We start from the raw sequence: 49,997 nt of genomic DNA, 5'->3' as shown, positions 1-49,997 counted from the left end.
CTTCGCTGGCAATTTCACGTTGGAGGATCTGGGCTTCATCTTCGTTCCTTCGTCACTGCGACGAAGCCCAGATCCTCCTCAACTCACAACCTCAAATCTGTGCCAGTGGTGCTGACGGGGGACACTGACCTGATGCAGGGTTCGGCCGCTTATAGCGGTAAGTACGCGAGCATCCTCGACGGGTATGCGGTTACACCATCGCAGATCGAGCGAGACGTTTTTTATATCGCTGAACGTGACGGCACCTTGTGCGGATTTTACAGTCTAACCCTCGATGGTGAACCCGAACTAGACCTGATGTTCGTAGCGGATGGCGTTCAGGGTAGCGGCTTAGGGTCTATGTTGTTCCGGCACATGATGGCGGAAGCGAGGCTGCGGGGTATCGTCTCGATCACGATCGTTTCTCATCCTCCCTCTGTCGGCTTCTATGAGGCGATGGGCGCGGCCGTCGTTGGCACAAAACCACCGACAATCAAGGCGACGTGGAGCCGTCCGATCCTGTCGCTAGCGATCTAGCCACATTTCCCGATATCCGATCTCATTGGGAAACCCCTGACCGTCTAGCTGGCTGTACCCATCCGGGAACGCAGCAGCCATACGTCTCTCAACCACCGCTCATCGACCGCGCACACCTTTGGCGTTCGACCGGCGAGAAGGCTTTCGTCAGGCGTACTTCCTGCCCGTCGATGAGCTGCTTGCCGGCCGGATAGTAGGTGATGATGCGCTCACTGGCGCCATCGCGGACTCGAACACCCCAAGCCGTTCGCGAAACTCCCATTGTGCCACTCAACTTCGCCAGCCTGACCATGCCGTCGCGTAGGCCGGCTGCGTAGGCGGGACTGTCGGGTTGCACCCCGGCGAACACGCCACCGCCTTTCCCGGTAGCCACGCGATCATATCCAAGGTCGAACTCCGGCAGTCGCGCTCGTGCGATCGTGGCGCAGCCGGCGAAGAGGTCTTCCGGCAAGACGATCGTATCCCCCGCGTCGATGTATTTCGCGAGCATCGGCCGCATGTCGAAGCCGACGGCATCGGCGGCCGTTAGCAGATTTGCGATCACGGGCGCTGCCTGCCAGCGGTCCCTCATCGCAAGCATGATGCTATCCAGCCCCCGCTTCCCCGAGCTATGCAAGGCATGGTCGAGCACGAACGCGAAAAGTTGCCCGCGATCGTAGGCGAGCTGGCTCACGTCTTGATCCGACCATGCTCCCTTCGCAGCCTGAGCATTGGTGTAGTTGCGCGCCTTCGACGTTGCCAGGCGGGTCATCACCTCGTTCAGGTTTTCGGTGAACTGCTCGATCGTCCATAGGCCCGAACGCAGCAACGTCCTTCCCGTATAGAAATCGGTGAACCCTTCGCTGAACCAGTAGACCGATGCCTCACCATCCGTGTCAGGCATTACTCCGACGCGGCGCGGTATCCAGTTGTGCATGTGTTCATGCGCGATATTTCGCTCGAGGACGCGCATTTCGGTATCCGGCGAAGCATATTGCACGAAGCCGTGATTGCGACCCGTTCCCCCCGACGAGCTAAATCCCAGGGAGGGAGCCAGTGCGATCATCGTCACGGTGTAGTTGCCGGTCATGTCGCCCCAGAACCTGCGTTCGGCATCGACAGTCCGCGCTACGCGATCGGCATAGGCATCGAGACTCCATACGAACGAGCCGTGACTGACGAAGCGAAGCGTGCCGCCACTGATTGGACGGGTCCGTATCGCAACACCTCGCCCGGCGATGTAGCTGCTGCCGATCACGTCAGCGACGGTAGAGGATCGGGCATCCTCGCTCGCGGCCGTCGCCCACCCGGCCGGCCAGCCCTTCCAGCGCACAGTTGCTGGCGCGGCATCATGACCCTTGAGGCCGACGATGAACTGATCGCCCATGCCGGTAAACCAGTCCGGTCGGATCATCGGACCGTCCGTCAGGATGGAATCCTTCGCATTCGGCTCATGGTCATAGGCGCTGGCTACGATGTAGCGAAGCGTCAGGCTTCGGCCTGGCGTACCTACGACCTTGCGCTCTGTCGGCGAGATCGTCGTGATCGATCCACCGATCACTGTGATGGGTGACAGGTATCGATAAAGCTTGTCGGTGCCGCCCCATTCCGCAGGCAGCTCAAGAAATGCGTTGCCGGTTGCACCGATCGGCAACGAAACTTCGACCACGACACCGGCCAGATTACCGGCATCGAGTTTCGGAGAGATCGTATAGACAAGAGGGGCGGTGGGAGGTGCCGCCTGGGCGCTGACGCCTGTGCCCAACGCGCCCAGCAAGGCGGCCCCAAGAATAACTGAAACCACCTTGAACATGGTCGTCCTCCGGCCGCTCTGCATCCGATTTGCCCCCGCTACGGTGAGCCTGTCGTTACACATCATCGCGAACGGCGTCATCGAGCAACGTGAACGGCCCGACCCCTTCTCAAAGCTGCGCCAGCGGCTAGTTTCGAGAAGGCTTTGCAATTCCCATTTCCCGATCGATTCCAAAAACGTCCCGGCCGTCGCGCTGGCTATTCCCAATCGAGAAAGTACCTCCTTTCCCAAGCCCGGCGACCGGCTAGAATATGAAAGGCAGATTTGTGGTGACGTGTAAAAGAAGAGCAGGCCACAGACTGCCGCTCCGCTCTCGTAATTGCGCGAACACAAGGCCCATTGGCAGGGTGAAGCCGATTTGAGCCAACGCGGCTCCGTCTAGCGGGAGCCGATGCAATTGGATGTGATGCAAGCTGAAAGCGATTGTCGAAATCCAGATCGCCGGTCTAGCCGAGTTCGCCCATAAGCGACGCGCTCGTTCGAAGATCATGCCCCGGAACAACAGCTCCTCGCCGATTGGACCGAAGACGATGAATGCCAAGATCGCTGGCCAGCCTCGGGCATAAGTCGGCCAATATCCCATCGCGAAGGCGACGGCCACGGATGCCGACAGCCATAAACTCAGCCAGAGCGCCGAAAGTTTGATAATAAATCTTCGATTGGGTGGGCTGAACTGCGGCCAACGCAGCGCTGTGTGCGAGCCTAAACAGACATATAGGCCGAGCATAACGATGCAGGAGGGGATGGCGGCCGACGCGATCCATCCGGCATCAGAATGAACGCTGACCAGCGCCACCCCCGCCCAGCGATTCACTGTCGTCGTCAGGAACAGCGATACCAGCAGCAGGATTACGAGGGTGACTTTATCAGAGCCGGTAAAAGGCTTGGCACTGGTGGCTATCGGCATGACACGGAGCGTCCGGGTTTCAGTCGGCACGGTCAAGGTGCCTCTCAGGACGCTCTCGGCCAAGTTTCGAGAACCGAACTCCCATCCCGAAATTCGATCCTTGTGAGAAAGGTTGGATCATCTACGGCCATCCCCGAAAGCGAGCGATCCTCCGTCTCGGCAGTCAGATCGTCAAGCATCAGGCGCTCGTAGAAGCCGCCATATCCGCCATCGGGATCGACAAGGTGGATTTCCAATATCCAGTGCCGAACGGAGCCGTTACCGTCTGGTTCACGCAGGCGGTCGGGGTTTTCCGGGCTGATGTGATTGAGTTGCTTCGCACCCGGCAGACGCGCGTGCGGAAACTCCGCGACGATGTGCCCGGCGATATGACCGCCGAACCGCCATCCCGCTTCTTCGGCGGACTGGCAGGCGAAGGCATATAGGGCATCGCCGGTGATATCAGGGTCGGATAGGAACCGGGCGCGCACGAGGTCGAACTGGCGGGGCAACTCGCGACATAGCGCCTGTTTCCGTGCGTCGCTTCCGATCGCATAGGTGCGCCCGACGTCGGCCTCCCATTCCTCGAACACCGGCCCGAGATCGAGAAAGACCACATCGTCCTCGGCGATGACCCGGATGGGCGGATTGTCTCTCGCGGTCGCCAGCGTGTTCGCGCCTGCCCGAACGATGCGCTTGTGCCAGTGCTTCTCGACGCCAAACTCGCGCTCTGCCAGCGCGAGAATGTCGCGCTCCACCTCCCGCTCGGTCCTTCCGGCCTGAAGATATCCCTCTGCCTCGATACGATCGAGCAGGGCCAGCGCGCGGTTTTCCGCGTCGACCAATTGCTGTCGCCGGATGGCTTCTTCGGATCGCGTATCTTGCATCAGGACATCGTCGCCTCATGGTTCCTGGTGATCCTATAGGCCATGTCTACACCGCGATCATCATATATGGCGGAATATCGACACCGACTTGGCGCATGGCAGTCGGCGCAGGATGGCGATAGGATGCGGATACGGATGCCGCCGGCATCTATCGCATCAAAGGGCATAACGTGAAGATCAGCGCACGCAATCAGATCTCCGGCACGATCGTCTCGATCACGCCTGGCGCCGTCAACGGCTCGATCAAGGTCGATATCGGAGGCGGCAACATCGTCACCGCAAACATCACCGAGGAAGCCATTGCCGAGCTCGGGCTGGCGACCGGCGAGACGGTCACCGTCATCATCAAGGCCAGCGACGTGATGATCGGTAAGTAACGTGAAGCTCGGCCCCCTATGGCTCAAGATCCAGATCGCTTGCGGCGATGCGCTGGCGATGGGCCCGGGCAAAGCCGCCCTTCTGGAGGCGATCATCGCCGAAGGTTCGATCAGCGGTGCAGGCCGTGCGCTCGGCATGAGCTATCGCCGCGCCTGGCTACTGGTCGACGAGATGAACCGCTGCTTCGATCCGGTTTTGGTTGAGACACTGAAGGGCGGCGGTCGGGAGCGCGGTGCGAAGGTCAGCGCGACCGGCCTCGCGGTTCTTGAAGCCTATCGCGAGATGGAACGCGAGGCAGCAGCCATTGCCGAACGCCCCGCCTATGCGCGCCTGCGCGAACACCTCCGCACTGAGCCGATCCCAACTGATTGAACGCGACTGGATCGAACGCCAGCGGCAACTCTCTATATACGGTCAGATATACACTCGATATACGCCCAAACATAATGCGGCCTCAGGGACCGCAAACAGGGGTGTTATCAATGTCGAAGCGGTTCGCAGTGTTTCTCTGCGCCACAGCCATGCCTGCGTTCAGCGCTCCCACACTCGCTCAGACTGCCACGACGGAGGTGCCGCCATCAGTTTCAGATGACGCGGCTGACGCTGGCCTCCCCGAAGCCATCGTCACAGCGCGACGCCGGGCGGAGGACGCGCAGCGCGTGCCCGCAGCGCTGTCGGTGGTAGGCGGTGACCCCATCGACCAGAGCTACACCGTCAACACGCAAGCGCTGACGACGCTGATCCCGACCCTGAACTATAGCTCGGCCAACCCGCGCAACACCGCCTTCACAATCCGGGGTCTGGGGTCGAGCGTCGTCGCAGTCAGCCAGGCCAATGATGGGCTGGAGCCGGGCGTCGGCTTCTACGTCGATCAGGTCTATCACGCGCGTCCCGCGACCGCCGCGTTCGACTTTGCCGACATCGAGCAGGTCGAGGAACTGCGCGGACCGCAGGGCACGCTGTTCGGCAAGAACACGACCGCGGGCGCGCTCAATATCACGACCCGTGCACCGTCCTTCACCCGCGAGGGCTTCGCCGAACTGTCCTACGGCGACTATAACTTCGTGCAGGCCAAGGGCTGGGCATCGGGGCCGATCACCGACACCATCGCCTATCGCATCTCGGGCGTGTCGACGCGGCGCGACGGCGTGCTCGACAATGTCCGCACCGGCCGCGCCGCCAACACAATCGGCACGCAGGCGGTGCGTGGGCAGTTGCTGTTCAAGCCCGACGATGCGATCCAGATGCGCGTCATCGCCGACTTCACCAACTTCCAGGCCTATTGCTGCGGGCAGGTGTATCTGCGCACCGGCACCAGCTTGCGCGCCGCCAACCGCCAGTTCGGTGGGCCGAACGGTCTGGCCGCGCAGTTCGGCTACGCTCCCCCCAGCACCAACGTCTACGATCGCAAGACCGATATCGACGGGCCGCTCGGTGTCGACACCAACGAGGGCGGCGTCAGCGCGATTACCGACTGGAATCTGGGGCCGGTCACGCTGACCTCGGTCAGCGCGTGGCGCTTCTGGAACTGGGATGCGGAGAACGATCGCGACTATACGGGCTTGCCCGTCCAGCTCTCGCAGCACATCCCGTCGCGACAGGACCAGTATAGCCAGGAACTACGCCTCGCCTCGAACGGCACCGGACCGCTGTCCTATGTCGTCGGCCTCTACGGCTTCCGCCAGCGACTGACCGGGCGGCCGATCAGCATCTATGGTCCGGCTGCTGCCCGCTATCTGATCGGGACGAGCGTCACGACCGGCACGGGCGCCAATGCCGTGGTGACGCCGGTGCCGTCCAACCTGCTCGACGGGTACGGGCAGGACGGGCGCACCGACTTCCGCAGCCTCAGCTACGCCGCGTTCGGCGAGGTCAATTACCGCTTCCTCGACCGCCTGACCGCAACGATCGGCCTCCGTTACACGCAGGAGGAGAAGGACGGCTATTACACCACCACCGTGTCGGGCGGTCTGGCAACGACCAACACCGCGCTCATTAATGCCCGTCTCGGCGTGCTGCGCCCGCAGGCTTACGAGGCACATGACAGCGATGGGAGCCTGTCAGGACGCGGCAACCTGGTGTGGCAGGTGACCGACACGACGATGGCCTATGCGAGCTATGCACGCGGCTTCAAATCGGGCGGGATCAACATGTCGGGCCTGCCGCTCGACAGCAACAACCGGCCGGTGCTGGCGACGGCCGTGGTGCGGCCCGAGCGCAACGAAACCTATGAGATCGGTGTCAAGAACAGGCTGTTCGACAACCGCCTGATCTTCAACCTCGACGCCTTCTACACCAAGGTCCGCGACTTCCAGGCAACCGTCGTCGAGAACTCGCTGACCCAGACGGTGCAGTTGCGCGGCTACCTTTCGAACATCCCGGAAGTGACGGTGAAGGGGATCGAGGCGGACGTGACCGCGCTGATCCTGCCGGGTCTGAGCGCACGCACCAGCTTCGCCTATTCCGACGGCGAATACACCAACTACCCCGCCGGTCCGTGCCCGCTGGAGGTGCAGACCGCCGCCACGACACGGTGCAGCCTGACCGGTCGTCGCCTCGCGTCGTTGCCGCGCTTCGCGATCACCGCCGGGCTGGATTATCAGCGGCCCGTGGGTGACGGACAGGTCTTCGTCCATGTCGACACCGCCTCACGCAGCGGCTTCAACGGCGACCCCAGCCTGTCGCGCTTCACCTATATTCGCGGCTACAACCTGACCAATGCCAATATCGGCTATCGCTTCGCCGATGGGCTGGAGCTGATCGTCTGGGCACGCAACCTGCTCGACGCCGATTACATCCAGAACCTGACGATCCAGGCGGGCAATTCGGGCCTGATCGTGGGCACGCCGAGCGACCCGCGTACCATCGGCGGGACGATCCGCTTCCGCATGTGATCAATCCCAATCCCTGCGGCAGCGCCGTCATTTGCTGCCGCAGGGATCGTCGGGATAGGCGAAGGCGGGATTTTCGATGAAGCCGCGATCGGTCAGCGCCTCCAGGTAGGCAAGCACGCGGCCCGTATCGGCAGCATCCAGCATGACCGGGTGGCGGGCGATGGCGTCACGCAGCGTGCGCGCGGACCCGTCGTGAAACCATGGACCGGTCACGGCGACGTTGCGCAGGGGCGGCGTACGAAAGCGTCCTTCGTCCTCTGCCCGGCCTGTCGCCTCTGCCAGCCCGCGATCCGCCTTGTTGACCGGCAGAATCGCGTGGAAGCGCCCATCGGAGAAATGGGGACCGGAATGACAGGAGGCGCAGGTTCGGTCGAACACCGCCTTGCCGGCACTGGCTTGCGGTGACAGCGCGCCGCGATCGGCGGGCGTGTCGAACGACACCAGGCTCCGCTCGAAGCTCGCCAGCGCCATCGCAACGCTGGTCATGTCGATCCGTCCCCGACGGTCCGGGAAGGCGGCGCGGAACTGGCGGCGGTAGCAGGCGTCACGCGACAGGCGGCGAGGGATTTCCTGCTCGCTGCCGTGCATCCCCATCTCGACCGGCGTGAGACCGGAGATCGGAATCATCGCCTGCGCCTCCAGCGTCGTTACGCGCGGGTCGGCCGACGTCAGGCTAGCGAACCAGGCGACATTGGCGAGACCCGGCACGTTGCGACGTCCGGGATCGCCGTGGACACCAGGCCGGGTCGGGTTGCCGTCCGCGAAGGCATGCTTCTGCTCATGGCAACTTGCGCACGACATCGTGCCGTCGATCGACAGGTCCGCGTCGTAAAACAGCCGACGGCCGAGGGCGACCTTGGCGACCGACATCGGATTGTCGGCAGGTACGATCGGCGCGACGAATCCAGGCGGCAGCGGCCACCCCCACGGGGCGGCGAGTGCGGCGGTCATGATCAGCGCCGCGAGCGCCAGCGCCGCGCGTCCGATCACGCTGGCAGCTTCGCCACCATCAGCGGCAGATCGGCGGTGCCGTTGCCGGCGACCTGAAGGACGTATCGCCCCGCAGCCAAATCGAAATCGACCATCTTGCGGATGCCGGTGCACGCGGGGCCATGACCGTGCGCGACCGAAGTCGCGGGCTTGCCGTCCGCCAGCACATCGATCCACGCGCCCGAACCCAGCGCGATCCGATAGCGCCCGCGGGTCGCGACGGTGAAGGTGAACACACCCCCATAGCTGACCGATCCGCCCGGCTTCTCCGGCCGCACGACGTACTGCACGTCGCGCGTGGTCGGGAGGCGTGCCGTGACCGCCACGCCCGGTGTCAGCGTCGTTGCCCGCGCGAGCGTGCGACCCGCACCAAGCGGACGCGGTGAGGCCCAGCCCGACAATTCCGCAGGCGGCGCGGTCACGGAAGGACAGGCATCGTGCGCGGGCGCGGCCGCTTGCAACAGCGTGGCAGCGAACAGGGCATTGAACATCGGCGGCAACTCCTCCAACAGGTATATATCTGACCGTATATAGATGATCGAAGGACGATACAGCCGCCTCGATCGCAAAAAGGGGGACTATCGATGCGCCTTGCACTAACCGCAGCCATGTTGCTCACTCCATCGGCCATGCCGGCCTTCGCGCAGGATGCGCGCCCCGCGCAACAAGACGCGCAGGACAGCAGCTTCCGCCTCGGCGAGATCATCGTCACCGGTGCCCGCCCGCAAGGCGTCGAGATCGGCAGCGAGTCGATTGGCCAAGAGGCGATCTACACATTCGATCGGCAGTCGCTGGACGAGGCGGCGAGCCTGATCCCCGGCGTGACCGCCGGCAACAGCGGCGGGTCGCGCAACGAGCGCCTGCTATTCGTGCGCGGCTTCGACCGGTTCCAGGTGCCGGTGTCGATCGACGGCATTCGCGTCTATCTGCCCGCCGACAATCGCCTCGACTATGGCCGCTTCCTCACCCCCGACGTGGCGCAGCTTCAGGTGGCCAAGGGCTATGCGTCGGTGCTGGACGGTCCCGGCGCGATGGGCGGCGCGGTCAACCTCGTCACCCGCAAACCGACCAAGGCACTGGAGATCGAAGGCCGCGCCCAGGTCAATCTCGATCGCGGGGTGGATTATGCCGGCTACAATGCCTTCGGCCTGATCGGCACCCGGCAGGATCGCTGGTATGCGCAGGCAAGCTACGCGATCAACGATACCGGCCATTGGGATATGCCCGGCAGCTTCACGCCCACCGCGAACGAGAACGGAGGTGCGCGCGATTTCTCGGCGACGCGCGACTGGCGTGTGAACGTCAAGCTTGGCTTCACGCCGAACACGACCGACGAATATTCGCTGAGCTACACCCGGCAGGAGGGCGATAAGAACGCCCCCCTCCACATCACCGATCCGATCAGCACGCAGCGCAACTGGAGCTGGCCCTACTGGAACATCGAGAGCATCTACTTCCTCTCCACGACTGCGCTGGGCGACCGCGCGACGCTGCGCACACGCGTCTATCGCAACACCTTCGACAACCTGCTCAGCGCCTTTGACGATCGGACGCAGACTACCCAGAGCCGCGCGCGCGCCTTCAACAGCTATTACGAGGACGAGTCCTGGGGCGGCTCGGCCGAGTTGGCGCTTCGCCCGACCGACGCGGACCGGCTGTCGCTTGCCGTCCATTACCGCCGCGACCGGCATGACGAGTTTCAGCAGAGCTTTCCGAGCGGCTTTACCGAACCCCGCCAGCGCAGCGTCGAGGACACCTACAGCATCGCCGGCGAATATGCCCGCGATCTGACTTCGACCGTCGCGATGACGCTGGGCGCGAGCTACGACTGGCGCGACCTGTCGCGCGCGGAGGAATACGGCACACCGCCCACGGGCGGCGCGGCGCGTATCTTCAGCTATCCGCTGCGCAACGCCGATGCCTGGAACGCGCAGGGGCGCATCGAGTGGAAGCCGGTCGAGAGTAGCCGGCTCTACGCCAGCGTTTCGTCGCGTGCGCGCTTCCCGACGCTGTTCGAGCGGTTCTCGACGCAGTTCGGCACCGCCGCGTCGAACCCCGGTCTCAATGCCGAGCGTGCGACCAATTACGAACTGGGCGGCAGCCATGCGATCGGTGCGCTGACCGTCACCGGCGCGCTGTTCTACAGCGACATCACCGACGCGATCGTGGCGGTGCGTCCGGCCGGCTTCCCGGCCAACACGTCCCAGCGCCGCAATCTGGGTTCGGCCGACTATTATGGTGGTGAGATTGGGATCGTCGCACGAGTCGGGGCGACGCTCGACGTCGGCGCGAACTACACGCACATCAAGCGCGACTTCTCGATCGGCCCCCAGACCGGCGTCGTCATACCCGCATTCGAGCTGACCGACGTACCGTCCGACAAGGGGTTCGTCTATGCGAGCTGGCGTCCCTTCTCGCGTCTGGAGCTGACCCCCAGCGTCGAGTTCGCATCAAACCGCACCACCGTCACCACAGCATCGCCCCCGGTCTACTACCGCACCGGCAGCTATGTTCGTGCTGACATCCGGGCGGACTTTGCCCTCACGGAGCAACTGTCGATCGGCATCGGCGCGAGAAATCTGTTCGACGAATACTACACGCTGACGGACGGCTTCCCTGAGGCCGGTCGCAGCTTTTTTGCTGTCGTGCGGGCGCGATACTGACGTTGATGTGGTATAATGTGGCCTTCTCGATACCCGCGTTGGAGTAGGTTTCGAGAAGACTACCGCTTTCCTGAAACTCGATCCTTTTCGAGACGCTGGCGGGCACGCCATCCGGTCATCCCGTCTGCCGGCGGACATATTCGCCCAAGCCGCGCGCAACGAGCTCATCATCGGAAAGACGAGGGCCTCGCTTCAGGCGCTGATTGCCCAGTTTGCGGCGATCCAACTTCGGCCCAGGGGGGACGGGCGAGGGGGTCTTGAACATCCCGCCGGGCTGAGCGGTACGCGCGGGCTCGTGGTTGTTGCGCTTAGCGTGGTGCGGCTGCACCTGCTGGATGGCGTGTGCGAGCGCCAGTGCCGCGTCGAGGTGCTTGTTGTCGACCACCGGTGTCTGGTTCACCCGACGCATCTTGTCGAAGACGCGATAGGTCAGGGCCTCACCCTCGTGCTGGATCTCGAGGCGGCCGTCCGGGTACTCGCACACATCCTCCTTCTTGCGCGCGAGCCCCTGTGCGATCGGGGTCGGCTCTAGGATGAACATCGCCTTGTTGTAATGGAGGGTGAGGGCGCCGGTGACGGTGCGCTGCTCGCGCCAAACCATCTCCGCTTCGAGGTTCTCGTGCATGGCCAGCGGCCGATGCAGATCGCGCGGGTCGAAGGGCGCCTTGGCGAACCGCTGGTTGTGCTGCGCCATATAGGAGGGGAGGAAGGCGTTGGCTTCGTCGATGGTGTTGATGTGGTGGAGCCGCATCGCCTTGACGAGGCGGTCCTGCAACGTCGCGTTGGCCCGCTCGACGCGGCCCTTCGCCTGCGGCGAGTTTGCGCAGATCAGGTCGATGTTCAGGCGGTCCAGCGCACGCCCGAGATGGGTCATCCCGTCGCCGTTCGCCGAGGCCGTGTTGTTGCGGAACGCGCTGTGCTTGTCCGTATAGAAGGCGACCGGCTTGCCGTGCCGTTCGAGGTACGTCCGCGTCGCGCGCATGTAGGAGAAGGTGCTTTCGCTCTCGACCATCTCGAGGTGCATCAGCTCGCTCGTGGCGTCGTCGATGAACACCAGCAGCGTGCATTGCGGCCCGCGGTCCTCGAACCACCAGTGCTTCGAGCCGTCGACCTGGACCAGCTCACCGCGACAGTCGCGTCGGTAGCGGGGCTGATAGGGGCTGGGGCGCCTGGCGGCACGGTCTTTCCAAAGCCCGGCTTCCATCATGATCTGCCGCAGCGTTTCGCACGACAAGCCAAGGCCGTGGCGTTCGGCGAGATATTCGCGCGCGAGCGTCGGCCCGAAGTCGGCATAGTGTTCGCGGACGAGCGCGACCACCTCGGCGCGGAAGGCATCACTGTACCGCCGATTGCTCGGTCGCCCGCGTTTGCGCGAAACAAGGCCCGCAGCGCCTTCTTGTCGGAGGCGATCGACCAGCCGGTAGATTTGCCGCCGCTGGAGGCCCAGCAGCTCCATCGCGTCCGGGATCCGGATCTCGCCGCGGTCGAGCCGCATCAGCGTGTCGAACCGGGTGATCTCTGCAGCACTCATCGTCAGCACCGTCAGTGCCGCTTCTATCTAGTGGAGTAGTGTCATTTGTATCCGGCACCTACAGCACCTTAGATCGATAATATATCTTATGTAAATACATCCAGACTGCCTCCAGCCATCCCCCTTACCCCTCAACCGGCACCACGCCGAAGGGGCGGTTCAGGATCTCCAGCACCTCGGTCGCGGTGAAAATCCGGTTGCGGTTATAGCCCGCGCGCGCCCATGATGAAGGTGCCGAGCCGCTCTGTCCTACGTGTCAGACAGATAGGGATATGGGATTACAAGGGCTTGTCGCCCCCCGATCCGGGATCGTCCCACGCGCCGGACAAGGCATGACGGCCGTGTCCGGCACGTGGGACAGCCATATCCTGTTGATAAAAAACGGCGTTATCGTCGCTGCACCCGTGCGTACGGTGCATGACACCATATGCCCTCCGGGGCGTGCGTCCGACCGACCGCACGCGCTTGCCCGTGCGCCCGACCTGCGGCGGGAGAGGGCGGCAGACCATGGATCCCAACGGCAGGCCTCGACGCCCCGATGGCCCCCCTCACCGATCGGGGATCAGCCATGTCTCCGCCACCTGCTTGCCGCGTCCGCTGCCGCCCATGCCGGGCGGGCGGGTCCAAGCCAAGTCGAGCGTCCCCCCGGCGGTGGCCTCGCGCGGGATGGGGAGCGTCACCTGCATCGGGTTCGCGGTGCGGGCGAACTGGTCTTGCAGGACGATATGGCCGTTGGCGACCAGCCGCATCGGCAGCGTATAGTCCTCCCCCGCATAGGTGACGGTCAGCCGGTAGCGGCGATGCGGGTCGAGGCCGGCATAATGCAGCCGCAACGGGCTGTCATACAGCGTCTCGGCATAGTCGAGTTCGCCCGGCCACCAGCCATCCTCGGGCGTGCGGTCGGCGATGCCGTCGATCGCGGTGGTGAACATCTGCGGATCGGCCGCGAAGCCCGGTCCGCGCACCAGATGCGGCTCGGCATCGGGGCGGCCGAGATCGTCGTACAGCGCGCCTTCCGCGCGTCGGCTGCGATCGGGGATCGGCCAGCCCCTGGCCATCTGCGCGGTGATCCAGGCGCGGCCCGTCAGGTCGACATCGGCGCGGTCGAGATTGGCGCCGCGTTCGATGTTGGACGCGCCGAAGCGCTTCACGCTGAGTTGCAACCGCGCCTGCTGCCACAGCCGCTCGGCCAGCCTGTTCAGCCGGGCGAGCAGCGCCGCCACCTCCGGCCCGTCCCCGGTCGCCAGGATCGCCCGCGCCCGCCCGGCATCGGGAGCCGCCAGGGCAGCCGCCCGGCGCGCCCGCGCGGCGATGGTGCGGCGACGGACCAGCGCGTCATAGACCGCGCGGTAACGCAGCGCGTCGATCCGCCAGTCGGCAAAGGCGGCGGGCCGGATCGCGTCCGCCAGGCGCAGCGTCGCGTCGATCCGTGCGTTGCCCGCCGGATCGCCGACCCAATTGGCCTCCAGCGCGGGCGGAAGCGTCGCGGCCAAGGGATCGCCGATGAACATCCGGGCATAGTCGCGCGCAAAGGCCTTCGGATCGGTGCGCGGGTTCCAGCCCAGCTCGAACCAGAGGAACTGGTTGAAATCGTCGTTCACCCCTTCGGAATAGGTGATGAACCCGGAGGTCAGGGGCATGAAGCGCGCGAAGATATGCGTATAGGCGGCCGGGCGCGGATTGATCGGCTCGCGCCCCTCGGTCAGCGCGAATTCGGGCCACCAGCGCGGCACCGGGAATTGCGCGTGCATCGTGTGCGCGATGTCGGGATAGAGGATCAGCGGATAGCGCGCCGGGATCCGCGCGCGTTCGAGCGGCAGCGGATCGCGGGTCTGCGGGCCGACGAAGACGCCGGTCAGCCAGTCGGGGCGCTTGTCCAGTTCGTGATAGAACGCCTCGAACCCCGCCGCATCGAACCCTTGCGACGAGATATAGACGGGCGCCCCAGGGTTGCGCGCGCGGAGCAGGGCCGCCTGCTGCGCCACCAGCGGGAACAGGAGCGACGGCGATGTATGCCCCGGATCGCCGCCCGGCACATAGAGCGCATCGACATGGGGCAGATCGGCGAGCGTCCGCCGGAACGCCGCGAGCTCCGCCTCCACCGCGCCCGGTTTCTCATAATGGCCAAGTTCGGGATAATAGAGCGCGACGTCGAGCCCGAGCCGGTGGGTGATGGTCGCGATGCCGGCCAGCGTCTCGCGCGCGGGCGCGGGGAAGAGCGGCCCGGTCTCGTCATCGTCCGAGACGGGCGCGATCAACTGCACCCCGCTCGCGCCCCAGAGCGCGAAATCCTCGATCCGCCGCTGAAACATGGGCAGCGTCCAGGCGTCATAGCTGTTGTTCTTGGGGCGATAGCCGATCTGGGTCAGCCGCGTGGCATAAGCGGGCGACTGGCGGACCGGCCCTTTCAGCGAGAGGCGCGCCGTCCCCCCCGCGATGTCGAGATGGCGCAGCACCCAGCCCGCGCCATAGACCAGGCCGCGCGTCCCCGCGGCCGTGATGACGGTGACGGGGCCGACCCGCCGGACCTCGAAACCCTCGCGGCCCAGCGGCGCCGGGCGGCGCCATTGCCCCCGCCAGCGGGGCGGCAGCGCCCTGGCGACCGCATCCGGCGGAGCGATCACCAGCCGGACGGTCCCGCAATGCCGCACCCGCTCGGCCATCCGGCGGTGAAGCAGATCGGCCGCGACCTCGCCCCCGGCCCCGGCGGTGACGCAGGACGCCGCGAGCGCGGCTGCCGCCAGGATCATGCGGTGCTCCGGGGCGAAGGGGCGGCGTTCAGGGTCATGCGCAGCTCCATGGTTTCATTTTGGTCTTGTGCCGCGCCGATGGCGCTTACGGTAGCCTTCGGCGCAGAAAAAAGGCCCCGGCATCGCTGCCGGGGCCAGCGGAAGGCGGCCACGCGACCGCCCTCCCGGGGATGGATCAGAAGCGCGCGGTTCCCGTCAGCGAGAAGACGCGGCCGTTCTTGTACAGCGCGGTCGGGGCCGACGGCGTGCTGCTATACTGGTAATAGGTCTCGTCCAGCAGGTTCGACGCATTCGCCGTCACGCGGAAATGGTCGTTGATGTTGTACGACGCCGAGAAGTCGAGCTGGCGATAGGAATCGGTGAAGTTCGACGACTGGAGACGCCCGAAGCCATAGAAATATTTCGAGCGGTAATTGTAGCTGAGCCGCGCCTGGAACGGTCCCTTCTCGAAATAGGGGACGATATTATAGGTGTTGCGCGACAGATAGGGCAGGCCCTGGCCCGCGACGGCGGTCTCGCCGCTGGCGAAGGTATAGTTGGACTGGATGCCGAAGCCCCAGATGATGTTGGCCTGTCCGGTCAGCGAGAAGCCGGTCACCGATGCCTTGCCGCCATTGACCGGGCGGTTGATGGCATATTTGTTGGTCAGGCCGGTCACCGCATTGGTGTATTCCACGCCCTGGCCGTCGGGGCCGTTGTCGACGACATTGCCGATATAGTTGGAGATGTCGCGGTAGAAGACCTCGCCCGACAGATAGCTGGCGGGGGCGAAATACCATTCCGCCGACAGGCCGAAATTGGTCGCGGCATAGGGCTTCAGGTCGGGATTGCCGCCCCCGCCGGTCTTCTGCGTGTCGTCGAGCGACAGCGAGCCCGCAAGGTCGCTGTAGCGCGGCCGGGCGATGACCTTGGCCGCCGCGCCGCGCAGCACGACGCTGGGCCCGGCGTCATAGGCGATGTTGAACGCAGGCAGGAAGCGGTCGTCGTTGCGCGGCGCCGTCACCAGCCTGGCCTGCCCCGCCGAGGACAGATAATAGGTCGAGATGTCGCGGGTGCGGACGAAGCGACCGCCGATATTGCCGCGGAACTTGCCCGTCTCGTAATCGACCTGGACATAGGCCGTGCCGATCCGTTCCTGCACCTGGAAGAAGGAGCCGGTGTCGAGCGGACGGGTGATGTTCAGCGTGCCGGGCGCGTTCAGCGCCTTGATCGCGGCTTCCTTGGTCAGCGTGGCATAGGGCACCGCGTTGCCGGTGGTCGACAGCCCGTCATAGACGCTGCCGCTCAGCACATAGGAGCCCAGATCGGCCAGGGTGAAGAAGTTGTTGGTATAGGTCGCGCCGCCATAGGTGGTCTGGCGGTTGTCATGGATGTTGGCGCGCACCCCGAAGCGCACCGTCTTCAGCAGGCCGCTGTCGAGGTCGTGCGCGAAGTCGACCTGGCCGAACTTCTCCTGGTCGACGGTGTTCTCGGCGCGGGTGATGCCGCCGATCTGCGCGCCATAGAAGCCTTGGCCGTTGGTCGCGGCCAGTACTGCGGCATCCTTGCGCAGGCTGGATTCGGCGGGCGAGGTGCTGATCCACTGGGTGCCGTCGCTGGCCGGGCTGTCCCAGTTCAGCATGGTGTTGCGGCCGTTCGCGCCGACGGTGAAGCCCTGGCGCGTGCGGAAGTTCAGCAGATATTCGGGGTCCTTGCCGCCGGTCGCGCGGGTATAGCCGGCATTGCCGGTGATCTTCCACCCATCGACCTCCCAGTCGAACAGCGCGCTGTAGCTGTCGTTCGTGATGCGGGTGCGACGGAAATTGGTGTCGAGTTCGCCCATCCAGGTCTTGCTGGTGCTGGGCTGCGCGGCGAAGGTGGCCGAGGTGATCAGGCCGTTGCTGATCGTCGCGGCGGTCAACTGCGACCCGCGCGTGTTGTAGCTATATTCGGAATTGCTGAAATTGTCGTAATTGCCGCGGATCACGATCGCATTGGCGGTCAGGGTGAAATTGTCCGTCGGCCGGAACTGCATCGTGCCGGTGAAGCCCAGGCGCTGGCGCGTCTGCTGGAAATATTCATGCGCCAGATAGGCGGGAAGACGGGCGGTCTTCAGGTCGTTGACCGTGCCCCCGGTGATCTTGGCGTTCGGGTTGATCAGCACCGTCTGGCCCGACCCGTCGGTGGTCGTGAACTGCTGGCCGGTCAGATAGCCATAGACCGCGACACCGGCGCGGGCGAGGTTTTCCTTGTCATAGTTGACCGAGCCCAGGACCGCGAAGGTGTCGCTGTCATTGTGCCAGCTATACAGCGCCGATCCGCGGAAATTCCCCTTGGCCGAGCGGTCGTTATACTCATAGCCGCCGGTCGCGGTCAGCGTGCCCGGCTTCAGGTCCAGCGGCTTGCGCGTGACGATGTCGACGGTCCCGCCGATCGCGCCTTCCTGCAGCCGCGCCTCGGGCGTCTTGTAGACGACGGCCTGGCTGATGATCTCGGGCGAGAGCAGCGAATAGTTGAAGGTGCGGCTCGACCGGTCGCCGGGATTGCCGCCCCAGTCGGCCGAGGCGATCGAGTGGCCGTCGATCAGCACGCGGTTCAGCGCCGGCTCGACACCCGCGATGGAGACCTGCTCGCCCTCGCCGAACTGGTGGTCGACCGTCACGCCGGGCAGGTGCGACAGCGATTCCGCGACATTGGTATCGGGGAACTTGCCGACATCCTCGGCGCTGATGACGTCGACGATCGCATTGGTCTTGCGCTTGGTGTCGATCGCGTCCTGAAGGCTCTTGCGGATGCCGCGCACGACGATGTCGTTTTCCTGGCCGACGGCGCTTTCGTCCTGGGTCGGCGTGGTGGCGCTGGTCGATTCGGTGATGGACTGGGCCTGCGCGGTGCCGGTCAGGCCCGCCAGGATGGTGGTCGCGAGAATGCAATTGCGCAGGCGCATGATGGTAACCCCCCCTTTGTCCGGCCCGCCCCCCCATTGGTGCAGGCCGTGCTTCGGCCGTCTTCGCGACGGGCGAACGGCGATCGGGTGTCGATCCTCCCGGCGATCGACGACCTTCCGCCTGACTTGGGAAGATACCAATTAATGCCAAATAGGCCACCAAAAAAAATACAATATCATGTATGATGCATACAGGATCCTAATTCATTGCAGAACCAAGACATTCGCTGCCGCTCCGGGGCGGGGTGTCCGAAAAGGATGCGCACACCCGGCCGCGCGACGGTGGCGACGGGCCGAATCAAACGCGCGGAGGTGCCCCGCCTGGATGCGGCAACCGGCCGCCTCTGATCCCGCGCCTCAGGGCCTGTCGAGCATCGCCTGGCTCGGACACCCCGCCGGCACCGGCCCCGGCCCGGGACGATAGACCAGCCGCACGCGGGCAGGCCCGGTCGGAATGCAGGCGGCGAGGTGATAGTCGCGCGCCAGCACGTCGCGCAGCACGCCCCGCGTCGCACGGTTGCCGAAAGCGAAGCGCGGATAATCGTCGACGATCGCCCCCGGTCGTGTTGCCAGGATGCGGCGGATCTCGGCGACCGGATCGACGCCGATCGCCTCCGCGCTCGCCTCGTCCCGGGTGTTGAGATGGCCGGGAAAGACCCATTTCGACGGCAGGCAGCTATGCGTCATCATGTAGAGCGCCGGATAGCCGTCATAGACATAGAGACAGCCGCGCGCCGGTGTTGCCGCCTGGGCGACGGCCAGCGCCTCGGCCGCGCCGCCCTTGGTCCGCTCGCTCAAGTGCAGCACGATCTGCCCCGCTGCGAAGATCGCGAGCATGAACGCCGCGATCCCGCCGCGCCGCCAGCGGGCCAGCGCGGGCGCGGCGACCAGCACGGCGGGCAGAACGACGGGCAACGCATAATGCGGGCTGCCGAACCGGCCGTAGAGCAGCACCGCCGCGCCCGTGACCGCCAGCCAAACCAGCAGGAAGCGGAAGCCTTCCCGCCGCTCGGCCGGGACACGCCGCCACGGCCGCCCGAAGCCGATCACCAGCACGAGCGGCGACAGGATGCCGATGCACGTCGCCAACCCCTCCAGCTCGTCGGCGAGCGGCCGCGCCGCCTGTCCGCCGAGCGAGATGAAATTGGCAAACACCCAGGCTTGCCCGTGCCCGGCTGCGGCATAGACCCCGAACGCCACCAGCGTCGGCAGCAGCGCCAGCGCGACCCAGACCAAGGCCATCCCCGCCAGCCGCCCCACCGGCACCCGCGCGCGCCAGCCGAGCCAGAGCAGGATGCAGCCGAACGCGAACCCCTCGGGCAGCACCGAATATTTGACCTGGAGCGCGCAGCCGACCGCCCCCATCGCCACCGCGCCGCACGGGAACAGCCACCCCCGCCGCTCGACCGCGCGCAGGATCGCGGCTCCGGCGACCAGGATCAGCGCGTTGTAGAAGACCGGGGACTGGCCCCCCTCCCCCTCCATCAGGTCGAGCCACAGGATATAGAGGATCGCCGCCACGATCGCCGCGCCCGGCCCGGCGAACGCCCGCGCGACCCGCTGGATACCGAAGGCGGTGGCGATCACGAAGCCGGTCGCGACCAGCTTATACGCCAGGAACCCGTCCCCCCCGAACAGCGCGCCCAGCCACCGCGCGCCCGCATAGAGCAGGAACAGCCCGATCGGCTTGCGATCGAAGATATCGACATAGGGCCAGGCACCGCCCAGCATCCGGTCGCCGACCAGCAGATAGAATTGCTCGTCGAACCCGATCACCGGATTGCCGAAGGTCCGCGCCCGCACCAGCAGCGCGACCAGCGCCAGCAGCAGCAGGACGCCGCCCTGCCCCAGCCTCGACTCCTGCCGCTGTCGTTCCCGGCCGATCCGCCGGTCCTGGCCCCGTTCGTCTCTCATGCCGGATGCGGGTGGGTCGCTTTGCGCGCGAAGGCAAGGACTAAGGAAGGGCAGGGAATCGGTCACGCGGCCAGCCATTCTGTTTTTTGCAACGATGCGTCGAAATCATTGCGTTTGCGCGTGCATGACAAGCCGTTAGGGGCTGACCATCATCAGCCATTTGCCGGGCGTCACGTGGCTTCGTTCCGGGCGCGGGGAGGTCTGGCGGGGGGCAGGCGCTTCGATTTCCAGACTGTTGGGGGAAACAGCCATGCGATCCATCGTCCGTTCATCCGTCATCGCCCTTGCGCTGGCCCTTGCGCCATCATCGCCGGGGATCGCGCAGGAACCGGCGGTGCCACCCCTGCCCACCAGTGCGCGCATACCCGTCAAGGTCATCGTCGTCGCCAATTTCGAACCCGGCCAGGACAAGGGCGACGTGCCCGGCGAGTTCCAGCTCTGGGCCGAGCGCGAGCATCTCGACCAGGTCATCCCGCTGCCCGGTACGACCCACCCGCTGCGCCGCAATGCACAGGGCCTGTATGGCATGGTCTGGGGCGGCACCGGCACGTTGTTCAGCGACAATGGCCAGCAGTTGATCGGCCTGTTGATGGACCCCCGGTTCGACTTCACCAGGACATATTGGCTGTTCACGGGGATTTCCGGCGTCGATCCCGCCGTCGCGTCGGTCGGCAGCGCGGCCTGGGCGCGCTGGGTGGTGCAGGGCGACACGTTGCGCGAATTCGACGACCGCGACGTGCCCAGATCCTGGCCCTATGGCCTTTTCGCCATCGGCGCGGACAGGCCCGACAGGCTGCCGACCAACGGCAAAGGCTTTGGCGGCAGCGACGACACATCCGGGCTGGGCATGGCGATCGAACTGAACCAGGGCCTGGCGCGCTGGGCGTTCGAACGGACGCGTTCGATCCCGATTCCCGATTCGCCCGCACTGCGCAAGGCGCGCGCCGCGTGGAAAGGCTATCCCAATGCCCAACGTCCGCCGTTCGTCCTGATGGGCGAAACGCTGGGGTCGCGCCGTTACTGGCATGGGGCCGGGCGGACCCGCTGGGCGCGCGACTGGGTCCGGTTGTGGACGCATGACAAGGGCGTGTTCGCCATGACCAACATGGAAAGCCAGACATTGGCCGGGGCGATCGAACTCGGTGCGAAGCTCAGGCTCGTCGACCCGGCGCGGGTCATGGTCCTGCGGACGGGCAGCAACCCGTCCATGCCCCCGCCCGGCATCGCCGCGACCGCCAGTGTCGGCGATGAAGGGCCCGGCCAGATGGTCGCCTATGAAGCCAATTACCGCGTCGGCGTGCCCGTCGTGCACGAGCTGCTCGACCATTGGGACATCTATGCCGACCGGGTGCCGGGCGGCGATACGGCCCCGAGCGACGCCGGAAGCGGCGCACCGCAGGGCGCTCGGTAAGAGGGGGGCGAGGACTGGGCCTTGGGAAAAGCCCGGCTTCGCGGTCGCGACGAATACGTCACGATAGGGTATCATTTCTGCGGCGGGTCATGCTAACGACCTGAACCATGGGTGGGATTTCCGGGCTATATCGGCTTCGATCAGGGCGCAGGGCCTCTTGCGCGTCCTGACCTTCCTTCATGGTTTCGAGCCCGGCGGGGTGGAGCGGATCGCGCTGCGCCTCGTCCGTCGCTGGCGCGCGACGGGGATCGACGCGCCCTTGTTCCTGGGGCGGACCGACGGCGCGATGGCCGAGGATGTCGGCCAGGGCCTGGACTTCGTGACGCCGCGTCGCCGCTGGCCCGGCATCGCGCATTGGGAGACGATCTGGATGGTCGCCACCCTGCCCCGCGCGGTCCGCACGATCCGGCCGGACATCATGTTCTGCGCCGGCAACACCTATGCCTTTGTCGCGGTGATGCTGAAGCTGATGCTGGGTCGCGACTGCCCGCCGATCGTCGCCAAGATCAGCAACAATCTGGACCGCGAGGACGCCTCCTGGGTCTATCGGCTCTTCTATCGGCTGTGGCTGCGGATCCAGGGGCTGGCGATCGACCATTTCGTCGGCATGGAAAAGCCGATGCGCGCCGAGATCGTGCAGGGCGTGGGCGTGTCGCCCGCGCGCGTGGCGATCATCCCCGATCCCGCGCTGTCCGAGGCGCAGATCCTGGCGTTGCGCGAACCCGTGGCCGCGTCGCCAAGGGCGGAAGGGCGCCGCTTCGTCACCATCGCGCGGCTCGCGCCGCAGAAGAACCTCGCGCTGATGCTGCGCGGCTTTGCGGGCGGCAGCGGCCCGGCCGACACGCTGACCCTGTTCGGCGACGGGCCGGAGCGACCCGCGCTGGAGGCGCTGGCGGCGACGCTGGGGATTGCCGACCGGGTCGACTTCCGCGGCTATGTCGCCAACCCCGCCGGGTTGCTGGCCGATTACGACATGCTGTTGCTGTCGTCGCATTATGAAGGCGTGCCCGCCGTCATCCTGGAGGGGCTGGCCGCCAATATCGGCATCATCGCCACCGATTGCAGCCGGTCGATGGCCGCGCTGTTGCAGCAGGGGGCGCTGGGCACGCTGGTCCCGGTCGGCGACGAGGCGGCATTCGCGGCCGCGATCGCCACCGCCCGGCCGGGAACCCAGGATGCGCGCCGGACCCTGCACCAGGCGCGGCGCTTCACCATCGAGCATGGTGCGGACCATTATATCCGGGTGATGCACGGCGTGCTGCGCCGTCGCACCGCCCCGTCCCCCACCGCCCTGATCGCCGAGCCGGTCGCGCCGCGATCCTGAGACACAGGCCGTCTCCCCCATTGCGATCGGGTCCAAGCCCTTCGATCGCCACGAGATTTTCAACACAGCCGAAGCAGGATTCCGGCAAGTCAAGCCTTGCCGGAGGATTCGCCATAATTGTGACATGATCGCCACAGTATTTGTCGACATCACGTCGGCGATGGGAGTGGCTGGACGATGCGAGGCGGTTGGCGGCGGGCGGGCGGCACGGGATCGACGGCGACCGTCCTGGCGCTGATCATGCCCCTGGCGGCCCAGGCCCAGGACAAAGCATCGCCAACCGAGCCACCGCCCCCCGAAATCACCGTCACCGGCAAACGCATCCCCGGTTCGATCATCGGCGCGGTCGAGCCGGTCGCGGTGCTCGACGCCCAAGCGCTGGAGGCGCTGGGCGCGACCAGCCTCAGCGACCTGATGAAGAAGATGAAGGCGCTGACCAGTTCGGCCGGCGGGGGCGATCCGGTGATGCTGCTCAACGGCCGGCGCGTGTCGGGCTTCGCCGAATTCCAGTCGCTGCCCTATGAGGCGATGGAGCGGGTCGAGGTGCTGCCCGAACAGGAGGCGGCGCGATTCGGCTATCCGCCGACCGTCCGGGTGATGAACTTCATCACCAAGAAGAAATTCCGCGCGGTCACGGTCTTCGACCTGCCCAGCCTCGCGACCGACGGGGGCGGCACGACCAACTATGCCGAAGTCACCTCGGCGCGGATCGACGGGCCGCGCCGCCTGACCTTCCGCGCCTCGCACCTGCACGTCGCTCCGATCCTCCAGAGCCAGCGCGACATCGCCCCCGATCCCGATGGGCTGTTCGCGACGACGGGCAATGTGACGGGGGTGAACGGGGCCAGCCTGGACCCCCGGCTCGACCTGCTGGCGGGGCGTGCGGTGACGGTGGCCGGGGTGCCGACCGACCCGGCCGCGCGGCGCTCGCTGGCCGCCTATGCCGATCGCCCGGCGATGGTCACCGATCTGGGCCGGTATCGCACGCTCCAGCCCCTGACCGACACCATCGAGGCCGAAGGCGGCCTGGCCTCTCCCATCGGCAAGAGCCTGTCCGGTTCGCTGACCCTGTCGATGATGGCCAACCAGAACAAGGGGTTGAACGGCCTCGCCCCCGCGACGCTGCGCGTGCCGGGCGGGCTAGGGGCATTTCCCTTCGGGCCCGACACGCTCCTCTATCGCTATCTGCCGGACAGCGTGCTGCACCAGCGGACGACCAGCATGGCGCTCCATGCCGGGGGGACGCTGTCGGGCGATGTCCGCCGCTGGAGCTGGGCGGTGACGGGCAATTACGACCATCTGGTCGCGCGCAACATGTCCGAGACCGGGGTGCCGCTGGACGCGCTCCAGTCGGCGATCGAGGCGGGCGGCGATCCGATGGCGGCGATCGACCCCACCACCGCCGCGCGGCGCGACATCCATCGCAGCCGCACGGCGTCCGACACGATAGGGATCAAGGCGACCGCCAATGGCCCGGTCGTCCGCCTGCCCGCCGGGGAAGCGCTGCTGACCATCGCCACCGACTATAGCCGGATCGACAGCGCCGCGACGCGCATTGCCACCGCATCCGCCCAGGGTGGGCTGTCCGCTCAGGGGCCGGTCGAGGGCATCGGGCGCACCATGCGCGGCGCCACCGTCAATGCGACCGTGCCCATCGCCTCGTCGCGCGAGGGACCGCTGTCCTTCCTGGGCGAAGTCCAGTTGAGCGCCATGGCGGGCATATCCGACGTGTCGGACTTCGGACGGCTGAACACCTCCAATCTGGGGCTGAACTGGACGCCGTTCCGCCCGCTCCAGCTCAACGCCTCGGTCAATGTCGCGCAGGCCGCGCCTGCCGTCACCCAGTTGGTCGCGCCGATGCTGACCACACCCAACACGCCCTTTTTCGACTATGTGACCGGGCGCAGCACGCTCGTCACCACCATCGCGGGCGGCAATCCCGAACTGGCGCCCGAGAAGCGGCGGATCACGACGCTGGGCCTCGCGGTGCAGCCGATCAGGGGCAAGGAGATCCGCCTCGGCCTCGATTATCTCGACACGCGGATCGACAATCAGGCGGCCTCGCTGGGCGGGGCGACCCCGGCGTTCCAGCGGGTCTTTCCCGACCTGTTCGCCCGCGACGCGCTGGGCCAGCTCGTCAGCGTCGATCTGCGCCCGGTCAACCTGGCGTTCGAGCGCGAGCGCAAGCTGCGCCTGACCCTCACCGTCAGCGGGCCGCTGGGCCGGACTCCCCCGCCCCCCGCCGCCCCCACCGCCGCACCCCCCGCGCCGGATGCCGCCCGCACCAGCCCTCCGCCGCGCCCACCCAGGCCGCGCCCCTATGCGTCGCTGTCGGCGACGACCAGCTATCGCCTGGAGGACCGGCTGACGCTCAGGACCGGGGGGCCGGTGCTCGATCTGCTCGACGGCGCGACGCTCACCGGCACGGGCGGGCGGCCGCGCTGGGCCGTCGATGTGAACGGCTTCTTTTCCTATGACCTGGTCAATATCGGGGTGTTCGGCCTCATCCAGGGCCCGACCCGTATCCGCAGCGACATCGCCGCGTCCGACCTGCGTTTTTCGGGACTGACCTCGCTGGCGTTCTTCAGTTCGATCGATGCGCACAAGCTGATCGACAGGCCATGGACCGACAAGATGCGGATCCACTTCACGGTCGACAATCTGCTCAACGACCGGATCAACGTCACCGATCGCGACGGCCGGACCCCCAATCGCTTCCAGCCCGCGCTGATCGACCCGGTCGGCCGCGCGATCCGGGTCGGGGTGCGCAAGCTGTTCTGAGCGCCTGGCCGCAAAGCTGAACGCCACAGAACAATCGCGTTCAGCGTCGGGAAGCGGAGCGTGTCGTAGACCCGTTCCATGCCCGATCGGGGGCATGGAGGAAGCCGTCATGAAGATGACCCGTATCGTTGTCGCCGGCCTCGCGATCGCGACGCTGGGCTTGAGTGCGAATGCCAGTGCGCAGGAATGGGGACCGCCCCCGCCTCCGCCCCCTCCGGGCTGGGGTGGGCCTCCGCCCCCGCCACCGCCCCCCGCACCGCCTCCCCCGCCGCGCTGGGGTGGCTATTATGGCGGCGGCTATGGCTGGCGCGATGCGGGCTATGGATACCGGCCCTATTACCGGCCGCATCACCGCTGCTGGACCGAGTATCGCGGCTGGGAGCGGGTGCGCATCTGCCGCTGACCGGGCGTGATCTTGCAAGGAAAGGCGAGCCCCTCCCCTTCAGGGGAGGGGTTGGGGTGGGGCCTCTCTACCGGGCGATGCGCGCGTGGAACCGCCCCACCCCCTGCCCCTCCCCTGAAGGAGAGGGGTGTATCGATTGGAAGGCCTCCCGCAGCGGAGGGCGCAGATCGATCAGTCCGAGCCGAAGATGTCGCGGGTGAACAGCTTGTCCGCGCTGTCGGCCAGTTCGGGGTCGTTGCGGTTGGCGATGATGACGTCGCTGTCCTGCTTGAACGCGGCCAGGTCGCGGTACACCTTCGACCCGAAGAACGCCTCTTCGTGCAGCGACGGTTCGTAGACGACGACCTCGATCCCCTTGGCCTTGATCCGCTTCATGATGCCCTGGATCGAGGATTGCCGGAAATTGTCCGACCCCGCCTTCATCGTCAGGCGGAAGATGCCGACCCGCCTGGGGCGCCTGGCGATGATCTGGTCGGCCAGGAAATCCTTGCGGGTGCGGTTGGCGTCGACGATCGCGCGGATCAGGTTCTGCGGCACGCTGGTATAGTTGGCCAGGAGCTGCTTGGTGTCCTTGGGCAGGCAATAGCCGCCATAGCCGAAGCTGGGATTGTTGTAATGCGTGCCGATCCGCGGATCCAGGCCGACGCCCTGGATGATCTGGCGCGTGTCCATGTCGCCGGCGATCGCATAGCTGTCCAGCTCGTTGAAGAAGGCGACGCGCATCGCCAGATAGGTGTTGGCGAACAGCTTGATCGCCTCGGCCTCGCGCGTGCCGGTGAACAGGACGTCGATATCGGTCTTTTCCGCGCCCTGGACCAGCAGCTCGGCAAAGGTCCGCGCCCGCGCCGAATCCTCGCCGACGATGATCCGCGACGGGTGGAGATTGTCGTAGAGCGCACGCCCCTCGCGCAGGAATTCGGGGCTGAAGATCACCTGCTGCGTGTCCAGCCGCGCGCGGACATCGTCGACGAAGCCGACCGGGATGGTCGACTTGACGACCACGGTCGCGCCGGGCGCATGGGTCTTGGCCAGCGCGATGACCGCTTCCACCGAGGCGGTGTTGAAGCTGTTGGTGTCGACATCGTAATTGGTCGGCGTGGCGACGATGACATAATCGGCGCCCGACAGCGCCGCGGCCGCGTCGGTGGTGGCCGACAGGTTCAGTTCGCGGCTGGTCAGGAAATCCTGCAACTCGGCATCGATGATCGGCGAGGTCCGCGCCTCGACCATCGCCACCCGCTCGGGCGAGATGTCGACCGCGACGACGTCGTTATGCTGCGCCAACAGCACCGCATTGGACATGCCGACATAACCCAGGCCGAAAACGGCAATCTTCATTCGCTGCTTCCCCAGACAGGCGGCTGAACGAGCGGTACCATCGATATGCCCGCCAGCTCCCATTGCGACGTTCCCTTGGTGCCATGCATGAGTGGTCCGGCAAGGGCAAATGTTGTGGCAAGGACGCGAGGGATCGAATCCTGGCCGCTGTCCCATTTCGGGTGTTCCCGGACAAAGCGATCATCCGTCGGCGATGGTAACGTGACGAAAAGGCCGATGGTGCATAACCTCCGGTCACCGATGCCTGGTCGGCCGGGATGTCCGGCCAATGTCGCCGGCCCAGTGGAAGGCCCAGTGGAAGGCCCAGTGAAAGGAGTGCCCTTCATCATTTCCGATCGCCACACCCGGACCGGACGCTTCGCCCCATGCGCATCCTCGTAACTGGTGGGGCCGGTTTCATCGGATCGGCGCTGGTCCGCCATCTGATCCGGCACAGCGGGCATGAGGTGCTCACCCTCGATGCCCTCACCTATGCCGCGACGCTGACGGCGCTGGCGCCGGTCGCCGACGATCCGCGCTATCGCTTCGTCCAGGCGGACGTGTGCGACGCGGCCGCGGTCGGCCGTGCAATCCGCGGCTTTCGCCCCGATGTCATCACCCATCTCGCGGCCGAGAGCCATGTCGACCGCTCGATCGACGCGCCCGCCGCCTTCATCGACACCAATGTCGTCGGCACCTTCACCATGCTGAACGCCGCCCATGCCTATTGGCAGGGCCTGCCCCCGGTGGAACGGGCGCGGTTCCGCTTCCACCATATCTCGACCGACGAGGTGTTCGGCTCTCTGGGCGACACCGGCGCCTTCACCGAGTCGACCCCCTATGATCCCCGCTCCCCCTATTCGGCCAGCAAGGCGGCGTCGGATCATCTCGTCAGCGCCTGGGGCCATAGCTATGGCCTGCCGGTGATCCTCACCAACTGCTCGAACAATTACGGCCCCTATCACTTTCCCGAGAAGATGATCCCGCTGATGATCGTCAAGGCGCTCGGCGGAGAGAGGTTGCCCGTCTATGGGCGCGGCGAGAATGTGCGCGACTGGTTGTATGTCGAGGATCATGTCCGTGCGCTCCAGGCCGTGTTCGAGCGGGGCGCGCCCGGACGGCGCTATAATATCGGCGGGAATGCCGAGCGGCGGAATATCGATGTGGTGCGGGCGCTGTGCGCGCTGCTCGACCGGCTGCACCCGCGCCCCGACGGTCGATCCTATGCCGGGCAGATCGACTTCGTCGCGGATCGCCCGGGGCATGACCTGCGCTATGCGATCGACGCCACGCGCATCCGCGAGGAACTGGGCTGGGCACCGCAGGAGAGTTTCGAGACAGGTCTCGAAAAGACGGTGCGCTGGTATCTGGCCAACGCGGATTGGTGGCGGCCGATCCTTGCGGAGCGGGCGGCCGACCAGCGGCGCGGGCTGGCGCAGTCGCCTAACGGGTTCTTCAATGCTTCGCGTTAGGATGACGCCATGAAGGGCATCATCCTGGCGGGCGGCACCGGCACGCGGCTGCATCCGGCGACGTTGGTCGTCAACAAGCAGCTCTTGCCCGTCTATGACAAGCCGATGGTCTATTATCCGCTGTCGGCGCTGATGCTCGCCGGTATCCGCGAGATCCTGATCATCTCCAGCCCCGACTCGCTGCCGCATTACCGCGGACTGTTCGGCGATGGCAGCGCGCTGGGCCTCGCCATCGCCTATGCCGAGCAGCCGCGGCCCGAGGGGCTGCCCCAGGCGTTCACGATCGGCCGCGACTGGCTGGCCGGGGAGCCCGTCATGCTGGTGCTGGGGGACAATATCTTCTTCGGCAACGGCCTGGGGTCGATGCTGCGCCGCGTGGTCGCCGATGTGCGCGCCAGGGGCGGGGCGACCGTCTTCTCCTACCGGGTCGAGGACCCGGAGCGTTACGGCGTCATCGCCTTCGACGAATCGGGGCGCGCCATATCGATCGAGGAGAAGCCCGAGCAGCCAAGGTCGCGCTTCGCCATGACCGGCCTCTATCTCTTCGATGCAAAGGTATGCGATCACGCCGCCACCCTGGCCCCTTCGGCGCGCGGCGAACTGGAGATCACCGACCTCGCCCGCCGCTATATGGAGGCGGGGACGCTGCGGGTCGAAGCGATGGGGCGTGGGTTCGCCTGGCTCGACACCGGCACCCATGACAGCCTGCTCGAGGCGGCCGAGTTCGTTCGCACGATCCAGCACCGCCAGGGCATCCAGATCGCCTGTCTCGAGGAAATCGCCTATCTCCAGGGCTTCATCCCGCGCGATATGGCCGAGGCGAAAGGCCATGCGCTGGCCAGGACCGCCTATGGCCGCGCCATCCTGGCGGCGATCGCGGAGGTTCCGGCGCCGCTGCCGTTCGGCGAGCGGCGCCAGGGCGACAGGCGCCAGGGCTGAGCGCGAAGCCCCCCTTATCCGCGCGTCAGGTACAATCCCCGCAGCCTGGCGATCTCCTTCGGTCCCAGGCCCATCTCGTCCTTGAGGTAACCCGCCATGCCGCCCGGATGGCGATCGATCACCGCGAACACCGCGTCGATATAGCGGCGGTCGACCCCGGCAAAGCCGCGCGCCGCCTCAGGCGACAGTTTCGCCCAGAAGCCGGTCGGATGCGCGGGCGGCGGGGCCATGTGCTGGTTGGAGAGGAGATAATCCGCGATGATCGTCGCCCTCGGCACGCCCAGCGCCGACAATAGCAGCGCGGCCGCCACCCCCGTCCGGTCCTTGCCCGCCGTGCAGTGGAAGGCGAGCGGGGCATGGCCCGCCAGCAGCTCGGCGAACATGCGGGCATATTGCCCCCGGAACTGGTCGAGCAGTTTCGGATAGGTCGCCGTCATCGCCGACACGACCTGCTCATGCGTCCAGGTCGACGGATCGCCGGGCAGCATCATGCCGCTCATGTCGAGCGCATAATCGTCGCTCAGGACCTTGGGGCTGTGCCCGGCGGGCCAGAGCGTCGGCTCTGTCGTCCGCTCGCGCGTGTCGCGAAAGTCGCAGACGGTGCGGATGCCGAGCTTTTGCAGATAGGCATAATCCGCCGAGGTCAGGTCGTGCATCTGGCCCGAGCGATAGAGCAGCCCCCATTTCACCATCCGCCCATCCGCCGTGCGATAGCCGCCCAGCTCGCGGAAATTGCGCCCGCCCTGAAGCGGCAGGACGCGGACATGCGCCGGGGCGGCGACGGGAGCGGGAGCGGACGCCCCCACCCCCACCGGCGCCGCCAGCAACGCCGCGATCGCGATCACCCCGCGCATCAGAACTTCACCGTGGCTTCGAGGCCATAGGTGCGCGGTTCGTTGAAGAAGCCCGACACGCCGGTCAGCGTGCTCAGCCCCTTGTAGAACATATGCTGCTCGTTCAGCAGGTTGCGCGCCCAGGCCGAGACGCTGAGCTGCGCGCCCGTGTCGTTCAGCGCGATGTCGGCCACGCCGATCCGGCCGTTGACGACGAAGCCCGGCTCGCCCTTGGGCTGGCTCACCCCCGGCGCGGGATCGTTATAGCTGGCATAGAAGCCGCTGTCGTAATTGCCGTCCAGATGCGCGACCAGGCGGTAATCGCCCATCGGCCGGTCATAGTCGATCGACCCGCTCGCGGCGTGCGCGGGGGTATAGACCGGATAGATCTTGATCGGCGTCGTCACGATCACGCCGCTCGCCCCTTGCGGGAAGGGGTTCACCGTCGGCGGGATGGTCACGTCGTTATAGGAATAGCTGGCGCTGAACGTCAGGCCCGCCATCGGCGCGACGGTCAGCTCCGCCTCGAACCCCTTGGCGCGGCCGGCGCCGGGGGCGTTGGTCGTCTCGATCGTGGTGCGGTTGGTCTGGAGCAGGTTGCCCTGCGCATCGACCTGAAGGTAATTGGCCTGGAAGTCGATCTGGATCGCCTTGTACGCGCCGGTATAGGCGGCCAGGTTCAGGCGGACGCGACGGTCCAGCAACTCGGTCTTCGCGCCGATCTCGAACATCGACAGCGTTTCCGGGTTGAACGGCGCATAGCGCAGCGAGCGCGAATTGGCGCCGCCCGACTTATACCCCTCCGACCATTTGCCATAGACATGCATGTCGCTGGTCACGTCATAGGCCAGCGTCAGCAGCGGGTCGACGCGCGACCAGCTCGCGTCCAGCCCGCGCGGGGCCACCACGCCATCGACATTGGGCGTCTTGCCGTTGACGATGAAGAGCTGCCCCTTCTTCATGTCGCGGGTGTAGCGCGCGCCCGCGGTGACGTGCAGCCGGTCCTGGAGCAGCGCCGGGGTCCAGGTCGCCTGGCCGAACGCGCCGATGCTGCGCGTCGTGATCCGGCTGGCGCGGTCGAAGGGGACGGTGGCGATGTTGTAGGTCGCCACGGTCGCGGCGGTGCCGTCGGCGTTCCACGTCATCGTGTTGAACGCCTGGGCATTGTCGGTGGTGTGCTCGCGATAGGCCATCGCGCCCGCGACATATTTCAGGCGCGGCGTGTCGCCGATCAACTGGATCTCCTGGCTGAACTGGTTCTGCGCGAAGCCCGCCAGGCTGTAGCGGCTGAACGCGCCGTTCGGCTTGTAGGTGGTGCTGTTCTGGCCGCCATTGTCATATTGGCTCTGGTCGAGTTCGCGGTACGCGGTGATCGACTTGAGCTGAAGCCCCGGCGCCAGGTCGAGGCCCAGCGTCAGCCGATGGCCGTGCGTCCTGCCGATGCTGTCCTGCTGCGGCACGCCGAGGCTGGCGGTGCGGACGCGCTCGGGCTGGAGCGGCAGCGCGGGCGCGCGGGTCAGCGTGCCGTTGGTGATCGCCTGGAGGTAGAGCGGGGTCGAGGCGTCGTACGAGGTGTCGAAGGCATAGTCGGCGCTGACGCCGTCTTCCGGCTTCCACAACACCTCGACATGCGCGCCGTGCCGGTCGAACGCGTTGAAGTCCGACTGGCCGGGCAGCGGGTTGGTGACCAGGCCCCCGCGCTTGGTGACGATGCCGTCCAGCTTCACGCTGAAATTGTGCCATTCGGGCAGGTTGAGATGCGCCTCGGCCTTGTGGGACGCGAAATTGCCGATGCCCGCGGTCGCGGTCAGGCCGAATTCGCCGGTGGGCTTCCTGGTGACGATGCTGACCGCGCCGCCTTCGGTATTGCGGCCGAACAGCGTGCCCTGGGGGCCCTTCAGAACCTCGATGCTCTCGATATCGTAGAGCGCGGTGCCCAGCCCCTGGGCGCGGCCCAGATAGACGCCGTCGATATAGACGCCGACGCCTTGGTCGCGCGCGGGCTGGTTGCTGTCGGCCAGCACGCCGATGCCGCGGATGTTCATGATCAGCGCGGAGTTGCGCGAGTAGAAGGGCGCGACGCGAAGCGACGGGATCGCGCCGTCCTGAAGGTCGACCAGCGACTGGACATGGCGGTTCTTCAGGTCGTCGGCGGACAGGACCGAGATGGCGATCGGCGTCTGCTGCAGGCTTTCGGGGCGCTTCTGCGCGGTGACGATGATGTCGGCCAGCGAACCGTTGCTATCGGTCTTCTGGTCGTCGGGCGCGGTCGTCTTGGCCGGTTCGGGATCGGCCGCAAGAGCAGGCGTGGCGATCAGCAGGGCCAGGACGCTGGACGCAAGGAACCGTCCCGCGAAACGCGGGTTCGTAGAGATCATGACAGGATTTCCCCCCAAGGACTATGCGTCGGTCCCTTGGTGCCGGTTCGTTGCGCCTTGATGACATCGGGGGGCATGCGGTCGGTTTTTTGATGACAATTGCGTCATCTTTTGGGTGAGCTGCTATCCGCTCCGACTTGAAACCACGGGTCGCGACCTTCAAGATGTGCGATCACCACGCACGGCGCTTCATCTGCCTTGCACAACAAGGCGCAAAGTCGCGAACATGGACGAGATTGAAGTCGATGGCGTTTTAAGAGATCTGCGGCATCTTCGCAGTTTTGTGGTCACCCTGCCGGGCAAGGGTAAGGATGGGGCGGATCTGCGGGTTCGTATTTCCCTCGGTTTGCATACCATCTCGCAAGGGTGTGAGCGAGGCGAGCATCAGCTGGAAGACGAGAATGGCAAGCCACGGCGGTTCTGCGAGGATCGCTACGCCTTTTCGCTTGGCCTACCCGAACTGTCGAAGCGAATGGTTGAGCAGAATTACTTCTGCTGGGACTCCATCGACCGGAATCGGGCGATGAACTATGCGGTTATCGATATCGCGCCCGGTCGTGTCCGCGAGCTGGCCGACGGAGAGCATCAGGTGGTATTCTTCTACCTATACCCCAGCAGGCAGCACGAAGCCGATGTGAACCTGATGATTACGAGCTGTTACCTGCGCAAGGTGATCTTCAGTCACGTCAAGCGGCGCTATAACATGCACACGCTCTTACGCACCTGCCTGTACGAGGGAAAGCGGCTGCCATAACCAGAAAGGGCCCCCGCTTTAGGCGGAGGCCCTTCAAAGGTGCGGGTGTGCCTTACCGTGGTGTACCGGCCATATAGGCGCACATGCTGCGGCGACCGTGTTACCGGAAGCCCCGCTGTCCGTAGCTGATCCTTCAATGCCACAAGGTCGTAAAAGGTTCAATAAAAACTTGAATCCCACAGAGGATGAGGGGGTGGAGCGGCGTGGCCCGCCCCACCCCCCCGGTCGATCAGAAGCGAAGGCGCAGGCCCGCCGCGATCGTCTCCTGGTGATCGTCGCGCCCGGTCTGCGCGCTGCCGGTCGCGTACAGGTCGACGCCGTTCGCAAAGCGATAGGCGACGCCGGCGGTCGCGGTGCCGACCAGCGGCGCGCGCGACGCGCCCTGCGCGACCAGGCCCAGGCCACCCCCGGCATAGCCGCCCAGCGCGACGGCGCGGTTGCCCTCGATCTGGTAGCGCGCACCCAGCGTCACGAAGGGACGGAACGGCGCTTCCGACGCATCGCTGCGGCCGACGGTGAACCCGGCATCGGCAAAGCCCGCGACCAGGTCGCGCCGCGCGACGGTGAGCGCAAAGGGGCTGCCACCCGTCTCGGCCACGCCCTGACGGCGGGTACGCAGATAGGTGAGCCCGGCCCGCGGGGTCAGCGCCCAGCCACCCGGCATCTCGGCCGCGTAATGGACCGACAGGTCGCTGGTCCAGCTGTGCAGGTCATAGCGGCCATGGGCCGATGCCGTGCCCGGCAGCGCGCGGGTGGTGCGCGCCTGCGCGCCGTCATAGACGATCGACGCCCCGAAGCCGAAGCCGTTCGGCATGATGTAGCGGCCATGCACGCCCGCCACGACGCCATCGGCCCGGGTCGAGGCGGCGAGCGGCGCGATCGACTGGCGGGTGTCGAGCCAGCCCCCGAACGCGCCGATCATCCACTGGCGATCGCCGTAACCGACGCCGCCCAGGAAGCCGTAACCGCGCGTTTGCGCCGCACTGGTCCCCTGCCCCATGTCGGCGCCAAGCGTGTGCCACTGGCCCAGCGTCTGGGCGAAGGTGAAAGCCCCCGCATCCTCCCGCGTGGTGGCGAAGGCCGGACCACGCGTCGCCTGGACGAGGCCCAGCGCATTGTCGACGCCGATCTGCGAGGCCGACGCATAGGCCTCCGGCGTTACTTGCGCGAAGCCACGTGGGGACGACGCGCCCGAGGCGGTCAGCAGCGCGGGGAGCGCGGCGAACAGCGTGCTGGTCGCGGGCTGCTTCGCCAGCGTCGCATTGGCATAGTCGATGCTGCGCGATACCTGCGGGCTGAACCCGGCATCGCCCAGGAACTGGCCGAGAAGCTGGATGCGGTCGGCGCGCTGGACGATGAAGCCGAACAGGTCGGACGGCTTCAGGACATTGGCATAGCTGCCGCTGATTCCGCCGCTGGCGACGATCAGGTCATAGGAGGTGCCGGGACGCAGGGCGCCGCTCGACACGATCTGCAACGTCGATCCGCTGCCGATCGTCATCGCGCCGTTGACGATCAGCTTGTCCGACACGGTCGGGGTCAGCTCGAAATAGGATAGCGACCCGCTGGCCAGCGTGACATTGCCGTTGACCGTCATCGTGCCCGGCGAGGCACCGGGGCTCAGGATACCCGCGACCGTCACATTGCCGTTGACCGTCCCCGCCGAACCGAAGGTCGCGCCCTGGCGGACCAGGAACTGCGCGGCGCTCATCGTCGAACCGGCGAAACCGACCAGTCGCCCGCTCGTCATGTCGACCGAACCGAACGCGGCCTGTCCCGACACGGTGGCATAGCCGCCGGTCATCGCCAGCGCCTCGACATTGGCGACATTGGTGAAGGCGACCGGCGCGCTGGCCGTGCCGCCCGACAGCGCGATCGTGTCGGTGCCCGCCCCGCCATCGACCGCCCCGGCAAAGGTGCCCGCGATGGTGAAGCGCTGGTTTCCGCCGGTGAAGGCGACCTGGCCTGCGGTCAGGCTGCTGCCCGAGGCGATGGTCAGATCGGTCGCGGCATTGACCTGATTATAGGCCTGCGCGCCGGTCAGCGACAGGGTGCCACTACCCTCGGTCGCCAGCGTCTCGAAGCCGTTGAGGGTGCCCGCCGCGAGCGTCTGGTTGCCCGCCAGCTCCAGCGTGGCGCGGTCATTGCCCGAACCGCCCGTCACGCTGCCGATCAGGGTCGATCCCGCCGCCAGGCGCAGCGCGTCATTGCCCGCGCCCAGGTCGATGACCCCGGCCAGCGTCGCGCCACTCGCCACGGTCAGCGACAGGTCGCCGTCGCCGAAGCTGAGCGGTGCCCCGTTCGCCCCCAGCGACCCCGTGACGGTCAGCGCATTGCCGGCCAGCGCGACATTTTCGAACCCGGTCGCCAGCCCGCTCAGCACCACCGGCGCATTGGCGGTGAAGCGCAGCGTGTCGGTGCCCGTGCCGCCATCATAGCGGCCCGCCGCATTGGCCGTGCCCAGCGCCAGCAGGTCGTCGCCCGCGCCCAGCGCGACGCTGGCGATGTCGCCATCGACGCGCAGTTGCTCGGCCGCGTCCGTGCCGGTGACCGCGCCGATCCGGTTGCCCGCCAGCACCACGTTCAGCCCCGTGCCCGCCAGCGCCACCGTGTCGAAGCTCTGGTCGAGGGTCAGCGACAACGTGCCGGTACCGGTCACCGCGAGCTGCTGGAAGTTGCTGCGCTGGCCCAGGCCGCTGCGGTCACCGCTGAGCAGCGCGGTATAGAGGTTGGTGCCGGTGCCGCCATCGACGCCGCCCAGGACGCTGGAGCCGGCTCCCTCGACAAAGCTGTCATTCCCGCCGCCCAGCGCGACCGCCCCGGCGATGGTGCCCTTATTGACGACCGTCTCGTTGGCGTCGGTGCCGGTGATGGTGACCGGGCCGGTGCTGGTCAGCGTCTGGCCCGCCGCGATCGTCACCGATCCGCCCGCGACCCCGATCGTGTCGAAGCGGAAAGCGCCGGCATAGGTGACATTGCCCTGCCCGATCTGGTTGAACCGCTCGAAATTGACGAACTGGTCGCCATTGACCGTGCCGCCTCCGGTCGCGTCGACGATCAGGCTGTCGGTGCCCGTGCCACCATCGACCGTCCCGACCAGCGACGCGCTGGCGCGGTGCAGGAAGGTGTCGTCGCCCGCACCCAGGAAGACATCGCCCTGGATCTGGCCATAATTCTCGATCCGGTCATTGCCATCGCCCAGCGCGATCGAACCGATGATGGTGCCGGTGTTGACGATCCGGTCGTCGAGCGCGCCGATGGTGTGGATCGCACCCGCCAGATAGGTCGTGCCGATCTGGCCGACCAGGCTGTCATTCGCGGCCAACATGGTGCCGGCCCCGCCGCGAATCGTCCCGGCATTGGTCAGGTCGAGCGCCGCGCCGTTCGTCCGAACCGCGACGGAGCTGACGCCGGTCGCCTCGATCGTGCCGGTCGCGGCGTTGGTGATCGTCGCGATCGCCTTGCCGTTGCCGAAGACCGATATGGCCGCTGCGATATAGGTGCTGGGGGCGGTGAGGTCCCGCGGCACGCTCGCGCCCGCATAGGGATCGACGATCGTCTGCCCGCCGCCATTGGCGCGGATCGTGCCGCTGTTGGTGATGGCGATGCTCTGGGCGGCGGTGGAGGCGGTGCCGTAACTGTTGAAACCAGCGCGGACGCCATAGGCGGATGCACCGCTGGCGTCGATCGTGCCGCTATTGTCCAGTCGGATCGCCCCGCCCAGATCATAGTCATCGCTGACCGACAGCAGGGCGGCGGAGCGCCCCTGCCCGGTCGCGGTGATCGACCCGCTGTTGGTCACCGCGATACCGAAGGGCTGCGCGGCGTCCGTCACCGGCACGCCATAATAGCGATAGCGGCTGACATAGGCATTGACGCCCTGCGTGACCGTGCCGCTATTGTCGAACCGGATCGACCCACCCAGATCATTGTAGATTTGCAGCAGGAGGGCCGATCGGCCCTCCGCGGTAGTGGCAATGGTTCCGCTGTTGGTCAGCGCGATCGTCTGTGGCTGCAGCGCATCCGGTGCCGTCGTACCGTAATAGCGGTAATCGCCAGCGAAAGCGTTGAACCCCTGGGCGATCGCGCCGCTGTTGGTGGCGGTGATCGCCCCTCCATTGACCGACAGATTGACGCTGCGACGGTTGGCATCGTTCAGGATGCTGCCCGAATTGGCGAAGCTCATGTCGCCGACGGCATAGATCGACACGGCGGCCTGGCGCAGCCCGGCGTCGCCGATCGTGCCGCTGTTGGTGAAGCGCGACACCTGGCCCGAGATCGCGCCCTTGACGACGGCCTGGTTGGTCAGGGCGGCCAGGACGGTCGGCTGGTCCTGGCGCGGATAATAATAATAGCTGCTGTCGCCGATGGTCATGTCGCCATCGACATTGGCGGTGTTGACCACCTGTCCGTCGCCCAGCACACCCAGCGAGGCGAGCGCGGCGCCCGACTGGACGGTGACGACGGTGTCGGCGCCGATCGCCTGGACGTCCTCGCGCTCGAAGTTGATGGCGGTCAGGCTGCCCAGCGTCGCGGTCGCCGACTTGGTGAAGGCATGGCGATAGGTGTCGGTCCCGGCGCCCCCGTCGATCGTGCCGGTAACGCCCGATTGGCCGTCGGTCTCGACGAACAGGTCGTTGCCCTCACCGAAGCGCAGATTGCCGGTCAGCGTGCCCCCAGCGGCGGTGTACGTCCCGCTGCCATAATAGCGGCCGCCATAGCTGCTATAGCCCAGGTCGACGTCGCCGGTGATCGTCCCGGCATTGACGATCCGGCCACCGCTGACCTGGATGGCGGACTGCCCCGTCGCCCCCGCGATCGTGCCTCCGCTCAGGTTGCGGATCGTGATGCCGTAACCGGAATTATAATCCTGGGCGATCGCGACGCCGCCCGTGCTGGCGATACGCCCGCTATTCTCGATGGTCGTCGCATAGCCATAGTCGAGCAGAACGGCCGCGCCGCCCACCTCGATCGTACCCGTGTTGGTCAGCGTGCCGACGCCGCTGATGCCGGTCGCCGCGCGGCCGTTCGTCGCCTGCACGATGCTGCCGCTGTTGGTGACGCCCTGCGCCCGCTGGACACCGACCGCGCCGTCGAGCGTGATCGTGCCCTGGTTGGTCACGGCCTTGCCGTTCGCGATGGCGGCGATCGGGTTATAGCCGTTGGTGCTGCGCCCGGTCGCGGCGATGGTGCCGGCATTGGTGAAGCTGTCACCGTCACCGAGAAGGACGACCCCGCCCAGATAGAGATTGGTGTTCGCCGGAACCAGCGACAGCGCACCGCGGCTGATGATGGTCAGCGCGTTGGCGGCATAGCTCTCGCCGGGCGCGAGCGTGCGCGAAATGGTGGAGATCGCCGCGCTCGTCGTGGTGGCGATATCGGCGGTAACGTCGACCGTCCCCTGCCCGGCCAGCGTCAGCATCCGCGTCGAAGACGCGCCGGTCAAGGTCAGCGTCGCCTTGTCGAACAGCTCGTAACCGACCGTGGCGAACTGGCTCGCGGTCGGCAGCGTCGCGCTGGTGTCGCTGCGCACGCGCAGGCGCAGCCCCGCCTGCGCGCCCGACACCGTGCCGCTGATGCCCACAAAACGGTTACCGCTGGCCCCTGCCAGCTCGGCGACCAGCAGATCGCCGGCCGACAGCGTCAGATTGCCGTTCAGGACGCCGCCCGGCAGCGCATAATAGACGTTGTTGTTGCCGTAGTAGCTGCTGGACGAGGACGAACCGAAGGTCACGTCGCCGTTGATCGTGCCCGCATTGGCGATGACTGCGTTGAACACCGCGAAATTGCCGTTCGGCCCGATGCCGCGCGTGCCCCCGGTGACGACGCCGCCCGCCTGGTTGTTGAGCACGCCATAATAGTTGATGAAAACGCCCGTGCCGGTCGCGGTGATCGTGCCGCTGTTGGTCAGGCTGCTCGACAGCTGGAGCCCGGCGGTCGTACCTTCGATCCGGCCGCTATTGGTCCAGTTGGAACCCGACGAGCCCGACAGGATCGCGCCGATCCCCCCGGTCGAACGGATCGTACCCGAATTGGTGAAGCTGGGCCCGAACAGCGAGACGGCGGTGCCGCCCGCGGTGATCGTGCCCGAATTGACGAAGCTCCCCTGCGAGCTGAACGAGACGCCATTTCCGGTCGCGGTGATCGTGCCGCTATTCTCGAAGCGGTTCACCGAGCCAAGCTGGACGGCGAAATTTCCGCTGTTGGTGCCCGTGCCGGTGATGCTGCCGGCATTCCTGACGACGGCCGCACCGTAAGAGGCATATTCGTCGGCGAGCACGGTGCCGGTGCCGCTGAGCGTGGTATTGTTGACGACGGTGCCGTCGCCCCCGATGCGCAAGGGCCCCGCCACCGCAAAGCCGTTTGCCAGGGTGGTCGTCATCTTGGCATCGGTCACCAAGGTCAGCTGTTCGAAATTGGTCGGCAGCGTCAGCGTCGAGGACAGGGTCGTGTCGCTCGTCAGGCGGACCCGCAACGTGTCGGTTCCTGCCCCACCGTCGATCGCGCCGCTGATCCCGGTGCGGAACGCGCCGTTCGCATAGCCGATGGTCAGCGTGTCGTTGCCCAAGCCCATGCGGACATTGCCGGTGATAGTGCCGACAGCGTTGTCGACGGTTATGTCACCGCTGAAGGTGACCGTCGAGTTGGCGATGTCGCCGACGATCGTGCCGGCGTTGGTCAGTTTGAACGTACCATAGTGCTCGATCGCCGTCGTCCCGGCCGTGGTGATCCGCCCGCCCGCCCCGTTGGTGAGCGTCATGTACCCCCCCGCGATCGCCGCGCCGGTGCCCGCATTGGCGATCGTGCCGCTGTTGGTCAGCGTGGAGGTACGGACATTGGCCAGCGTCGCGGCGGTGCCGTTGTTGCTGATCGTGCCGCTGTTCGTCCAGCCATAGCCATAGACCGCCGAGCTGTAGGTCGCGCCCGCGTCCACCGCGCTGCGCGAACCGCCATCGATGGTGCCCGCATTGGTCAGCGTGCCGATGGCGCCGCTGATCGCGCCGATCGTCCCGCCCGCGCGGTTGGTGATCGACTGGAACCCGGCATAGGACGGGCTGGTCGACAGCAGCGCATAGCCGTTCGCGCCGGTGCCCGTTCCGCTGATCGTGCCGCTATTGTCGATCGTGGCGGTCGTGCTGCCATAGCCGGTGCCGCTCTGGCCGATGACCACGCCGTTCGCGCCGCTGACGCTGCCGCCCGCGGCGACCGTCATGGTCAGGTTGAGGCTGGAATAACTGTTGTTGGTCGACTCGCGGATCAACTGGACACCCGCCTGATTGCCGCCATCGATCCGTCCGCCCGCGGTCAGGGTCGAATAGGCATAGCTGGTGGCAGATGTCGGGATGGCATAGCTGATCGCGGCCGCACCGCTGTTCGTCACGCTCGCGCCCGCCGCGACATTGACCGTGCTGCCCGAGGTGGTGACGGTCAGCCCATTGCTGTCGGTCCCGGTGCAGGTCGTGGTCGCATTGCTCTGGGTCGGATCGGGGGTGCACTGGGCGAAGGCGGGGCCCGCCACCATCACCGCGAGCAGAATCGCGCTCGACTCCAACGCGCGAACCTTTACTCGCTGGCCACGCGACAACGCCTTTACCATTTCGGACATCCCCCTGTTGATGGAAAATGTCTATGATGAAGACCATGTCATGTCACGCCTATTCGTGACGATTTCTTCATGACAAAATAAAGAAATCCGCCGATCCTGTCCTGCCACGAATGACGGCATATTCATTGTTGCAGGAGGGATCGGGGTATCGTGGCGATCACGCCGATCATTTGCCCTGTTGCTTTTCGGCTTCCCCCGGAACAGCCTAAACCCTTCAATTGATGAAATTGATGGCGCAGGCGAAGCGCTTCGACGGCATCCCCCGCTTCCCGTTCTTGCACGCGCCAAATCCAGCGATGCGCGGTCGTCTTCTTCCGGGACGCCGGCCGGAAGCCCCCATGGCGGGGCGGGTCGCCTGTCTCTATGGTCCCGCAAGGGGGGCATGGGGTGAAGGAAAGGATCGGTTTTTCCAGCGAAGGCATGGCCGAGGACGAGGCGTTCGCGCGCTATCGCCAGCTTTATGCGCAAGGGGCCGATGTCCTCCGGCTGGACGGGGCCTTCCATGCGCGGGTCCGGGGCTGGCGCTTTCGCCACATGCTGCTGTTCGACCGGCATCTGTCGGGCATGGCGCATGTCCGCGAGGAGCGGGTGCAGGCCGACGGGTTCGACCATATCGTCCTGCACCATGTCGTGTCGGGCACGCTGATCGGCCGCGCGCGCAGCGGGTTCGAGCGGGCGGGGCCGGGCGATATCGTCCTGCTCGACACGCGGCGCGGCCACCGGACCGAGGCGCACGACCTGCACCTCGTCACCGCCAGCATCGCGCGCGACCTGATGCTGGCCGCGCTGGGCAGCCTGGATGCGCTGCACGGGCTGGTCGCGCACGCCCCCGATACCGCGATGCTGAGCGAGTTCCTGCAATCGCTGGTCCGCCATGCGCCCGTGCTCGACGACCGGCATGACGGGGCCTTTGCGCGCGCGCTGATCGAATTGCTGCCGACCGCGCTGGGCGGGCCGCGCGACCTGGCCATCGAGGCGCGGCGCCAGGATCATCTGCGGCGCGAGGCGGTCGAGCAGCTCATCGACCGCGAGATCGACAATCCCGGCCTGACCGGCGCGGTCATCGCCGAGCGGGTGGGCGTGTCGCGCGCGACGCTCTATCGGCTCTATCATCGCAGCGGCGGGATCGCGCGGCATGTCCGGCGTCGCCGGATCGATGCGGTGCGCCGCGCGCTGGAGCAGCCGGAGGAGATCGACCTCGACCTCGACACGCTGGCGCGACGCCATGGGCTGGGCACCGCGGCGACGCTGGTCCGCCTGTTCCGGGCGGACCAGGGGGTCGACCCGGCAGGCTATCGCGCCCGCGTCCGCCAGGGACGGGACGATGCGGTGAAGGAGGGTACCCGCCGCTGGAGCGGCTGGATGCACGAACTGGATTAGGGGGATCCAGCACCCCCCCCACCCCTCAGGCGCGCCGGATCGCCAGCCCCGCCGCGCCGCAGCCGATCAGGCAGGTCGCGCCCAGCACCCATCCGATCGCATCGGCCAGCCCGGTCGGCCCCGCGATCGCCTGGCTCGCCACGCCGACCGCCCAGGGGCCGAGCGCGGTGCCCAGCACCGTCACCAGCGTCAGGAAGATCGCGGTGCCCTCGACCCGCAATTCGGGCGGGATGCGCGCTTGGAGCCCGATCATCCCGTTGGTCAGCGCGGTCGACAGCCCGATCACCGCCACCACCAGCGCGGCGATCGCGATCGCGGCATCCCCGCCCCGGGTCAGCGGCCCCAGCGCCAGCACGCACAGCGCCAGCCCCAGCAGCATCAGCCGCGGCGCCGGGCTGACCCCGACCCCACCCCCGGCCCCGGTCCCGCCCCCGCCCCTCCCCCAGCGATCGGCGAGCGCGCCGCCCAGCGCATGCCCCGCCGCCCCCGCCAGCATCATCGCCACCCCGACCCGCAGGCCCGCCTGGGGCGGGGTCAGCCCGTGCATCCGAATCAGCAGGCTGGCCGTCCAGCTCGTCAGCGACTGGGACACCAGCACCGCGCACAGCGCGGCCAGGATATGCGGGGCGAGCGCGGCGCGGTCGGCGATCATCCGGCGCAGCGCCTCGACCATCCGCCCGATCGAGCGCGCGGGCACCCCGCCTGCCCGTGCGCCGGGCTCCGCAAGCTGGAACAGCAGGAAGGCGATCGGCATGCCGATCATCCCGACCGTGACGAACACCATCCGCCATGGCGGGAGCGTGCTGCCCAGCGTCGCGAAGAGCGCGAGCAGCGCCCCGCCCCCGATCATCGCCGTCCCCCGGCCCAGCGCCGCGCCGGCGGAGAACAGGCTGATCCCGCGTCCGCGATGCGCCGGCGCCATCGCCGCGACGATCAGCCCCAGCGCGGCGGGCCCGATCGTCGCCTGGACCAGCCCCAGCAGCATCCGCGCCGGGACCAGCAGCGCGATCGATTCGGCGAAGCCACAGGCCAGCGTCGCCCCGCTCGACCCCAGCAGCGCGCAGGCGAGCAGCCGCGCCAGCGCCCAGTGCCGCGCCAGCAGCAGCATCGGAATGATCGCCACGCCGTGCACGACGGCGAAGGCGGGGCCCTGCAACAGGCCGATCGCGGCGTCGCCCAGGCGCAGCTCGGCCTTGATCGGCTCGATCAGGATCGACAGCAGGAAGCGGTCGCCGACCGCCAGCATATGGACCAGCGCCATCAGGACCGCGACGCCATAGCCGCGCGGGCCATGGACGATGTACGGGGTCGAAGGCGGCAAGCGGCGTCCTTTGCGTCAGCGGCCCGTCATCGGGCCCCCCGACAGGGGGCGTGCCCCGTCGCGGCCCTTACCGGCATAAGCGCTGACGGCGGGATCGAAAAGCCCGATCCGCAGCCGCTCGGGCGCGCAAGCCGCCTGGAGCGCCGCGACCTCGCTCCATGCACCGTTCAGCCAGCGTTCGCGGTCCTGCGGGGCGATCACCACCGGCATGGTGGCCAGCGGTCCGTCGCCCAGGCATATCAGCATCGCGAAACAGCGCGTATCGCCCGCCCCGCGCCACAGCCCGGCCACGGTGAACAGGGGCTGGTCGGCCAGGGTGAACCAGGTCGGCCAGCCGCCCCCCTCCCCTTCCCCGTCCCATTTCCCGCCCAATCCGCCATCCCATGCGCCCTCCTGTCGCGACGCGGGCGCGGCGGTGCCGGCGGTCAGCGGGATCAGGCAGCGCTGCCCCGGACGCTCGGCCAGGCGATGCCACCAGGGCAGCGACAGGCTGAGGATCTGGGTGGTCGGCCAGCAGGCCTCGCCCCCGCTGATATCCCAGCGCTGGATATCCAGGGTCATGCCCTCGTCGGTGCCACGGATGACGAAGGCGGGATGGCCGGGATACAGATCGGCCAGCCGCGACCAGCGGCCCCAGGAGGTCTGCGCCCTGCCGGTCAGCCCGAACGCGTCGCACAGCTCCTCCGCGGTGCGGTCGAGCGTCGCGCGGTCGGTGACGGGCGGCCTAGCGCCGGGGACCGGGTGGCGGGGGCGCATGGCGAAGCGGTCGCGAGGTCCAGACCCATTGGCGCTGGCGGATCGAATAGCGCCGCTGGGCGCGCCGACAGACCAGGAGATGACGGCGGTGATCGTCGCTCAGCTTCACCACGCCGAACAGGACGAAGACCGTCCTCCAGTCCTGATGGCGCCGGAAAGGTGTGGCAACGGGCAGGGCGAACACGATCATCCCCTGACGAGAGGCTGGCTGGACGGTGAAGCGAACCGGACCGATTGGGCAGCCCGATCCGCTTCGGCTTCCTGCTGTATGTCAATCATTTGCCACTGCCCATGATCGACGGAACGACGTCTCATCATTGAGACAATCCGGTCCGGGACCGGATCGGATGACGGCTATGGCGTGGTCCCGGTCGCCTCCGCCGCCAGCCCCCGGATATCGACCCGCGCCTTCAACCGGGCGCAGAGCAGGGCGGTGCCGCTGATCTTGCGCTGGACGAACAGCGTCTCGACATGCGGGACGTGCCAGGTGGCACGATCGGCGATCATCGCGCGGGTCTCCTCGCGCACCACCGGCACGAAGGCGCGGTCGGCAAAGTCGAAAGGCCCCGCCCGCGCCATGGTGTCGTCGATCGCGGCGATGATCCGGTCGACCGCCGGGCGATGCGCGGCGACCGCGGCCTCGCCCAGAAACCCCGTCTCCACCGCGATCTCGCGGATCCGGTCGCGGTCATGCGCCAGCCCCGCCGCGATCAACCGGCGATAGGAGGCGGCGGTTTCGGGCGGCACGTCGCGCGCCGCGCCGAAATCGAGCAGGACCAGCCGCTGCTCCTCGGGCTGCCAGCGGTAATTGGCGAAATTGGGGTCGGTCTGCATCATGCCGAAGTCGAACAGCTCGGCCAGCACCAACTGGATCAGCGCGGTCATCGCGCCGTCGCGCATGGCCTGGTCCGCCTCGGCCAGCGTCTCGATCGAGCGGCCGGGGATGAAGTCCATCGCCAGCACCTGCGGGGTGGTCAGCGATGGCTCGGGCGATGGCACGACATAGCGCGGATCGCCCGCCAGATGGTCGCGATAGGCGCGCATCCGGTCGGCCTCGCGGAGATAATCGGCCTCCTCGGCCAATTGCCGCTTGGCCTCCTCCAGCAGCGGTTTCAGGTCGATCGAGGGCGGGATCAGGTTGGAGACGCGCAGCAGCGTCGCGACATTGTCGACATCCGACCCGATGCTGCCCCGCACGCCGGGATATTGCACCTTGATCGCCAGTACCCGCCCGTCGGGCAGGGTCGCGCGATGGACCTGCCCGATCGAGGCGGCCGCGATCGGCGCGGCCTCGAAATGGCGGAAGCGGCGTCGCCAGTCGGGGCCCCATTCCGCCCGCAGCACGCGGTCGAGCTGCGCGGGCGGCATCCGGTACGCCTGGTCGCGCAGCCGCGCGAGGATCGCCGACAGCTCGGGCGGCAACAGGTCGCCCGCATCCATCGAGATCATCTGCCCCAGCTTCATCGCCGCGCCGCGCAGGTGCGACAGCCGGTCGGCGACGCGCGCGGCGTTGCCGGGGGTGAGGATCAGGTCGCCCAGGCGCGGCCGCTCGCCGCTGGCCAGACGCCGCGCCCCCTCGGCCAGCATCCCGCCCGCGACCCCGCCCGCCAGCCGGCCGAACGCGCCCGCCCGCGCCAGGCGTCCGCTAGGGATGGCGCGATAGGTGGCATCGGGGGCGGGCTTGTCGGGATCATCGGCCATGTCCGGGCATAGCGGCGGGCGCGCGGCTTGGTTCCCCCAACCACCGCGCGACCACCCAGGCGGCCAGGATCATCACAAAGGGCATGGCGGGATAATGATAGCGGGTCTGGCCGGTGAAGCCGAAGGCGAGCGCGGTGCAGAAGACCGGCATGACCGCCGCGACCAGCATCGCCGCGCCCGCTCGCCCTACCCAGGCGGCGCGCGCGGCCAGGACGGTGCCGACCACCGCCAGCGCCAGCACCGCCATGTAGAAAAGCTGGTCGATCCCCTGCATCGCCTTCCACATCAGCCCCCGTTCGGGGTGGCTGGCGTCGAGCGGCCAGAAGCCGTCGCTGTCCTTCCACCAGAGCAGCGCCATCTTGCGAAAGCCCAGCAGCCCCCAGCGGACCGGATGCGCACCGATCCAGTCGGTGGCGAGCCGCTTCAACCGCCGGTCGATCTCCACCTGCCGCTCGACCCGGTCGGCGAAGGGAATGCCGACCTGTGCCCAGAGCGGCGATGTCTCGACCTTGAAATAGCCGCCATCGGCCAGGTCGTTGGCCCCGGCCTGAAGCGCGACGCCGCCATTGGTCGACACCGGCACGGGCGCGCCCAGCACCGCCTGGTTGCGCAGGGCCCAGGGCAGGATGACCGCCCCCATGCCCGCCATCACCAACGCCAGCAGCAGCAGCGCGCGCCGCCACCGCACCCCTCCGCCAAGCCAGACCAGGACCAGCAGCAGCGGCGGGAGGAGCATCATCTGCGGCCGCATCAGCACGCCCGCGCCCAGCACCAGCCCGGCCGGCACCGCCCAGCCCATCCGCGTCCGCGCCTTCAGGACCAGCGCCATCCCGGCCATGACGATCGCGGTCGAGGTCGGCTCGGCCGCGGTATCGCCGCTATAGGCGATATGCGCGGGATAGACGGCATAGAGCAGGGCGGCGAGCCGTGCGGCCCCCTCCCCCGCGTCCAGGTGTCGCGCGAACCACAGGATCATCAGGATCGTCAGGCCCTGCGCGACCAGGTTGAACAGCAGCGGCCCGAACAGCGACGGCCCGAACAGCAAGGTCGCCGCGCCCAGCAGCGCCGGATAGCCGACCGGCCAGAAGGTGGTGGGGAAGCCCGCCTCCTGATAGCCCAGCCCCTGCGCGATCTCCCGCCCGCGGATCCAGTACCAGAGCGAATCCGCGCGCGGCATGACGGGAAAGGCCAGGATCAGCCCCAGCCGCAGGCCGATCGCGAGGAGGAGGATCGCCGGGACGACCCAGCGCGCGGTGGCGAACCCAGCCCCCCAACCGGCCCTCCAACCGGCTCCCGGCGCGGTGGCGCGCCTGTCGCGATCGCGGATCCCCGCCGTCATGATGGGCCCCCTCCCCTGGCAACGCCCGGCTCCCCCGGCGTTCGCGCGTCGAGGCTAGGACGATCGGCCCCGGTCCGGCAAGGGCCCCCTCCCTATCCCGCCCCATCCCGTCGGACCTGACGCCCCTGTCATCGGCGCGTCTAGAGTTCGTCAGTCATCCGGGTGTAGCATCGGAGCGGCCGTTGCCCGGCCGCGTTCTTCTGGGGGAGATGATCGGCCATGCTCTTTACGATCGCGGCGCTGGCACTGGCGGTTCAGACGCCCTCTCCCCCATCGGCCTCGGCCCCTCCCCCGGCCACCCGGCCGCCCTCGCTCGACGACCGGATGATGCCGCAGCTTCGGGCGGCCGCGGAGGCGGTGAAAGCCGGACAGCCCCAGGCGGCGCTCGACGGGCTGGTGCCGGTCCTCGCCGCCTATGAGGCGGATCATGCCGGCGAGACCCGGCGGATCTATTGCGCCATGTCGATGCAGGACCTGCTGCTCTATGCGGGGATGGCGGCGAAGGACAGGGTGAGCGCCGTCATGCTGTCGCCCGGCTATTGCACCGCGCTCTATCTGAAGGGCTATGCGCTGGTCGATCTTGGGCGGATCGCGGAGGCCAAGACGATCTATGAGCGGTTGCTGACGCTCGCGCCGATGTACGCGCAATATCAGACCGAATATGGCCAGCTTGTCCGGCGGGAGAAGGACTGGCCGCACATGCTGGCGATCTGCGAAAAGGCGGCCGATGCCGCGCGGATCGCCGCCCCCGCGATCAGGCCGATGCAGCAGGGCGCGGCGCTGCGCTGTCAGGGCTATGCGCTGATCGAGCTGGGCCGGTGGGACGAAGCGGAGAAACGCTATCGCCAGGCGCTCGCGCTCGACCCGAACGATGCGCGGGCGAAGGACGAACTGCGCTATATCGCCGGGCGGCGCGCCGGGACCCAGCCGGCGGACAGGACGGCCCCCTGATCCCCCCGATCCCAAGGCGCGCGCCGCGCGGCCCTATTGGTCGAACGCCTATTGGTCGAACGACAACAGGATCGGGCATGGCCCCTCGGCCCCACCCCCGCATTCCTGCGCCAGCCGGCTGAGCGAGGCGCGCGCCTGTTGCAAGGCGGCGATCTGCGCATCCAGCGCCGCGATCCGGGTCTGCGCCAGCGCGCGCGCCCGCGCCCGGTCGTCGGTCGCGTCGAGCGACAGGAGTTCGCCGATCTGCTCCAGCGTGAAGCCCGCCGCCTGCCCCGCCCGGATGAAGCGCAACCGCCGCGCATCCTCCTGGCCGTATCGCCGGACCCGCCCCGCGCTGCCCGCGCCCGCCGGTCGTTCGGGCGTGTCGAGCAGCCCGCGTCGCTGGTAATAGCGGATCGTCTCCACCCCCACCCCGCCCTCGCGCGCCAATCCGGCGATGGTCCATTCCGACACGTCTTGACTCCGTACCATGGTACGGATGCCATATGGGGCGCGAACCCCCGTCGGAGAAGACCATGACCGCCGAGCGCAAGGCCATATTGTACCGCATGGTGATGCCCACCCATAGCTGCCCCTATGGGCTGAAGGCGAAGGACCTGTTGCGGCGACAGGGCTATGCGGTCGAGGATCACTGGCTGCGCAGCCGCGAGGAAACCGACGCCTTCAAGGCCCAGCATGGCGTGAAGACCACGCCCCAGATCTTCATCGGAGGCGAGCGGGTGGGCGGTTACGACGATCTGCGCCGTTTCTTCGGCAAGCGGGTCGCGGACCCCAAGGCGACCAGCTATCGCCCGGTGATCGCGCTGTTCGCGATGACCGCGCTGATGGCGATGGCGACGTCGCAGGCGGTCCATGCAACGCCCTTCACCGCCCAGGCGGCGCAGTGGTTCATCGCGTTCAGCATGGCGGTCCTCGCCCTGCTGAAGCTCCAGAATATCGAGAGCTTCGCGACCATGTTCCTGAACTATGACCTGCTGGCCAAGCGCTGGGTGCCCTATTCCTATCTCTATCCCTTTGCCGAGGGGCTGGCGGGGGTGCTGATGATCGCGGGGGTGGCGGTCTGGCTCTCGGTGCCGATCGCGCTGTTCATCGGAGGCGTCGGCGCGGTATCGGTGGTCAAGGCGGTCTATATCGACCGGCGCGACCTCAAATGCGCCTGTGTGGGCGGATCGGGCAACGTGCCGCTGGGCTTCCTGTCGCTGTC

At 67.1% G+C, this 49,997-nt stretch carries 34 protein-coding genes; 15 read left to right on the top strand and 19 right to left on the bottom strand.

Annotation, left to right across the window (positions count from 1 at the left end; all coding sequences use genetic code 11):
• On the top strand, nt 1-516 hold a 516-nt coding region (locus ABDV78_RS14385; RefSeq protein WP_343528093.1), incomplete at its 5' end, for a GNAT family N-acetyltransferase.
• 88 nt (nt 517-604) lie between these two features.
• Here the strand turns inward: ABDV78_RS14385 and ABDV78_RS14380 are convergent.
• Genes ABDV78_RS14380 through ABDV78_RS14370 form a run of 3 tightly spaced genes read right to left on the bottom strand, consistent with a single transcriptional unit; the run spans nt 605 to nt 4,081 of the window.
• Nucleotides 605-2,515 carry a hypothetical protein gene (locus ABDV78_RS14380; RefSeq protein WP_343528092.1) on the bottom strand — a complete coding sequence of 637 codons (1,911 nt, stop codon included), beginning with the start codon at nt 2,513-2,515 and terminating at the stop codon, nt 605-607.
• Between the two features lie 37 nt (nt 2,516-2,552).
• A complete protein-coding gene (locus tag ABDV78_RS14375; protein WP_343528091.1) occupies nt 2,553-3,215 on the bottom strand; it encodes a CPBP family intramembrane glutamic endopeptidase in 663 nt (220 codons plus the stop codon).
• 44 nt (nt 3,216-3,259) lie between these two features.
• Nucleotides 3,260-4,081: a M24 family metallopeptidase gene (locus ABDV78_RS14370; RefSeq protein WP_343528090.1), complete on the bottom strand. Its 822-nt coding sequence runs from the start codon at nt 4,079-4,081 to the stop codon at nt 3,260-3,262.
• A 170-nt stretch (nt 4,082-4,251) separates the two neighbouring features.
• On the opposite strand from ABDV78_RS14370, the gene ABDV78_RS14365 reads away from it, so the two are divergent.
• The 3 genes from ABDV78_RS14365 to ABDV78_RS14355 all read left to right on the top strand — a co-directional run bounded on the left by ABDV78_RS14365 (nt 4,252) and on the right by ABDV78_RS14355 (nt 7,353).
• Complete coding sequence (locus ABDV78_RS14365) at nt 4,252-4,458, top strand: TOBE domain-containing protein (protein ID WP_343528089.1); 207 nt, start codon at nt 4,252-4,254, stop codon at nt 4,456-4,458.
• Between the two features lies 1 nt (nt 4,459).
• A complete protein-coding gene (locus tag ABDV78_RS14360; RefSeq protein WP_343528088.1) occupies nt 4,460-4,831 on the top strand; it encodes a ModE family transcriptional regulator in 372 nt (123 codons plus the stop codon).
• 110 nt (nt 4,832-4,941) lie between these two features.
• Nucleotides 4,942-7,353 (top strand): TonB-dependent receptor, encoded by a 2,412-nt coding sequence (locus ABDV78_RS14355; protein ID WP_343528086.1) that lies wholly within the window; start codon nt 4,942-4,944, stop codon nt 7,351-7,353.
• Nucleotides 7,354-7,380: 27 nt separating this feature from the next.
• Here ABDV78_RS14355 and ABDV78_RS14350 read toward each other — a convergent pair whose 3' ends face one another.
• Nucleotides 7,381-8,304 (bottom strand): cytochrome c peroxidase, encoded by a 924-nt coding sequence (locus ABDV78_RS14350; RefSeq protein ID WP_343528085.1) that lies wholly within the window; start codon nt 8,302-8,304, stop codon nt 7,381-7,383.
• Between the two features lie 35 nt (nt 8,305-8,339).
• Complete coding sequence (locus ABDV78_RS14345) at nt 8,340-8,834, bottom strand: homogentisate 1,2-dioxygenase (protein ID WP_343528084.1); 495 nt, start codon at nt 8,832-8,834, stop codon at nt 8,340-8,342.
• 117 nt (nt 8,835-8,951) lie between these two features.
• Between ABDV78_RS14345 and ABDV78_RS14340 the strand changes: the two genes are divergently transcribed.
• Nucleotides 8,952-11,006 (top strand): TonB-dependent receptor, encoded by a 2,055-nt coding sequence (locus tag ABDV78_RS14340; protein ID WP_343528083.1) that lies wholly within the window; start codon nt 8,952-8,954, stop codon nt 11,004-11,006.
• 115 nt (nt 11,007-11,121) lie between these two features.
• Here ABDV78_RS14340 and ABDV78_RS14335 read toward each other — a convergent pair whose 3' ends face one another.
• The 4 genes from ABDV78_RS14335 to ABDV78_RS14320 form a co-directional block, all read right to left on the bottom strand.
• Nucleotides 11,122-12,537: an ISNCY family transposase gene (locus ABDV78_RS14335; protein ID WP_343528094.1), complete on the bottom strand. Its 1,416-nt coding sequence runs from the start codon at nt 12,535-12,537 to the stop codon at nt 11,122-11,124.
• 548 nt (nt 12,538-13,085) lie between these two features.
• Nucleotides 13,086-15,287 (bottom strand): hypothetical protein, encoded by a 2,202-nt coding sequence (locus ABDV78_RS14330; RefSeq protein ID WP_343528082.1) that lies wholly within the window; start codon nt 15,285-15,287, stop codon nt 13,086-13,088.
• A gap of 175 nt (nt 15,288-15,462) precedes the next feature.
• Nucleotides 15,463-18,213 carry a TonB-dependent receptor gene (locus ABDV78_RS14325; protein WP_343528081.1) on the bottom strand — a complete coding sequence of 917 codons (2,751 nt, stop codon included), beginning with the start codon at nt 18,211-18,213 and terminating at the stop codon, nt 15,463-15,465.
• Between the two features lie 357 nt (nt 18,214-18,570).
• Nucleotides 18,571-20,127, bottom strand: a complete 1,557-nt coding sequence (locus ABDV78_RS14320) for a hypothetical protein (protein WP_343528080.1) — start codon at nt 20,125-20,127, stop codon at nt 18,571-18,573.
• A 250-nt stretch (nt 20,128-20,377) separates the two neighbouring features.
• Between ABDV78_RS14320 and ABDV78_RS14315 the strand changes: the two genes are divergently transcribed.
• The 4 genes from ABDV78_RS14315 to ABDV78_RS14300 all read left to right on the top strand — a co-directional run bounded on the left by ABDV78_RS14315 (nt 20,378) and on the right by ABDV78_RS14300 (nt 26,046).
• Entirely contained in the window at nt 20,378-21,538 is a 1,161-nt protein-coding gene (locus ABDV78_RS14315) for a purine nucleoside permease (RefSeq protein ID WP_343528079.1), read from the top strand.
• Between the two features lie 157 nt (nt 21,539-21,695).
• A complete protein-coding gene (locus tag ABDV78_RS14310) occupies nt 21,696-22,862 on the top strand; it encodes a glycosyltransferase (RefSeq protein ID WP_343528078.1) in 1,167 nt (388 codons plus the stop codon).
• 177 nt (nt 22,863-23,039) lie between these two features.
• A complete protein-coding gene (locus ABDV78_RS14305; protein WP_343528077.1) occupies nt 23,040-25,643 on the top strand; it encodes a TonB-dependent receptor in 2,604 nt (867 codons plus the stop codon).
• A 115-nt stretch (nt 25,644-25,758) separates the two neighbouring features.
• The gene (locus ABDV78_RS14300) at nt 25,759-26,046 is read left to right on the top strand and encodes a hypothetical protein (RefSeq protein WP_343528076.1); all 288 of its coding nucleotides are present in this window, start codon (nt 25,759-25,761) and stop codon (nt 26,044-26,046) included.
• Between the two features lie 171 nt (nt 26,047-26,217).
• Here ABDV78_RS14300 and ABDV78_RS14295 read toward each other — a convergent pair whose 3' ends face one another.
• Entirely contained in the window at nt 26,218-27,384 is a 1,167-nt protein-coding gene (locus tag ABDV78_RS14295; protein WP_343528075.1) for a nucleotide sugar dehydrogenase, read from the bottom strand.
• A 365-nt stretch (nt 27,385-27,749) separates the two neighbouring features.
• Here ABDV78_RS14295 and rfbB point away from each other — a divergent pair, with 365 nt between their 5' ends.
• Nucleotides 27,750-28,835 carry a dTDP-glucose 4,6-dehydratase gene (gene rfbB / locus ABDV78_RS14290; RefSeq protein ID WP_343528074.1) on the top strand — a complete coding sequence of 362 codons (1,086 nt, stop codon included), beginning with the start codon at nt 27,750-27,752 and terminating at the stop codon, nt 28,833-28,835.
• A 9-nt stretch (nt 28,836-28,844) separates the two neighbouring features.
• On the top strand, nt 28,845-29,774 hold the full coding sequence (gene rfbA, locus ABDV78_RS14285; protein WP_343528072.1) for a glucose-1-phosphate thymidylyltransferase RfbA: 930 nt from the start codon (nt 28,845-28,847) through the stop codon (nt 29,772-29,774).
• Nucleotides 29,775-29,788: 14 nt separating this feature from the next.
• Here rfbA and ABDV78_RS14280 read toward each other — a convergent pair whose 3' ends face one another.
• Together ABDV78_RS14280 and ABDV78_RS14275 are read right to left on the bottom strand one after the other, a co-directional pair.
• Complete coding sequence (locus tag ABDV78_RS14280; RefSeq protein ID WP_343528070.1) at nt 29,789-30,628, bottom strand: tyrosine-protein phosphatase; 840 nt, start codon at nt 30,626-30,628, stop codon at nt 29,789-29,791.
• Nucleotides 30,628-32,985 (bottom strand): TonB-dependent receptor, encoded by a 2,358-nt coding sequence (locus tag ABDV78_RS14275; RefSeq protein WP_343528068.1) that lies wholly within the window; start codon nt 32,983-32,985, stop codon nt 30,628-30,630. The genes ABDV78_RS14280 and ABDV78_RS14275 overlap by 1 nt, the downstream gene beginning before the upstream one ends.
• Before the next feature lie 226 nt (nt 32,986-33,211).
• Between ABDV78_RS14275 and ABDV78_RS14270 the strand changes: the two genes are divergently transcribed.
• Nucleotides 33,212-33,739, top strand: a complete 528-nt coding sequence (locus ABDV78_RS14270) for a hypothetical protein (protein WP_343528066.1) — start codon at nt 33,212-33,214, stop codon at nt 33,737-33,739.
• A 229-nt stretch (nt 33,740-33,968) separates the two neighbouring features.
• Here the strand turns inward: ABDV78_RS14270 and ABDV78_RS14265 are convergent, their stop codons facing one another.
• Nucleotides 33,969-41,345 (bottom strand): autotransporter outer membrane beta-barrel domain-containing protein, encoded by a 7,377-nt coding sequence (locus tag ABDV78_RS14265; RefSeq protein WP_343528065.1) that lies wholly within the window; start codon nt 41,343-41,345, stop codon nt 33,969-33,971.
• Between the two features lie 387 nt (nt 41,346-41,732).
• On the opposite strand from ABDV78_RS14265, the gene ABDV78_RS14260 reads away from it, so the two are divergent.
• Nucleotides 41,733-42,725 (top strand): hypothetical protein, encoded by a 993-nt coding sequence (locus tag ABDV78_RS14260; RefSeq protein ID WP_343528064.1) that lies wholly within the window; start codon nt 41,733-41,735, stop codon nt 42,723-42,725.
• Between the two features lie 25 nt (nt 42,726-42,750).
• On the opposite strand, the gene ABDV78_RS14255 is transcribed toward ABDV78_RS14260, so the two are convergent.
• The 5 genes from ABDV78_RS14255 to ABDV78_RS14235 form a co-directional block, all read right to left on the bottom strand.
• On the bottom strand, nt 42,751-44,046 hold the full coding sequence (locus ABDV78_RS14255; protein WP_343528063.1) for an MFS transporter: 1,296 nt from the start codon (nt 44,044-44,046) through the stop codon (nt 42,751-42,753).
• Between the two features lie 15 nt (nt 44,047-44,061).
• Entirely contained in the window at nt 44,062-44,802 is a 741-nt protein-coding gene (locus ABDV78_RS14250; protein ID WP_343528062.1) for a hypothetical protein, read from the bottom strand.
• The gene (locus tag ABDV78_RS14245; protein ID WP_343528061.1) at nt 44,771-44,992 is read right to left on the bottom strand and encodes a hypothetical protein; all 222 of its coding nucleotides are present in this window, start codon (nt 44,990-44,992) and stop codon (nt 44,771-44,773) included. Before ABDV78_RS14245 ends, ABDV78_RS14250 begins: the two co-directional genes overlap by 32 nt.
• 164 nt (nt 44,993-45,156) lie before the next feature.
• Complete coding sequence (locus tag ABDV78_RS14240; RefSeq protein ID WP_343528060.1) at nt 45,157-46,503, bottom strand: AarF/ABC1/UbiB kinase family protein; 1,347 nt, start codon at nt 46,501-46,503, stop codon at nt 45,157-45,159.
• The gene (locus ABDV78_RS14235; RefSeq protein ID WP_343528058.1) at nt 46,493-47,842 is read right to left on the bottom strand and encodes a hypothetical protein; all 1,350 of its coding nucleotides are present in this window, start codon (nt 47,840-47,842) and stop codon (nt 46,493-46,495) included. The genes ABDV78_RS14240 and ABDV78_RS14235 overlap by 11 nt, the downstream gene beginning before the upstream one ends.
• A 219-nt stretch (nt 47,843-48,061) precedes the next feature.
• Between ABDV78_RS14235 and ABDV78_RS14230 the strand changes: the two genes are divergently transcribed.
• Nucleotides 48,062-48,793, top strand: coding sequence for a tetratricopeptide repeat protein (locus tag ABDV78_RS14230; protein WP_343528057.1), 732 nt, complete (start codon nt 48,062-48,064; stop codon nt 48,791-48,793).
• A gap of 48 nt (nt 48,794-48,841) precedes the next feature.
• On the opposite strand, the gene ABDV78_RS14225 is transcribed toward ABDV78_RS14230, so the two are convergent.
• Nucleotides 48,842-49,264, bottom strand: coding sequence for a MerR family DNA-binding protein (locus tag ABDV78_RS14225; protein ID WP_343528056.1), 423 nt, complete (start codon nt 49,262-49,264; stop codon nt 48,842-48,844).
• 14 nt (nt 49,265-49,278) lie between these two features.
• Between ABDV78_RS14225 and ABDV78_RS14220 the strand changes: the two genes are divergently transcribed.
• A partial coding sequence (locus tag ABDV78_RS14220) for a glutaredoxin (RefSeq protein WP_343528054.1) occupies nt 49,279-49,997 on the top strand: 719 nt, incomplete at its 3' end.

Origin of the sequence: Sphingomonas sp., from assembly GCF_039594485.1 — a bacterium.
Taxonomy (GTDB): Bacteria; Pseudomonadota; Alphaproteobacteria; order Sphingomonadales; family Sphingomonadaceae; genus Sphingomonas.
The sequence above is the reverse complement of the archived record's forward strand: the minus strand, read 5'-3'. Positions and strand labels throughout refer to the sequence as shown.

Excerpts from the sequence above, each read along its gene's own strand:
- ABDV78_RS14375 (WP_343528091.1), bottom strand. The coding sequence starts at position 3,215 with ATGCCGATAGCCACCAGTGCCAAGCCTTTTACCGGCTCTGATAAAGTC.
- ABDV78_RS14370 (WP_343528090.1), bottom strand. The coding sequence starts at position 4,081 with ATGCAAGATACGCGATCCGAAGAAGCCATCCGGCGACAGCAATTGGTC.
- ABDV78_RS14355 (WP_343528086.1), top strand. The coding sequence starts at position 4,942 with ATGTCGAAGCGGTTCGCAGTGTTTCTCTGCGCCACAGCCATGCCTGCG.
- ABDV78_RS14350 (WP_343528085.1), bottom strand. The coding sequence starts at position 8,304 with ATGACCGCCGCACTCGCCGCCCCGTGGGGGTGGCCGCTGCCGCCTGGA.
- ABDV78_RS14345 (WP_343528084.1), bottom strand. The coding sequence starts at position 8,834 with ATGTTCAATGCCCTGTTCGCTGCCACGCTGTTGCAAGCGGCCGCGCCC.
- ABDV78_RS14340 (WP_343528083.1), top strand. The coding sequence starts at position 8,952 with ATGTTGCTCACTCCATCGGCCATGCCGGCCTTCGCGCAGGATGCGCGC.
- ABDV78_RS14335 (WP_343528094.1), bottom strand. The coding sequence starts at position 12,537 with ATGAGTGCTGCAGAGATCACCCGGTTCGACACGCTGATGCGGCTCGAC.
- ABDV78_RS14330 (WP_343528082.1), bottom strand. The coding sequence starts at position 15,287 with ATGATCCTGGCGGCAGCCGCGCTCGCGGCGTCCTGCGTCACCGCCGGG.
- ABDV78_RS14325 (WP_343528081.1), bottom strand. The coding sequence starts at position 18,213 with ATGCGCCTGCGCAATTGCATTCTCGCGACCACCATCCTGGCGGGCCTG.
- ABDV78_RS14320 (WP_343528080.1), bottom strand. The coding sequence starts at position 20,127 with ATGAGAGACGAACGGGGCCAGGACCGGCGGATCGGCCGGGAACGACAG.
- ABDV78_RS14315 (WP_343528079.1), top strand. The coding sequence starts at position 20,378 with ATGCGATCCATCGTCCGTTCATCCGTCATCGCCCTTGCGCTGGCCCTT.
- ABDV78_RS14305 (WP_343528077.1), top strand. The coding sequence starts at position 23,040 with ATGCGAGGCGGTTGGCGGCGGGCGGGCGGCACGGGATCGACGGCGACC.
- ABDV78_RS14300 (WP_343528076.1), top strand. The coding sequence starts at position 25,759 with ATGACCCGTATCGTTGTCGCCGGCCTCGCGATCGCGACGCTGGGCTTG.
- ABDV78_RS14295 (WP_343528075.1), bottom strand. The coding sequence starts at position 27,384 with ATGAAGATTGCCGTTTTCGGCCTGGGTTATGTCGGCATGTCCAATGCG.
- rfbB (WP_343528074.1), top strand. The coding sequence starts at position 27,750 with ATGCGCATCCTCGTAACTGGTGGGGCCGGTTTCATCGGATCGGCGCTG.
- rfbA (WP_343528072.1), top strand. The coding sequence starts at position 28,845 with ATGAAGGGCATCATCCTGGCGGGCGGCACCGGCACGCGGCTGCATCCG.
- ABDV78_RS14280 (WP_343528070.1), bottom strand. The coding sequence starts at position 30,628 with ATGCGCGGGGTGATCGCGATCGCGGCGTTGCTGGCGGCGCCGGTGGGG.
- ABDV78_RS14275 (WP_343528068.1), bottom strand. The coding sequence starts at position 32,985 with ATGATCTCTACGAACCCGCGTTTCGCGGGACGGTTCCTTGCGTCCAGC.
- ABDV78_RS14270 (WP_343528066.1), top strand. The coding sequence starts at position 33,212 with ATGGACGAGATTGAAGTCGATGGCGTTTTAAGAGATCTGCGGCATCTT.
- ABDV78_RS14265 (WP_343528065.1), bottom strand. The coding sequence starts at position 41,345 with ATGTCCGAAATGGTAAAGGCGTTGTCGCGTGGCCAGCGAGTAAAGGTT.
- ABDV78_RS14250 (WP_343528062.1), bottom strand. The coding sequence starts at position 44,802 with ATGCGCCCCCGCCACCCGGTCCCCGGCGCTAGGCCGCCCGTCACCGAC.
- ABDV78_RS14245 (WP_343528061.1), bottom strand. The coding sequence starts at position 44,992 with ATGATCGTGTTCGCCCTGCCCGTTGCCACACCTTTCCGGCGCCATCAG.
- ABDV78_RS14240 (WP_343528060.1), bottom strand. The coding sequence starts at position 46,503 with ATGGCCGATGATCCCGACAAGCCCGCCCCCGATGCCACCTATCGCGCC.
- ABDV78_RS14235 (WP_343528058.1), bottom strand. The coding sequence starts at position 47,842 with ATGACGGCGGGGATCCGCGATCGCGACAGGCGCGCCACCGCGCCGGGA.
- ABDV78_RS14230 (WP_343528057.1), top strand. The coding sequence starts at position 48,062 with ATGCTCTTTACGATCGCGGCGCTGGCACTGGCGGTTCAGACGCCCTCT.
- ABDV78_RS14225 (WP_343528056.1), bottom strand. The coding sequence starts at position 49,264 with ATGGTACGGAGTCAAGACGTGTCGGAATGGACCATCGCCGGATTGGCG.